Origin of the sequence: Streptomyces sp. Edi2, from assembly GCF_040253635.1 — a bacterium.
Lineage (GTDB): Bacteria > Actinomycetota > Actinomycetes > Streptomycetales > Streptomycetaceae > Streptomyces.
Genome location: NZ_JBEJGX010000003.1, coordinates 6,873,830 through 6,931,500 on the forward strand (window position 1 = coordinate 6,873,830; position 57,671 = coordinate 6,931,500).

The 57,671-nt window shown below is 68.3% G+C and carries 48 protein-coding genes and 2 pseudogenes (1 of these 50 cut by a window edge); 28 read left to right on the top strand and 22 right to left on the bottom strand.

Going from position 1 to position 57,671, the window contains the following annotated elements:
• The 6 genes from folE to ABR737_RS33685 form a co-directional block, all read right to left on the bottom strand.
• On the bottom strand, positions 1 to 549 hold the 5' portion of the coding sequence (folE, locus tag ABR737_RS33660; RefSeq protein WP_350254694.1) for a GTP cyclohydrolase I. The gene continues 96 nt to the left of window position 1, outside the view; the window shows 549 of its 645 coding nt (coding positions 1-549); the start codon lies at positions 547 to 549; the stop codon falls past the left edge of the window.
• Between the two features lie 56 nt (positions 550 to 605).
• Complete coding sequence (locus ABR737_RS33665) at positions 606 to 1,349, bottom strand: 7-carboxy-7-deazaguanine synthase QueE (protein WP_350254696.1); 744 nt, start codon at positions 1,347 to 1,349, stop codon at positions 606 to 608.
• On the bottom strand, positions 1,346 to 1,756 hold the full coding sequence (locus ABR737_RS33670) for a 6-pyruvoyl trahydropterin synthase family protein (RefSeq protein ID WP_350254698.1): 411 nt from the start codon (positions 1,754 to 1,756) through the stop codon (positions 1,346 to 1,348). The genes ABR737_RS33665 and ABR737_RS33670 overlap by 4 nt, the downstream gene beginning before the upstream one ends.
• Positions 1,757 to 1,923: 167 nt before the next feature.
• Positions 1,924 to 2,427, bottom strand: a complete 504-nt coding sequence (locus ABR737_RS33675; RefSeq protein WP_350254700.1) for a hypothetical protein — start codon at positions 2,425 to 2,427, stop codon at positions 1,924 to 1,926.
• On the bottom strand, positions 2,424 to 2,981 hold the full coding sequence (locus ABR737_RS33680) for a DUF6415 family natural product biosynthesis protein (RefSeq protein WP_350254702.1): 558 nt from the start codon (positions 2,979 to 2,981) through the stop codon (positions 2,424 to 2,426). Before ABR737_RS33680 ends, ABR737_RS33675 begins: the two co-directional genes overlap by 4 nt.
• Entirely contained in the window at positions 2,891 to 3,487 is a 597-nt protein-coding gene (locus ABR737_RS33685) for an ATP-binding protein (RefSeq protein WP_350254704.1), read from the bottom strand. Before ABR737_RS33685 ends, ABR737_RS33680 begins: the two co-directional genes overlap by 91 nt.
• 234 nt (positions 3,488 to 3,721) lie before the next feature.
• Between ABR737_RS33685 and ABR737_RS33690 the strand changes: the two genes are divergently transcribed.
• Positions 3,722 to 5,113: an NsdA family TPR-like regulatory protein gene (locus tag ABR737_RS33690; protein ID WP_350254705.1), complete on the top strand. Its 1,392-nt coding sequence runs from the start codon at positions 3,722 to 3,724 to the stop codon at positions 5,111 to 5,113.
• Between the two features lie 75 nt (positions 5,114 to 5,188).
• A complete protein-coding gene (locus ABR737_RS33695; RefSeq protein WP_350254707.1) occupies positions 5,189 to 5,677 on the top strand; it encodes an SAM-dependent methyltransferase in 489 nt (162 codons plus the stop codon).
• A gap of 470 nt (positions 5,678 to 6,147) precedes the next feature.
• On the opposite strand, the gene ABR737_RS33700 is transcribed toward ABR737_RS33695, so the two are convergent.
• From ABR737_RS33700 to ABR737_RS33755, 12 genes are all read right to left on the bottom strand, one after another.
• Positions 6,148 to 6,288 carry a hypothetical protein gene (locus ABR737_RS33700; RefSeq protein WP_350254708.1) on the bottom strand — a complete coding sequence of 47 codons (141 nt, stop codon included), beginning with the start codon at positions 6,286 to 6,288 and terminating at the stop codon, positions 6,148 to 6,150.
• Positions 6,289 to 6,381: 93 nt separating this feature from the next.
• Entirely contained in the window at positions 6,382 to 7,392 is a 1,011-nt protein-coding gene (locus tag ABR737_RS33705; protein WP_350254710.1) for an endonuclease/exonuclease/phosphatase family protein, read from the bottom strand.
• 69 nt (positions 7,393 to 7,461) lie between these two features.
• Positions 7,462 to 7,665, bottom strand: coding sequence for a hypothetical protein (locus tag ABR737_RS33710; protein ID WP_350254712.1), 204 nt, complete (start codon positions 7,663 to 7,665; stop codon positions 7,462 to 7,464).
• 90 nt (positions 7,666 to 7,755) lie between these two features.
• Complete coding sequence (locus ABR737_RS33715; RefSeq protein WP_350254714.1) at positions 7,756 to 9,627, bottom strand: ABC transporter ATP-binding protein; 1,872 nt, start codon at positions 9,625 to 9,627, stop codon at positions 7,756 to 7,758.
• Positions 9,628 to 10,582: 955 nt separating this feature from the next.
• Positions 10,583 to 12,010, bottom strand: a complete 1,428-nt coding sequence (locus ABR737_RS33720) for a glutamine synthetase family protein (RefSeq protein WP_350254715.1) — start codon at positions 12,008 to 12,010, stop codon at positions 10,583 to 10,585.
• On the bottom strand, positions 12,007 to 13,431 hold the full coding sequence (locus tag ABR737_RS33725) for an amino acid permease (RefSeq protein ID WP_350257029.1): 1,425 nt from the start codon (positions 13,429 to 13,431) through the stop codon (positions 12,007 to 12,009). Before ABR737_RS33725 ends, ABR737_RS33720 begins: the two co-directional genes overlap by 4 nt.
• Positions 13,432 to 13,608: 177 nt before the next feature.
• On the bottom strand, positions 13,609 to 14,448 hold the full coding sequence (locus tag ABR737_RS33730; RefSeq protein ID WP_350254716.1) for a hypothetical protein: 840 nt from the start codon (positions 14,446 to 14,448) through the stop codon (positions 13,609 to 13,611).
• Between the two features lie 173 nt (positions 14,449 to 14,621).
• The gene (locus tag ABR737_RS33735; protein ID WP_350254718.1) at positions 14,622 to 16,472 is read right to left on the bottom strand and encodes a glycoside hydrolase family 15 protein; all 1,851 of its coding nucleotides are present in this window, start codon (positions 16,470 to 16,472) and stop codon (positions 14,622 to 14,624) included.
• Positions 16,456 to 17,520, bottom strand: coding sequence for a glycosyltransferase (locus tag ABR737_RS33740; RefSeq protein ID WP_350254720.1), 1,065 nt, complete (start codon positions 17,518 to 17,520; stop codon positions 16,456 to 16,458). Before ABR737_RS33740 ends, ABR737_RS33735 begins: the two co-directional genes overlap by 17 nt.
• 239 nt (positions 17,521 to 17,759) lie before the next feature.
• Complete coding sequence (locus ABR737_RS33745; RefSeq protein WP_350254722.1) at positions 17,760 to 18,788, bottom strand: aminoglycoside phosphotransferase family protein; 1,029 nt, start codon at positions 18,786 to 18,788, stop codon at positions 17,760 to 17,762.
• Between the two features lie 513 nt (positions 18,789 to 19,301).
• Positions 19,302 to 19,547: a DUF5999 family protein gene (locus ABR737_RS33750; RefSeq protein ID WP_350254723.1), complete on the bottom strand. Its 246-nt coding sequence runs from the start codon at positions 19,545 to 19,547 to the stop codon at positions 19,302 to 19,304.
• Between the two features lie 919 nt (positions 19,548 to 20,466).
• Positions 20,467 to 21,705 carry a helix-turn-helix domain-containing protein gene (locus tag ABR737_RS33755; RefSeq protein ID WP_350254725.1) on the bottom strand — a complete coding sequence of 413 codons (1,239 nt, stop codon included), beginning with the start codon at positions 21,703 to 21,705 and terminating at the stop codon, positions 20,467 to 20,469.
• Positions 21,706 to 22,301: 596 nt separating this feature from the next.
• Here ABR737_RS33755 and ABR737_RS33760 point away from each other — a divergent pair.
• The 21 genes from ABR737_RS33760 (at position 22,302) to ABR737_RS33860 (ending at position 46,395) form a co-directional block, all read left to right on the top strand.
• Entirely contained in the window at positions 22,302 to 22,736 is a 435-nt protein-coding gene (locus tag ABR737_RS33760; RefSeq protein ID WP_350254727.1) for an NUDIX hydrolase, read from the top strand.
• Between the two features lie 33 nt (positions 22,737 to 22,769).
• Positions 22,770 to 24,665, top strand: a complete 1,896-nt coding sequence (locus tag ABR737_RS33765) for a radical SAM/SPASM domain-containing protein (protein WP_350254728.1) — start codon at positions 22,770 to 22,772, stop codon at positions 24,663 to 24,665.
• On the top strand, positions 24,662 to 25,285 hold the full coding sequence (locus tag ABR737_RS33770) for a hypothetical protein (protein ID WP_350254730.1): 624 nt from the start codon (positions 24,662 to 24,664) through the stop codon (positions 25,283 to 25,285). Before ABR737_RS33765 ends, ABR737_RS33770 begins: the two co-directional genes overlap by 4 nt.
• On the top strand, positions 25,282 to 26,013 hold the full coding sequence (locus ABR737_RS33775) for a hypothetical protein (protein ID WP_350254732.1): 732 nt from the start codon (positions 25,282 to 25,284) through the stop codon (positions 26,011 to 26,013). The genes ABR737_RS33770 and ABR737_RS33775 overlap by 4 nt, the downstream gene beginning before the upstream one ends.
• Positions 26,010 to 26,654, top strand: coding sequence for a hypothetical protein (locus tag ABR737_RS33780; protein WP_350254733.1), 645 nt, complete (start codon positions 26,010 to 26,012; stop codon positions 26,652 to 26,654). Before ABR737_RS33775 ends, ABR737_RS33780 begins: the two co-directional genes overlap by 4 nt.
• A 12-nt stretch (positions 26,655 to 26,666) precedes the next feature.
• Positions 26,667 to 27,548, top strand: coding sequence for a protein kinase domain-containing protein (locus tag ABR737_RS33785; RefSeq protein ID WP_350254734.1), 882 nt, complete (start codon positions 26,667 to 26,669; stop codon positions 27,546 to 27,548).
• Between the two features lie 110 nt (positions 27,549 to 27,658).
• Complete coding sequence (locus ABR737_RS33790) at positions 27,659 to 27,823, top strand: hypothetical protein (RefSeq protein ID WP_350254736.1); 165 nt, start codon at positions 27,659 to 27,661, stop codon at positions 27,821 to 27,823.
• Between the two features lie 102 nt (positions 27,824 to 27,925).
• The gene (locus ABR737_RS33795; protein WP_350254738.1) at positions 27,926 to 28,849 is read left to right on the top strand and encodes an aKG-HExxH-type peptide beta-hydroxylase; all 924 of its coding nucleotides are present in this window, start codon (positions 27,926 to 27,928) and stop codon (positions 28,847 to 28,849) included.
• Positions 28,846 to 30,204 (top strand): serine hydrolase domain-containing protein, encoded by a 1,359-nt coding sequence (locus ABR737_RS33800; RefSeq protein WP_350254740.1) that lies wholly within the window; start codon positions 28,846 to 28,848, stop codon positions 30,202 to 30,204. The genes ABR737_RS33795 and ABR737_RS33800 overlap by 4 nt, the downstream gene beginning before the upstream one ends.
• 191 nt (positions 30,205 to 30,395) lie before the next feature.
• Complete coding sequence (locus tag ABR737_RS33805; RefSeq protein ID WP_350254741.1) at positions 30,396 to 31,268, top strand: aldo/keto reductase; 873 nt, start codon at positions 30,396 to 30,398, stop codon at positions 31,266 to 31,268.
• 271 nt (positions 31,269 to 31,539) lie between these two features.
• On the top strand, positions 31,540 to 31,818 hold the full coding sequence (locus ABR737_RS33810) for a hypothetical protein (RefSeq protein WP_109893193.1): 279 nt from the start codon (positions 31,540 to 31,542) through the stop codon (positions 31,816 to 31,818).
• Between the two features lie 174 nt (positions 31,819 to 31,992).
• Positions 31,993 to 33,348 carry a type VII secretion integral membrane protein EccD gene (gene eccD / locus ABR737_RS33815; protein ID WP_350254742.1) on the top strand — a complete coding sequence of 452 codons (1,356 nt, stop codon included), beginning with the start codon at positions 31,993 to 31,995 and terminating at the stop codon, positions 33,346 to 33,348.
• A 56-nt stretch (positions 33,349 to 33,404) separates the two neighbouring features.
• Complete coding sequence (locus ABR737_RS33820; protein WP_350254743.1) at positions 33,405 to 34,640, top strand: MinD/ParA family ATP-binding protein; 1,236 nt, start codon at positions 33,405 to 33,407, stop codon at positions 34,638 to 34,640.
• Between the two features lie 35 nt (positions 34,641 to 34,675).
• Positions 34,676 to 38,650: a type VII secretion protein EccCa gene (eccCa, locus tag ABR737_RS33825; protein ID WP_350254744.1), complete on the top strand. Its 3,975-nt coding sequence runs from the start codon at positions 34,676 to 34,678 to the stop codon at positions 38,648 to 38,650.
• Positions 38,651 to 38,735: 85 nt separating this feature from the next.
• Positions 38,736 to 40,154, top strand: a complete 1,419-nt coding sequence (locus ABR737_RS33830; protein ID WP_350254746.1) for a DUF6177 family protein — start codon at positions 38,736 to 38,738, stop codon at positions 40,152 to 40,154.
• A gap of 200 nt (positions 40,155 to 40,354) precedes the next feature.
• Positions 40,355 to 40,687: a hypothetical protein gene (locus tag ABR737_RS33835; protein WP_350254747.1), complete on the top strand. Its 333-nt coding sequence runs from the start codon at positions 40,355 to 40,357 to the stop codon at positions 40,685 to 40,687.
• A 48-nt stretch (positions 40,688 to 40,735) separates the two neighbouring features.
• Positions 40,736 to 41,047 carry a pore-forming ESAT-6 family protein gene (locus ABR737_RS33840; RefSeq protein WP_350254748.1) on the top strand — a complete coding sequence of 104 codons (312 nt, stop codon included), beginning with the start codon at positions 40,736 to 40,738 and terminating at the stop codon, positions 41,045 to 41,047.
• A 125-nt stretch (positions 41,048 to 41,172) separates the two neighbouring features.
• Positions 41,173 to 41,625 (top strand): DUF6507 family protein, encoded by a 453-nt coding sequence (locus ABR737_RS33845; RefSeq protein ID WP_350254749.1) that lies wholly within the window; start codon positions 41,173 to 41,175, stop codon positions 41,623 to 41,625.
• The gene (locus ABR737_RS33850; RefSeq protein ID WP_350254751.1) at positions 41,622 to 44,420 is read left to right on the top strand and encodes a hypothetical protein; all 2,799 of its coding nucleotides are present in this window, start codon (positions 41,622 to 41,624) and stop codon (positions 44,418 to 44,420) included. Before ABR737_RS33845 ends, ABR737_RS33850 begins: the two co-directional genes overlap by 4 nt.
• Before the next feature lie 11 nt (positions 44,421 to 44,431).
• A complete protein-coding gene (locus tag ABR737_RS33855) occupies positions 44,432 to 45,283 on the top strand; it encodes an immunity 49 family protein (protein ID WP_350254753.1) in 852 nt (283 codons plus the stop codon).
• 128 nt (positions 45,284 to 45,411) lie between these two features.
• Complete coding sequence (locus ABR737_RS33860; protein ID WP_350254754.1) at positions 45,412 to 46,395, top strand: CehA/McbA family metallohydrolase; 984 nt, start codon at positions 45,412 to 45,414, stop codon at positions 46,393 to 46,395.
• Between the two features lie 9 nt (positions 46,396 to 46,404).
• Here the strand turns inward: ABR737_RS33860 and ABR737_RS33865 are convergent.
• From ABR737_RS33865 to ABR737_RS33875, 3 genes and pseudogenes are all read right to left on the bottom strand, one after another.
• Positions 46,405 to 47,213, bottom strand: a protein-coding gene (locus ABR737_RS33865; protein ID WP_350254755.1) for an IS5 family transposase whose coding sequence is annotated in 2 segments (ribosomal slippage) — positions 46,405 to 46,874 and positions 46,874 to 47,213 — 810 coding nt in all. Because the reading frame shifts where the segments join, the coding sequence is not laid out codon by codon here.
• 434 nt (positions 47,214 to 47,647) lie between these two features.
• Positions 47,648 to 47,926, bottom strand: coding sequence for a hypothetical protein (locus ABR737_RS33870; protein ID WP_350257167.1), 279 nt, complete (start codon positions 47,924 to 47,926; stop codon positions 47,648 to 47,650).
• A 214-nt stretch (positions 47,927 to 48,140) separates the two neighbouring features.
• Positions 48,141 to 48,458, bottom strand: a pseudogene (locus tag ABR737_RS33875) (transposase); the annotation flags it as partial.
• A gap of 249 nt (positions 48,459 to 48,707) precedes the next feature.
• Here ABR737_RS33875 and ABR737_RS33880 point away from each other — a divergent pair.
• A complete protein-coding gene (locus ABR737_RS33880) occupies positions 48,708 to 49,028 on the top strand; it encodes a winged helix-turn-helix transcriptional regulator (protein ID WP_350254757.1) in 321 nt (106 codons plus the stop codon).
• A 1,066-nt stretch (positions 49,029 to 50,094) separates the two neighbouring features.
• On the top strand, positions 50,095 to 52,095 hold the full coding sequence (locus tag ABR737_RS33885) for a recombinase family protein (protein ID WP_350254759.1): 2,001 nt from the start codon (positions 50,095 to 50,097) through the stop codon (positions 52,093 to 52,095).
• Here ABR737_RS33885 and ABR737_RS33890 read toward each other — a convergent pair.
• A pseudogene (locus ABR737_RS33890) lies at positions 52,079 to 52,471 on the bottom strand (DEAD/DEAH box helicase); the annotation flags it as partial. The gene ABR737_RS33885 and the pseudogene ABR737_RS33890 sit on opposite strands and share 17 nt — an antisense overlap.
• A gap of 752 nt (positions 52,472 to 53,223) precedes the next feature.
• Here ABR737_RS33890 and ABR737_RS33895 point away from each other — a divergent pair.
• The 3 genes from ABR737_RS33895 (at position 53,224) to ABR737_RS33905 (ending at position 57,531) form a co-directional block, all read left to right on the top strand.
• Positions 53,224 to 54,498 carry a DUF4192 domain-containing protein gene (locus ABR737_RS33895; protein WP_350257030.1) on the top strand — a complete coding sequence of 425 codons (1,275 nt, stop codon included), beginning with the start codon at positions 53,224 to 53,226 and terminating at the stop codon, positions 54,496 to 54,498.
• A 215-nt stretch (positions 54,499 to 54,713) separates the two neighbouring features.
• Positions 54,714 to 56,717: a glycogen debranching N-terminal domain-containing protein gene (locus ABR737_RS33900; protein ID WP_350257031.1), complete on the top strand. Its 2,004-nt coding sequence runs from the start codon at positions 54,714 to 54,716 to the stop codon at positions 56,715 to 56,717.
• A gap of 49 nt (positions 56,718 to 56,766) precedes the next feature.
• Positions 56,767 to 57,531 (top strand): NUDIX hydrolase, encoded by a 765-nt coding sequence (locus ABR737_RS33905; protein WP_350254760.1) that lies wholly within the window; start codon positions 56,767 to 56,769, stop codon positions 57,529 to 57,531.
• The last annotated feature ends 140 nt before the right edge of the window (positions 57,532 to 57,671 follow it).

Here is a 57,671-nt window from a genome sequence, read left to right on the forward strand (position 1 = left end):
ACGGGCGGCCTCCATCCGCACCCCCCGCATGCTCATGCACAGGTGCGTACCGCGGACCGCGACCGCCACGTCCTTACTGCCAATCACACCGGCGATCTCCTCTGCGACCTGCCGGGTGAACCGCTCCTGGACCTGAAGGCGACCGGCGTACCGCTGCGCGATCCGCCCGAACTTCGATAAACCGATGACCTCGCCGTCCGGCACGTACCCGGCGGCGACCTGCAGGTTCATGGGCAGCATGTGGTGCTCGCACAGCGACCACAAGCTCATGCCGCCAACCACAACCAGCTGGCCGATCAGCTGGTTCTCGGTGAAGCACGTCGCGGCGGCCGACAGGTCCGGGGACAGGAAGTCGCGGTACCAGGCCGCGACGCGGGCCGGCGTATCCGCCAGGCCCTCCCGGTCGGGATCCTCGCCGAGCGCGGCCAGGAGCTGGCCGATCAGGTCGGTGACACGGCCGGTGTCGACCGATTCCGGCGCGGCAAGGCCGCCCTGCTGTGGCAGGGCCGGGCTCTCACCGGAGGCCGGGTTGTAGAGGGTGCTGGTCATGGACTTCGCCTCGCTTCCAGGGGCTGGGGAAACTTGGGGTGGAGAGATGAGCCTGGTCAGCGTCCGCGGGCCTCGGCGAAGGCCAGGACGTGCAGGCGCTGGGTGAAGTGCCAGCCACGGGCCGCCACGGCGTCCGCCAGCACCCGGGTCGTCTCGATCAGACCCTCGACCGTGGTGCCCTCGGGCATCACGTACACCGGGTCCAAGCCGTACCGGCCGACGAGGAGAGCGATCTCATCCAGCTCGGGCACGGAGCGGGTGACGAATTTGAACACGGCCCTCCTGCTCGCCGCGAACGCCTCGAGCGCAGCCGATACGATCCGCTTGTCCTCGTCGACACCTGAGTTGGCGAGCTTCGGAGACACGTTGAAGCGGACACCGTCGACCAGCAGCGTCGGGTCGGGGACGATGGTGCCGTTCGTCTCGAACTCCACCCTTTTGCCGGCGGCCAGTAGCCCCGCCACGAGCGGGAGTAGCTTCTTCTGCTGGATCAGCGGCTCACCACCGGTGATGACGACCAGCTCCACGTCCGACGCGAGCGCCCACGCGAGCAGGTCCACCACGGTCCGTCGCCTCGACTCCTTGCGGGGGTCGAACCGCTTCCAGTCCCACGTGTACTTCGTGTCGCACCAGCCGCACGTCAGGTTGCACCGCGACAGGCGGATGAACAGGGCTGGCACGCCAGTGCTGGGGCCCTCGCCCTGAAAGGTCGGCTGATCGATGCCAAAACACTCGGCGACGATCAGGTCGAACGCCTTATCGTTCGTGGACGCCACCCCCCTGACGTCTGCGGCCGTCATCGCTTCTCCAGGCCGAAGCGGGCCCAGCTGCGCTCGGTCTCGCGGACCTGGACAGCGACCAGAACGCCGGGGATGTCCGGCTCGATGTTGTGGATGAACCAGCCGGCGAGGAACTGGGCCAGGCGCTCCGAGGTCGGCTCGACTGGCAGGATCTCGTGCAGGTTGCGGTGGTCCAGCTCGGCGTCCAAGAACTTCTTGAACGGCGTGAGGTCACCGAAGTCGGTGACGAAGCCGGGGGCTTCCAGGGCCGGGGCGCTGAGGATGACTTCGACCTCGTAGCTGTGACCGTGCTGGCGCGAGCATTTGTGCCCATCCGGGAGGCTGGGCAGCCGGTGCCCAGCCTCGAAGTCGAAGATCTTGCCGATGGTGTGCGTGCCGGAAGGGAGCGGCACCGAGCTGAAGTCCATGGACTCCTCCTTGCGATTCGGCGATGGGGGCGGCCGTGAGGCCGCAAGACAGATCGTTGGACTAGGCCGCGTTCGCGGGAGCGGAGCGCTGGTTGAGGACGTCCGTCAGACATTCGCCGTCCAGCGTGAAGCGCAGAATGCTGTGGCCGGATACGTCGGGCGGGTGGTCAGATGCTCGTCTCGGGGGTGGCGAGGGCGAGGAAGCCGCCGCAGGCGTGGACCTGGTGCAGGACGTCTTCGTAGTAGTCGTTGAGGTGGGTGAAATCGGCCTTGGACGCCGCGACCATGCCGTCAATGTCGCCGCGTGCGAGGGCGGCGAGCAGGCGGGCGAGCTGAGGGCGCGTGGCCGGATCGGTCATCCCGGTGGAGTCGACGGCTGCTGCGTCGTCCGGGAGCCAGTCGTGTTGGGTGACCAGGGCCCGGGCCATGGCGAGCCGCGGTGCGGGGTCCTGGCCGGCGTTGACCAGCGCGTAGATGCCGACACGGGGGCGTGGAGTGCGGCTGGTTGCCGAGGCGAAGCGGGCCATGCGCAGCGCCTGCAGCTCGGCGTTGCTCCTCTGAGGACGGGGGGAGTGGGGGGACAGCCTGGCCAGGACGGATTCCGCCTGCGTCGGCTCGTACCCGGCTCCTTTACCTGTGGTGTGCGGGTGTGCAGCCTCGATCGTGGTCACGGAAGTCCTTTCGATGTGGCGAAGCGGATCGCGTGGAGGAGACCCTGTGGGGGTTCGGGATCCGGGACTCGCGGAGGCTCTGCGGAACAGACCTCAAAGGTGGAAGCGACGGATGCCAGTTCCTGGGTCGCCTCCGCCGGGCGCACGAGGTAGATACGGGAGCCCACGTGGTCATGTGGTGCCGGCCTATGGCGAAGGGTGTCGGCCCGGGCGACAGCTCGACTCAGCTGTTCGGGTGCGTGGCCCAGCCGCCCCGGAACTAGCAGGTTGGCCAAGTCCACGATGTGGCCTCGTAACCGTGCCACCAGGTCGTCAACATCCGTCTGGCTGGCCGGGAGCGGCACCGATTCGTCGAGGACCAGTGCAACCGTCTCTGCTGCAGCATCCGTTGCCGATCGGACAGGACTGCGGCGAACCACGAGCGACCGCTGCAGCGCCGCCACGATGGGCTTGACCACGCGATTCACGAGGCCGCCCTCCCCGCCTGGTGGTGAAGGTCGAAGACCATCCAGACCCTCTTGCCGATGCCCTCTTGCGCGGGCATCACGCCCCACCGGTCGGCGAGCGCCCTGACAAGCTCCAGGCCGCGACCGGACTCGGCCTCGTAGGGCGCACGACGGACTCGGGGGCGTTGATGCGACGAATCTTCGACGGTGATCAGAAGCTGGCTCCCGAAGCAGCACGCGGTCATCGTCACCATGTCGCTTGCCGTGTGGCAGCCGTGAACTACGGCGTTCGCCAACACTTCGCTCGTCGCCGTGACTGCCCCGTCCACGACCGGGTCCAGGTTCCAGCCGTGGAGGTGGTCGCGTAGCTGATGACGAGCGACGGAAATCTCCGAGAGCTGCGCAGGAATCGCAGCTCGCATACTCAGCACGGGCGGCCTCCGGCGCCGGCCGAACCTCGTCGAGGAGCGGCCCGCGGCCCTGTCCGCAAGCTGCCTCGACGCCCGGATCCTGCTGCTCCCACCCAGCGCGTGACAGAGCACGCGCTCGGTGCCAGCGAGCACGGTGCCTCGCAGCGAACGGGAAAGGCCGTTTGCGAAGGGTGTGGCTGGCATGACGTCGCCTCCAGGCGTCGAGGAACGTGAAGGGGGACGATTTCTTTGCCCCCGGCGCAGCGCGATGAGCGACGCCGCCGGAACAGGTGAACTGCGGCTTCGCGATGCGAGGTTGGGCTGGGGAGGAATATCGTCGTGATGAGAAAACCGTGAATCGCGGCTCAGAGGTACCCCGTTGGCTTCACGGATGCCGTCAAAGCCGTCAAAGATCATTTGCAGACCGAGGGGCGCACCATGGCGCGCACACGCAACACCCTGCTGGCATCGGTCATCAAGGAAACCGGCTGGCCACAGACCCAGGTAGCTGCCCACGTCGTGAGGGTTGCCGCTGAGAACGGTGCAGACGAACTGCGCTCGGTGACGCGCTCGCACATCGCTATGTGGATCAGCGGGACACGCCCCGAGGGGGTGGCGACCAATATCCTCTGCGAAACGCTGTCGCGCAGACTCGGGCGCGTCATCACGCCGGCACAGATCGGACTCGCCCCGGCTGAGTCGGCGTCGGTGACGCCCTCGACGTGGGATTTCGACACGGTGGCCGCTCTGGTGAACCTCGGAGACGAAGACAACATGGACATGAACCGTCGGCACGTGTTGGTGGCTACCGCGTACTCCGCGGTTGGCGCTGCCCTCCCGCCCTCCGGTTGGTGGGAGAAGACCGCGGAGCAAGCACGTACACGGCGGCCCGCTACCCGCTTCGTCGTCTCCTCCGCACACGTCGACGCAGTGCGCGAGGCCATGCAGTTCTACTCCCGCCAGGACCAGCGCCTCGGTGGGCAAGCCGGCCGCTCTGCTTTGCTCGCGTACCTCAAGTCCGATGTCACCGACTATCTGAGCAGCCGCTTCACCTCGGAACAGGTACGCCGTGACTTCGCCTCCGCCGCATCTGAATTGACCTACCTTGCCGGATGGACGGCATTCGACTCGTCGAACCACGTCAAGGCGCAGAAGGCATTCCGCGTTGCCTTTCACCTGGCAGCCGAGGCCGACGACGCACCACTCGCCGGCCACATTCTTCGAGCGGCAGCCCACCAAGCGGTCGACCTCAGTCACCCGAAGCGCGCCCTTGAACTCGCGGAAGGATCTGTCGGGCGCTCCCGATACCACCTCGCGAGCCCTCGGGAGCGAGCACTGCTCGGCGTGGTCCACGCCCGTGCCCTGGCCGCGGCCAGACGGAAGACCGACGCTCTCGCAGCTCTTCGCCTTGCCGAGTCCGATCTCAGCAAGGCGAAGACAGGCGACGAGGAGCCGGCCCGGGTCTTCTTCTTCGCCGAAGCATCCCTCGCACACGAAACCGCCGCCACGTTGCGCGACCTCGGCGACCTGAAAGGAGCGGAGTCCGAGTTCAAGCGCAGCGTCCGCACCCGCGCGCTGCCCCTCGCTGCCCGCACGCACGCTGTCACCCTCGGATACCTCGGCGACGTCCAGGTCAGACAGGGCCAGATCGACGAAGCCTGCAAGACGTGGCAGCAAGCCCTGGACACCATGAGCGGCATCCAGTCCGGCCGCGCACGAGACGTGGTCGTGCGGATGCGCCAGGCGCTTTCCCCGGTACGCGGGCGAGGAGGATCCGTCGCCGCTGACCTGGATCAGCGTGCTCGTGCCATGCTGCGCGGCATAGGCTAGCCAAGCCGATACAGCGGGGATCGGCAGCGACAGCCGCCTCCTTGCTGGCTGGGACGAGTAGGAATGAGGACGTTGATGTCTGGGGCGTTCGAGGTCAAGCCCATTGCGAAAGTGGTGGGAGGCCACACGGTGCCCGCCGACGACTTCCAGGGCGGCGTAGAGTCGATCATCCGAGTCAACGAGGAATACCCGCTCGAAACGCTCCAGGGTATCGAGGAGTTTTCCCACCTCACCGTCATCTGGCGATTCAGCCTGGCCTCGCCAGCTGACGTCGAGCTCCACGCACGTAGCCCTCGCGGAGATACGAGGTGGCCCGCCACTGGGACGTTCGTCCACCGAAACCACCGGCGCCCCAACCAGTTGGCGACGTCCTACCCCCGTCTGCTGGGTGTGGATGGCCGCGACCTGCTCGTGACAGACCTGGACGCGGTTGAGGGCACCCCGATTATCGACATCGGGCCTTGGTTCCAAGAGATGGGGCCGCGTGGGCAGGTGCGGCAGCCAAGTTGGCCAAACGAGATGCTCGCCGACTACTGGGCACCCGCGAGCGAGCGCGGAAGGTAGCGAGATCGGGCTTGCTTGGCGCGACTCCAAACGTTCGCCGCCGACCGGAGACGAGGGGCTCATCGAGGCAGCGCGAGACGGCCGCGCGGGGAGCGCTCCTACGAAGAGCGTGGGGCGTCCCGGGGCGGCGGCGTGGCCTGAAGACTTCGAGCGGAGTAGCCGCGTCGGCTTCCGTACGCCGTCACGCTGGTGAGAGTGACGTACCAGGGCTGACCGCGGTGCACGGCGGTCAGATATCCAGCAGCGACGAGCTGCGCCACGACATGGGGACTGACGTCCAGAATTCTGGCCGATTTTCTCGCCGTCACCACCAGACCATTGAAAACCCCATCCCCCTCCGTGCGGTGAGCCTTCACGGGCCAGCCTTCCTACAGCCAAGTCACTGCGGGGTTCTCTGCCGGGAGACTCACGCGGAGGGGTGCTCGCCCCCGCCAGACCGTCATGAGCAGGGCGCGCCGCCTTGCACGGGATCACAGGATCACTCCGTTGCCGAGCAGCGTGAGAGTGACGCGGGCCCGGTCGATGACCTCGGCATCTCCGGTACGGGCTCCCCCCCCACGCTGGGCGGCTTTGCCGCTCGGCGCGACACTGCTGGCCGACCGTGACTGCATGGGCCTGGATGGTCCTGGCGCTCGGCGGGCTTGCGCTCACTGCGCACCGACCTAGCGGCAAGGTTGAGTGCGCGGGTTCCAAAACCCGAGCACTCAACCTTGGCCCCCAACGGCATCGCTCTGTGAGTTCCGGCCCGTTGGCCCTTCCGCAATCGCGAACTCCCGGGACATCAGGTCAGGGTCGAGGTCCGTATAGATCGGCAAGTGATCGGCTGCCCGGCTGGCGGCGGCGCTTCGGTTGGTCCCATAGGCGATCAACGCGGGTGCGACGGGGCGGCTGACGAGGATGAGGTCGATCCGGCGGGAGCCCCAAGGATCGGGGTCCCCCTCGCCGTCAGTCCAGTGGCCGACGGTGGGCTGCCAGGCCACGTCGAGGTGAGCCGCGGCATCGACCATGTATCCCTTGCGCAGCAGGGCTTCAGCCCCCCGTCGATCGGCCAGCTGTGCACCGCCGATCGTGCCGGGCAGAAGCTGATATTCGAGGTCGTCGTGGTCCTGGCCGAGGTAGGGCTCGGGATCGTAGTAGTGAAGTTGACCGTCGGGCCCGGCGATGTTGGCGGCGGACAGTCCGTTGAAGTCGCCGATGATGGCACCGGGCTTGGCTCCACCGGTCCGGCGGAAGATGCCCTTCAGGCGCAGAGCTTCGTCAGCGCGGAACTGGGGGCGGAAGGGGTCTCCATGGTAGACGGCCGTGGTGAACGACTCGGCGGCGCCGATGTCGAATGCCGCGGTGGTGACCCCGTGCCAGAAGTCCGGTGCACCGTAAGGGCGGTAACTGCCACGGATGCAGCTGACGGTTCCGGGCCGCCACAGCTGGGCTGTGTACCAGCCGCGGTGGGCGTTGTTGGCCATTGCGGTGCGTTCCCGGCCACGGTTGTCGATCGCCGTGGCAGTGAGACCGCAGTCGTCTGCGAGGAGCTGGATGGCCTCGGCAGCTTCCTCATTCCACGTGTCGGGATCGTTCTCCTCGTCGACACGGATTTCCTGCAGTCCGAGGATGTCCGCGTTGATCTGGCAAATTGTGGTGACCCGGGCTTGCCACTCGGGGGTGCCCCGCTGGTCGAGGCGGAGCTTGTAGGTGTTCAGGTTCGCTAGACGTATCAAGGCCGGTTCCTTTCGTGTGTGGACTGGTGGTATCCGTGACGCGAGTCTGCGGGGGCACGGCTGCGCTGCTCATCGGCCAAAGGCCATGTCGTCCAGCGCGAAATCTGCGGTCACCAGGAGGTGGTCCGACGCCTTCTTGGCCAGCGAGCCGTCGTGGGTGGTGTGCGTGCGGGCCGTGCAGGCAACGGCGAGGTTTGCGCGAGGGGAGTCGATGCGGCCGGGGCCGAAGGGGTCGGGCTTGCCGTTGTCGTCGATCCAGTGCCCGCGCGGCATCCGGATCCACCGTGATGCCCGGCTGCGGCACCCGGGCTCCCATGCTCGGCTGCTGCACCCGGCTTTCGGTCTCCGGCCCACCGCGGCGCCTCACCTGCGAGCCCCGCGGTGCTCGCCGTCACACTGGGGCTCCTCAGAGGTGACCTGGTAGGACAACAACTGCTGGAACAGGCCCGGTTGCTGGGAGAGCTGGTGGTAGGTGCCCTCCTGCACGACCCTGCCCTCGTCGAGGACCACGATCCGGTCGGCCACGGCGACGTTGGTGATGCGGTGGGTCACCAGCAGCACCACCCGGTCCCGTGCCAGGTCCCGCAGCCGCTGGAAGATCCGGTACTCCGCTCGCGGGTCCAGGTTCGCGGTCGGCTCGTCGAGGACCAGCAGCCCCGCCTCTTTGAAGAACGCCCTTGCGAGAGCAATGCGTTGCCACTGGCCACCGCTCAGCTCTTCGCCGTTGAGCCACTCGCGGGCGAGGAGGGTGTCCAACCCGGCAGCAAGCTTGTCGACGACTTCGTCGGCGCCGGCAGCCTCGCACGCCTCACGCACGGTCGCATCGCCGCGCGGCGAGGGCTGCCCGAGGGTGACGTTCTCGCGCACGGTCAGGGGCCAGTGCGCGTAGTCCTGCGGCACCAGGGCCACCTGCTGCCACAGCTCCTGCGGGTCGGCGTCGCCGACAGGGGTGCCGTCCCACAGCACCTGCCCGTCCGTGGGCAGGTACAGGCCGCTGACCAGCTTCGACAGCGTCGACTTGCCCGAGCCGTTGAAGCCGACCAGGGCGGTGACCTCGCCACGGCGCAGAGTGAGCGAGACATCGGACAGCGCGTCGTGGTCCTTGCCCGCATAGCGGTGGGAGACCGCCTTGATCTCGATCTTCTGCGGCGGCTTGGGCCGGTGCGTGCCGCGGCGCATGCGGTACCCGCCGGCCTTGTCCAGGAATCCACTCCAGTCGTCCATGTACAGACCCGTGCGCACTGCCCGCGCCCCGATGGCCACCAGGCCGCGGACCGACTGCCCCACCGTCTGCAAGGCAAAGACGGCCGTACCGGCGTGCCCGACGCTGATGCGGCTGGTTGCCAGCAGCCACACGACCGCTGCCCACACCAGGGCCGAGCCCAGCCCTCCGCAGAGCGCGCCGACCAGGGACATGCGCGCCCCCTTGTCGGCTGCGGTCCGGTCCTCGCGGTTGATCCGGGCGACCGTCTGCCGGTACCGGCCGGACAGGAAGCCGGCCATGGTGCCGGCGCGGATCTGGTCGGCGGCATCGCGGGTGTAGATGTGCCAGCGCAGCACCGACAGCATCCGGTTGTCGCCGTTGCTGCGGAGGTTCGCCAGGTAGCGCACGCGTGCGGCGCTGACCTGGGCCAGGGCCTGCGGCAGGCTGGCCGCCACCAAAAGCGGCAGGAGCACCCAGTGCACCCCCGCCAGCACGACGGCCCCGGCACAGAAGGAGGCCGCCGAGGCGATCAGGTCCTGCCCCTCGTCGATCAGGTCCCCGGTGACCTGCGCTCCGCGGTCGGCGGCCTCGCGGTCGCGGTTGAAGTCGGGCTCGTCGTAGGCGCACAGCTCCACCTCGGCGCAGCCCGTCAGCAGCATCTGCTCGGCCTCGCGCGACATCAGCGGGCCGAGCCGGGAGGAGAGCCAGTTGACGGTGATCCCCAGGAGCGCTCGCACGCCGGATGCGCCGGCGAGCAGGACGACCGACGGCCACGCCTGCAGAAGCCGGTGGTAGACGTCCCCGCTGGTCAGCAGCGCGGTCAGGGTCCCGCTGATCGCGACCAGGCCCAGGGCCTGCATCACACCGGCGACCCCCTGGCACAGCAGGAGGCCGACGGTCGCTGCCCGGTCGACCCGCCAGGCGAGGGCCAACGACCGGCGCACCAACTGCGGCAGGCGCCTGGCCATGTCGCTCATCCGGATCGACCGGCCGGCCGCTTCACGGCTGCCTGTCAGGTCCACGTACCGCATCTGCGACCCCGGATCGGTCGCTTCTGCCGCTGTGCCCGGCTTGGCTCCAGGGGGGACGTCATTTCCGTTCTGCCATCCGGCAGTTTTCGTGGCGGGCGGAGGCGGCTGAGGGGAGGTGCGCGGCCCCGGGACACGGTCGGCTGATGCATCGGTGGGTTCGCTCATGCCTCCCACCCCGAATCAGGGCGTGATGAGTGGCGGGCGCTGCGGGCGGCAGCGTCAACAAGGCGCCCCAAGAACCCCATGGACAGATGGGGTTCCAGCTGCCGATGTTCGATATCAGTAGGGGGCATCACGGGGATGGCAACGGGATGCACGGTTCCTCCAGGGGAGTCACTGATGAGTACAGGTGCTCTAAGAACGGCCCCGATCGCACCCCCGTAACGGGTGCTTCGGAGGCAAATACTGAACATGAGTTCCCATCGCCGACTCAGACTGTGCGGCCGTTGACCTGCGCGTGGCTTCGGGTACTCGAACAGGTCGAATCACTCCTTTGAGGTATTGCAGCAACAGGATTGACGGGGTGTGATCTCAGCCGGGCACGGGTTGCGAGCGCGATCAATCCGCGCTTACCGGCGAGCCGTTCTGGCTCCGTTGAGCGGTTGCTGCGGAGCAGCTGGCCAGCGGGATGAAGTGCCCGCCACGCTTCAGCCACGCCTGCGCAACAGCCCGCTGTCGAAGAGTGCGGTGCCTGACGAGTTGATCAGGGCCAGCCGACGTCCTGTGCCACGAGCCACATGAGGCCCATCCATCCACTGGCGATCACGACGAAGACCAGGAACAGGAGCATGAATGTCGCGGCACGTATTGGCGGGTCAGGTTCTGGTGGCTTTGGCGGGGTATGCCCGTGGATGTGCGCCGCGCGTAGGCAATCAGGGCAGTTGGGGTGGTGCGTCATCGCAGGGTGGTCACCTCGCCATGTCGACGCTGCTCTGCACGGAAGCCTCCTTGAGGGTCATGCGCCGGTGAGCCAGCGGTGGCGTTCGGCGTCGGTGACAATGTGCTGGTGGTGGGAGATCTCCAGCTGCGCGAGGTGGGCGTAGTGCTCGACGACGCCGGGGCCGAGGGCGTCGCGGACGATGGAGCTGTTGCGGAGGGCCACCTGCGCCTGCTTCAGCGTGCTCGGGAGGGGTGGCCCTCCTTCCCGGTAGGCGTTGCCTGTCTCTGGCGGTCCGGGGGTGAGCGCGTTGTCGACTCCGTGGTTGATGGCGGCGACGGCTGCAGCGAGCGCGAGGTAGGGGTTGGCATCCGCCCCGGGGACGCGGATCTCCAGGTGCCGGCCTTCGCCGTGGCCGACGACGCGGATGGCGCAGGTGCGGTTGTCGTAGCCCCAGCTGGCGGTTGTGGGCGCAAAGGAGTCGGGGACGTAGCGCTTATAGGAGTTGATGTTCGGCGCGTACAGCACCGCCATCTGCGGCAGAGCGTCGAGCACTCCGGCAATGGCATGCCGGGCGAGTGGGGACAGGACGCCGTCGGCGCCGGTGATCGCGTTGGCGTCGTCCTTCCACAGCGAGATGTGCAGGTGGAGGCCGTTGCCCACGCCGGTTGTGGGGGCTGCCATGAAGGTGGGGGTGAGACCTGACCGGCCGCCGATGGCGCGGACGGCGTGTTTGAACGCCAGGTGCCCGTCGCAGGCGGCAAGGGCCTCGCCGTAGGGGAAGGTCACCTCCACCTGCCCGGGGGCGCTTTCCGTTTTGACCGCCTCGACGGGAAGGCCGGCGCCGGCGAGGGCTGCCTGCAGGCGGCGGAAGAACCGGTCCGCGGTCGGCGGGTGGTCCAGGGCGTAATCCAGGTTCCCCATGGCCAGGGGCCGCAGATCCTGGTAGCCACGTTCGGCGGCTTCCTCGGGGGTTCCCTGGTAGACTACGAACTCGCATTCCAGACCAGCCTTGACATGAAGGCCATGGCGGGCCAGGCGGGCCAGCTGTCGGCGCAGCATCTGGCGCGGGGCCACCTCGACTGGGCTGCCGTCGTGGTCGACGGCGTCGCCGAGGACCAGGGCGGTCTTCGGCATCCACGGAGCGAGGCACAGCGTCGTGAGGGCAGGGGTGACAGCCAGGTCCTGGTAACCGGTGGCCCATGAGGTCAGGGCGAAGTCGCTGGTGGGGGTCATGTCGACGTCGGTGGCCAATACGTAGGCGCACATGTCCGCCCCGCGCGTGGCGGCGCGGTCGAGGAAGTGCCGCGCGCCGTAGCGTTTGCCCTTGAGCCGGCCCTGTAGGTCGGGGATGGCCAGCATCACCGTGTCGATCCGTCCAGAGCTGACCAGGTGGTGCAGCTGGTCGAGGGTGAGCTGGCCCGACGCGGCATGCCCCTGTCGTTGCCCCGGAGGCGCGGCCACAGGGGCATCGGCGCCGTTACCGGAGTTGGCCGAGAACTTCACACGATCTCCTGGTCGAAGCGGTCGGAAGAGCGGTCGAGGCTCTGGGCGGGCATGTCGTAGGTGCGCTTCCCCGCGGCCCGCCACCACAGCCAGGCCAGCGACAGCACGGCGAGCAGCGCGAGGGGTGCGTAGTTGAAAGTGGCGACGGAGATCGGGCTGGTCTGGGGCAGGCAGAACAGGACGGTGACGAATGCCACCCAGGCCACAGCGACGGTGCCGACCGCCACGCCCCACCGGCCCAGGTTCCACGGTCCAGGCCGGAACCGGTGGCGGTGCTTGATGCGCAGGAAGATCGGGATGGCGTAGGCGGGGGTGATGCCGATGACGTTGATGCTGGTGATCGCCGCGTAGGCGGTGGGGCTGTACAGGCTCGGCGCGGCGAGCAGGGCCGCGGTGCCGACGGTCAGCCACACCGCGTGGCGGGGCGTACCGGTCCGGGCGTGGACCCGCCGCCACAGGCCGGAGCCCGGCAGGGCGCCGTCCCGGCTGAACGCGAACACCATCCGGGAGGCGGCGGCCGTCTCGGCGTTGCCGCAGAACAGCTGGGCGACGATGACGATCAGCAGTAGCGCCTTCGCGCCGGACGCTCCCAGGGCGTCCAGGAAGATCTGGGCGGGCGGAACTCCGGTGGCGGTGGCGCGGGTTGCGGCGTAGTCCTGGATGGCGAACGTGAGACCGGCCAGCAACGCGAACCCAGCGATCCAGGACCAGCCGATGGCCCGCATGATGCCGCGGGAGGCGCTGACTTGGGCGTTGGTGGTCTCCTCCGACAGGTGCGCGGAGGCGTCGTAGCCGCTGAAGGTGTACTGCGCGAGCAGCAGGCCGATCAGCGTCACGTACACGGGGCTGGACCAGCCGGTGTGGTTGATGAACTCGCCGAAGACGAATCCGGGCTCCTGGTGGTGGGCGGGGACGATCGCCAGGACGCCGACGATCACGGTGACGCCGGCCAGGTGCCACCAGACGCTGATGCTGTTGAGGATGCTGACCAGGCGGACACCGAACAGGTTCAACGTGGCGTGCAGGGTGAGGATGATCAGGTAGATGACCATGGTCTTGCCCGCAGTGGGCTCGAAGCCGAACTGCAGGTTCAGCCAGGCACCGGTGAACAGCGCGGCTCCGTAGTCGATGCCGGCGATCGCGCCGAGCAGCCCCAGCAGGTTCAGCCAGCCGGTGTACCAGCCCCATTTTCGGCCGCCGAGCTTCTCCGCCTGGTAATACAGGGCCCCGGACGTCGGGTAGGCGGAGGTGACCTCGGCCAACCCGGCGCCGACGAACATCACCATCACACCGACGGCGATCCAGCCCCACATCATCACCGCCGGGCCACCGGTGGTCAGACCGAAGCCGTACAGCGTCATGCAGCCGGAGAGCACGCTGATGACGGAGAAGCTGATCGCGAAGTTGCCGAACGGACCCATCCGGCGGGCGAGTACCGGCTCGTACCCCAGTTCGCGCAAGTACGCGTCATCCGGGGCACGCCGGGAGCGATCCGACCGGCGGTGCTGACCTAAGCGGAACACGAAACCTCCAGGAATTGAAGAAGGGGCGAATGGGCTGAACGCGCGTGTCAAGGGATGTGGAGATGTCCGGCAGGGTCACGGACGAGGGCCAGCGCGTGCAGCCTTCCTGTGTGCGTAGGCCAGCGATTCCCGGCGTGCCCGCAGCATCAGCTCCTGACCTGCGTCGTCCCCCGGGAGCCGGTCCTCCACCGAGGACCACGGTTCGCGGGTCGCGTAGGGCTCCATGGACGTGAACACCTGAGCCGCTTCGACGAACTGGTGACCGGCCCACAGCGCATACGCAAGGTGACTCAGGTCGGTCAAAGACCGAAGAGAGGGGTCCGAGGCCCTGAACCAGTGGAGGAAGGCGTTGCGGGTGTAGGAGCGCAGTGGGTCCTCGGCCCACTGCCGTCTCCACAGCGGGTGCACCCTGCCGCGCTGCATCTGCTGGCGGCACTGCTCGACTTGAGCGTATGCCGGTAGCAGGAGCAAGGGCGATCCGGCGGGCGCCCACGATGCCACCCACCGTCCGAAGTCGAAGACCGCAGCCAGCCCTCCAGATGCCGGGGCGTCCCGGGAGAGCAGGACCTGCAGGATCCGGTGGAATGCCTCCCGGTTGAACGGATCCCGTCGGTGCACCTCGCCCAGCAACTGCCACGGCCCCGGCGGCAGCATCGGCTCCTTCGACGGCACACGGTGCTCCGGACGCAGTTGACGCACATCGATCTGCGCGAGGGCCAGCAGACACACCCACGGGACCGGATCGTGCGGAGCCCGGTGTGCCGCCATCTGCGCTGCATGTCGGCCACGGGTCTCGAACTCAGATACGGCGGTGTGTTGTTGGCGGTGGGCGCGCAAGGCGCGCTCCACGAAGACTCGGGCTCGCATGACCTGGGCGTCGTAGCTGTCCGGTTCCTCGGCCAGCCACACATCCATCACGTCGCTCCCGGCAGCGGTGACCGCCAGGACCTGCGTTCGGGACGTCCTCAGCGCCAGAGACCTCGTGGCGGACAACAGGTTCCGGGTGGCCGACCACCGTCCGGCTTGCAGCTCTACCAGGGCCACTCGCAGGTCATCATCGCTGCCCGCGGGGTGATATACGGGATACATCAGCCCCCCTCGCGCCAGCTTGCGACGTCGCGGCATCTCATCCCTGCGTCGGAGACGTGCGCCCTGCTGGCCGATATCCTGAGTGCTGCCTCGATCAGGCCGATATGGCTGAACGCCTGCGGGAAGTTGCCCACCTGGCGCTTGAGCTTGGGATCCCACTCCTCCGCGAGCAGGCCCAGGTCGTTACGGAGCGAGAGCAGCTTCTCGAAGAGCTTGCGGGCCTCGTCCACCCGGCCGATCATCGCCAGGTCGTCGACGAGCCAAAACGAGCAGGCCAGGAACGCCCCCTCGTCGCCTTCCAAACCGTCCACGCCGACGCCCTCGCCGGCCGTCGGATAGCGCAGGACGAAGCCGTCCTCGGTGCCCAGCTCCCGCTGGATGGCCTCGATGGTGCCGATGACGCGCTTGTCGTCCGGGGGCAGGAAGCCCATCTGCGGGATCAGCAGCAGCGAGGCGTCCAGCTCCTGGGAGCCGTAGGACTGGGTGAAGGTGTTGCGTTCCTTGTCGTAGCCCTTTTCGCAGACGTCCCGGTGGATGGTCTCGCGCAGGTCCTTCCAGCGCTCCAGCGGACCGTCCACGTCACCGGACTCGATCAGCTTGACGGTGCGGTCGACCGCGACCCAGGTCATGACCTTGGAGTGGACGAAGTGCCGGCGCGGCCCGCGCACCTCCCAGATGCCCTCGTCCGGCTCGTCCCAGTGCTTCTCCACCCACGCGATCAGCTTCAGCTGCAGGCTGACCGCGTGGTCATCGGGTGCCAGGCCGGAGGCGCACGCGACGTGGAGGGCATCGGTGACCTCGCCGTAGACGTCGAGCTGGAGCTGGCCCGCGGCGCCGTTGCCGACCCGCACCGGACGCGAATTCTCGTACCCGGGCAACCAGGTGAGCTCGTTCTCGCCCAGCTCCCGCTCACCGGCGATGCCGTACATGATCTGCAGGTTCTCCGGGTCGCCGGCCACCGCCCGCAGCAGCCACTCCCGCCAGGCCCGGGCCTCTTCGCGGTAGCCGGTGCGCAGGAGGGAGGAGAGGGTGATCGCGGCGTCCCGGAGCCAGGTGAAGCGGTAGTCCCAGTTGCGCACGCCGCCGATGCACTCGGGCAGGGAGGTGGTCGGCGCGGCGACGATCCCGCCGGTCGGCGCGTACGTCAGCGCCTTGAGCGTGATCAGTGAGCGCACCACCGCGTCGCGGTAGGGGCCGTGGTACGTGCAGTGCTCGACCCACTCGCGCCAGAATTCCTCGGTGGCTTCCAGCGACCCCTCCGGGTCCGCCACGGCCGGCGGCTGGTGGTGCGAGGGCTGCCAGCTGATCGTGAAGGCGATCCGTTCGCTCTGCGAAACGGAGAACTCGGAGACCACTGTTCCGTGGCGGGCGGTCGCACTTGCGGGGGTGTCCAGCCATACGGAGTCGGGGCCGGCAACCGCGACGGTCCGGCCGTCGACCGAGTGGACCCAAGGCACGACCTTGCCGTACGCGAACCGCATTCGCAGCTGCGAGCGCATCGGGACCCGCCCGCTGATCCCCTCCACGATGCGGATCACCTGGGGTGCGCCGTCGCGCGGCGGCATGAAGTCGATCACCCGGACTGTGCCACTTGGTGTGTCCCATTCGGATTCCAACACCAAGCTGTCGCCTCGGTAGCGGCGGCGGTCAACAGGTCGGGGGCTGGCGCCGGGAGCATGGGCCGGGCTGATGGACCAGCAGCCGTGTTCCTCGGTGCCGAGCAGCGCCGTGAAGACCGCCGGCGAGTCGAAGCGGGGCAGGCACAGCCAGTCGACCGTGCCGTCCCGGCGCACGAGCGCAGCCGTCTGCATATCGCCGATGAGCGCGTAGTCCTCAATGGGCATAGACATGGGTTTGTGTCCGATCGTCGTGCGGGAGCGTTCCGCGGGCAGGCACGGCAGCAAGGAACCGCCGGGTGACACGGCCTTTGGTGAACAGGCGGGCTTGTTCGTAAGCGGCCTGCGCGGCCTCGCAGTAGGCGCGGGAAGACGCGAGGAGAGCGCGGGCGAGGTTCAGCAAGGCGCGGGGCCCGTGTTGTGGTTCGGCAAGCAACGCCCGTTCTCGCTGCGCTGGACCGATGAGGTAGGGCAGATTTCCGCACCGGTATCCGATGACGGGGACTCCCACGGCCATGGCCTCAAGAGCCACCATCCCCAGTGAGCCGGTGGACGGCGTGATCACGATCGCGGCCCCCGAGAGCCAGGCGGGCACGGCATGCCACGGCAGCGCTCCGGACCAGCTCATGTGCGCCGCCAGATCCACCTGGCGCCGACAGGTCTCCGCCAGGACCATGCCGGCTGGTCCTGACTGCAGGTAGTGCGTTGCTGCCGCGACGCGCAACACGCACGAACTGGTGGTGGTCCCCTGGTGCCGTGCCGCTCGCAGCAGGGCAACAATGCCGTTGGAGGTGTCCCCCACCGCGCCCAGAATCCGGAGGTCCCCGGATTGCAGTCGGCCCAGCACACTGACGGGATTCGGTTCGGGCGGTTCATGGAGGAGGGCGTGAGGGACCACACACCACGTCGATGTGTCCCAGCCACGTTGGTGCGCCGCGTCGAGGACCGCTGCCGTCGGAGCCAGAACGACATCGGCCTGTGTCAGAGCTATCGCGTCGCGGTCGTCGAGCAGTCGGTCCACCGCCAGCACCCGGCACACCCCATCGGGGAGGTTCATGTGCAGCCGGCCCAGGCCCCACAGCGCGTCGGTGCACAGCACCGTGTCGGCGTTGTGCCGGTCGATCAGCGAGCGCAGCTGACGCTGAAGTCCCCACGCACCGACGCTGATTGCTTCCCGGAGCGTGTCTGGAGGGCAAGGCAGGCTGACGGGCAAGTCGATCTGCTCCACGACCACGCCCTCAAGCCTGGGGCCGAGCATTGGCGGGGCCGCGGTGACGATCACTGCCCGGTGTCCGGCACCCGCCAACCCGACGGCCAGGGCTGCGGCGGCCTTCACGGAGCCTGAGGCCGCGTTCATCTGCCAGGCCAAACAGACCACCAGCACGCTCCGGCGACCAAAAGCGGACGCCAATCCGCCCTGGCGGGGCCGAGGAAGCGCGATCGCGGATTCCTCAGGGCGCTGCGGGGGCTGCCACGGCCGGCACAGGTCACGGGTGCGTCGAGAGGCTGCGCTAGGCATGTTCACCAGCGCACCCCGTTCGCCAGCGACTTCAAGGTGGCGCGGGCGCGTTCGGTGACCTCGGGATCACGGACACGGACACCCTGTACCAGATTGTCGACAGCATCTATCGCGGCCAGGGCCGGCAGCACCCTTCGCTCCGGACCCGTCAGCTCACGCCCATATCCGCTGAAAAACATTCGCCGAAGCCGCGGAGATTGCACCCACGGTCCGAAAGCCAGCTGCACGAAATCATCGACGGCCACCGCAGGCCGCGCCTGCCCGAAAGCGAGCAGAGCAGCGCACCCGCTGGGCCCATCCCATAAAAAGTTGAGTTCCCGCGCGTCACCATGGACGAATGCCGTAGGGCACGCCTCCAGCTGGGGCAGCTCCCTGACCAGGCCAAGCACCATCTTCTGCTCGGCATGCGAGAGGAGGGCACCGGCCGCAGCTACGCCCTGCCCCGCGAATGCCGTCCGTGCACGCACCTCTGCCAGCACATCCACCGAGGCGCGGGGGGCGACCAGCGTGTCATGAAGCTCACGCAGCAGGTAGCCCGCTTGGCGGTGCACCCGGATGAGGTCGTTCATATCGAGCACGGCTGGTGCCACCGTCTCACCGGGCACTGCGGTCAGGAGCATCGCCAGCTCGCCGGGATTAGCCGCTTGGAGCCGTGGAGCGCGGCCGGGACCGAGAGCAGGTACCGCGAATCTGTAAGCGTGGACTTCGCGGTCATAGGAGGCTTTCGTCGACGCAATCTTCAGGAAGAACCGGGTGCCGTCCGCACAGGTCAGCTCCCACACCTTGGAGTTCGCGCGGCCCTGTGAGGCGTCCAGCACGCCCGTGATGGCGCCGAGCACACACGAGGCCCAATCGAGCACGCCGCCCGGAATGCTCATCTGCCGCTCGCTGGCGCAATTCCCAGTCGTGTCGCCCATCTCAGCGCAGACAGGCCGGCTGGCGCTCCTATCCACATCTGTGCGTGCGTGATCGACCTGCACTTTTGGCGCGTGGCACGGGTATCCGTTCGGGTTGCCCTGGAGGCGACTCATGAAGATTCCTCGAAACATCAGATTGAACGGCAGTGAACGGAGCGTTCAAGCAACGGCGGATACGGGCCCCGCTCTCATCGCCCGCATTGCGTCCAGCCGCTCAGCAAGAGCCCGGAAGTCGGTCAGAACGGTTGGATCTTGCGGAAGGAGCCAGAGACGAAAGGGGCGACACCCGCCTCGCTGCAAGCGCTGGCCGTCGTAGGCGCAGGACAGACATCGCCCCTTCACGCCTAGGCGTTCACCCAAAAAGCTCCGTTCGGCCTCCGGCTCCACCGGAATGTGCAACCAGCGGTGCTGCATGCACACGAGAACTGGACCTACGTCAGCGCCGACCGCAATGAGCGCCTCAAGGGCTGTGAGTCCAAGCATGGGGCGAACGGAAAGCGCCGCCCATTCCCGGCCTGGCAGCGGATCTGGATGTGGCTGCTCGTCGAGTTGGTGCCACCAGGCATACGTCGTTCTGACTCCAGTGGTCGATGGAGGCCACATAACGGTGGTCGAAGGCATCACACGTCACGCCCTCGATCCGGTGGGATACCGACGGCCGGAGGAGACCGGGCACCGCGACCTCGGGTTGCAGTAGCCGATGCGCTGCGGAGCGATACTGCTACCGTCGGGGCGAATTGCCCCGGTGTCGTTAAGGAGCAGGACACCGTTGCACAGGAGCGACCACCCTTGTTCCGGGTGCTGAGCGACTGGACGCGCGGCCTCGCAGTCAGACGCGTTGGAATCTGGACAGGGCGGCTGGTGCAGGCACATCTGAGATGATTCCTCTCTCGCGATTCCTTCGATGCATTTCCAGGTTTCTGTGCGGGGACCCGAGGGCGACCTCATCGGTGAATCGGCCACGCAACGCCGGGAATTACCGAAACCCTTCACAAAGAGGATCTCGGTGATAGGTAAAACCCTCAGATACCTCCTCGCAAATCTCCGTCGCTACCTCACAGGCTGATGTTTTGATCAAGCTCGTGAGACTCATCACGCGCTGTGCAACGCTCGAAGCGAGGAACGCTCTCGCGAGCAGAGTCCGAACAGCACGCTGCCCGAACACAGGAACAGCCTTCGCGGATCCACTGAGGGCCAATGCCGGACGGGCCCAAGTTGAAGAAGCGCGGAGATGCGCAGTTCTGTCTGGGAGCCGATTATTCCGAAGGGCCTTGTCGCTCTCTCCGAGCCTTACTGAGCGCTTTGCGCAGCCCTTCAGGATCGGTCAAGCCTCGTACGCTCTTGGGAAGTACGTGCCAGTGCAAGCCAGGGGGAGCTGATGCGCTGGCCGGTGGAACAACTACATGGCACTTGCGCCCAAGTGGGACAGTTTCGGGCTCGTTCCAGCGCGCAGCGACACCGGCGGGAACGAGAAAGTAGAGACGCGGCTCAGGGCCATCAGGCTGAAAAATCACAGCTCCGATCGAGACCGACTCCGCACGAAGAATGTCAATTGCTCGCCGCCCGATAGCCTCCGTCGCGCGAATGGCATCCCACCATTCACCAGCGGAGCAGAGTTCGGGCTCGTTGCCGATGGGCATCCACCGGGGCGGCACTATGGGTCCTGCACGATTTATGGCGGACATGAAATGGCCTCCTCAACATTCCGCGCTGAGGAGACCATTTCACTTTGTGGATGTAGTGCGCGGACAGACTGTGCGCACACGGTCACGCGAACGCCCTTGACAGGGGCTCACGTTGTGGTAAAGCCAGCCCAACTACCGAACGCCGAGAGCTCGTTGGAGGGGTGCGCATCCTGACGCAGAAGAGCTGCGACGGTCTCGCGAACGGACGGGTGGAAGCGTGTGTGGTTGGGGGCAACCTTGCGGGCACGCTTGAGGGCATCGAAGGCACCAGCACGGTCGCCCACGCCGAGCTTCGCGGAGGCCACGTCGATGAAGTGGTGGCTCGACCGCTCGCCCACCGTGGTCGACGGAGGAGCCCATTCTCCACCAGCCACTGGGGCCCACTCGGTCAGTCGTGCCAACGCTTGCTCGGTGTCACCCAGGTCGATCATGGAGTGGACCTCGTGGATGCGAATGTTCGTTGGACCAAACGACATCTCGTAGGCGAGGGAGTCGCGGTTGCCAGCCATTCTGGCCACGTCTTCCGCCTCCCGCAGATACGTGTCCGCACGTCCCGGATTGTTCTCGCGAGCTTCCAGCACGGCCAGCTTCAGCAGCAGTGCACCGTCGACCGCGAGAGCGTCGTTCGTGAAGGAACGCTCCGGCTGGAGTCGTTCAAGCTCATCTCGCAAGGTCAGCAGCTTGCGCCGAGCCGATGAATACGCGCCCTGCCGCAGCATCGCGCCGGCCACCAAGTAGCCGGATGTGATCTGCATCAGCGGATCGCCGGAGTGCTGTGCAGCCCAACGGACCCGCTCTAGCGCGGTGTTGGAAAGATCGTGATGTCCCATCTTGTGGGCCAGCGAATTCACGGCACGGTAGGCACGGGCGAGATGCAAGAAAGCCTGCGCCCGGTCACCGTTACGGCCCCCCAGAGCTACGTGGGTGAGTTCCGTGACAACCGGTGGGAGCAGTGGGCCCATCGGTGCGTAGCGGGCGTCGCGCCGCAAGGCCGCCACCTGATCGACCTCGGAAGCCAGTACCGCGAGTGGGCGCGGCGCAGCCTCGACGTCATCGGGTGTGTCATAGCAAAGCATGATCCGTCGCAGCTCGGGGATCACCGCGTGAACGCCATCTTCGGCCTCCGGATCGCCGTAGTACGGCTGCCCTGTAAGGACCTCAGTCCCGAAGCGCAGTGCTTTGGACAGCGCCAGGACCAGCGATGGCGGCGCCTTTCGCGCCCCGGATTCCAACTTCTGGATGTAGCTCGGCGAGACAGAGGCTTTCTGCGCCAGCTGAGCCGTGGACAGCTTCCGCGTCCTGCGGGCGACGCGGAGGCGGTCGCCCAGCATGAGGTTTTCATTCATCGGTAGATCGGTCCCTTCGCGATGAGGCGCACTCGCTTCAGAGTACGGACATTCCAGTTCCGCGCGACTGCCGTCGCCAACTGTTAACGGGGCTGGTGGCACTGGATGGCTAGACCAAGATCGCCTGGTGGGGCTGACTCTTCCCTACTTGGTGATCCCACGCCTTGCGGGGCGATTGAGAAATGGCACTTATACCTGCAATCGCGACATCATTTGGCGCCGGCGAGGGGCGCCCGGGGCCGGCCGTCAAGGGTCACCGCACGAAAAAGTGCGGACAATTTGTCCGCGAACGCCGATCACGCTGTGGAAGTATCTGCTTGCACTCGGTGCCGCACCGCCGTCGGCGCCAGCGAGAAGAGGCGATGCAAGCCCGCCACGGACGCACACACCTGCACCGCCCCATCTCACCGATTCCGCAAGCTAGTTCGACGATTTTCGCGCTGTCGTGACGCCTGGTCACCCGGCCTAGACTCGAGGTCGTTTGCCCGGCGTCGGGCGTGCGCCACCAGGGGTGCACGCCGCTTCACGCCCTGGCCTCGGCCGAGGGCACCGCCGGGTGGGCGCCCGGTTCCGATGAATGAATGAGGGGTGTTCCCGTGCCCGAGAAGGTCACCAAGGACAAGGTGCTGTGCTACGTCGTGCGCGACGGAAAGCTGCTGGTATTCCGGCACACCGAATACAGCTACGAAGAGGTCGGCATCCAGGTCCCGGCCGGCAGCATCCGTGAGGGCGAGACGCCGGATGCGGCGGCCCTGCGGGAGGCCCGCGAAGAGACCGGCCTGAAGGACTTCAAGATCGTGCGGAAGCTCGGCGAGGCCGAGTACGACATCAGCCCGTACCGGTTCGAACTCCAGCGCCGTCACGTCTTCCACCTGGAGCTGACTGAGCCCACTCCAGAGCGGTGGATGAGCCAGGAGGACCACGACGGGGAGCAGGAGCCCACGCACTTCGAGTGCTTCTGGATTCCGCTGGAAGCCGCCCACATCCTCCAGTCCGGCCAGGGCGCCCTCCTGGGACGCCTGTACGACTGATCCCCGTCCGGTCACGGCCCCGGGAGGCAGCCGATGCACCGCACCACCGAACAGCACGAGCATGATCCGATCGCCCAGATGTACCGCGGCTTGGACGCCGAGGATACCGACAGCGCCGTATCAGTGATCTTGAAGTTACGCGGTGAGACCTGCGACATCGACTGCCTGTACTGCTATGAGAAGCGCAAGGAGGCCCCGGGAGGAGCCCGGATCGACGCCGGCCAAGTTCGTCGGCTCGCCGAGCTCTTCCAGGGGCGTTCGCTCGCCGTGGAGCTTCACGGCGGTGAACCGCTGACCGCCGGCCGCGACCACGTCGCCGAGGTCCTGCGCGAACTGGCCAGCCAGCCCAGAGTGGTCCGTGTCTCGATGCAGACCAACGGCGTGCTGCTGGACGAACAGTGGCTGGACCTCTTCGATGCCCTGTACCCGGGCCTTGAGATCGGCATCTCTCTGGACGGGGACGCGGCGGGGAACGCCTGGCGGGTCGGCTACGACGGCCAGCCGGTCTACCCGCGCGTCGCCGCCGCGCTGCGGCTGCTGGCCAATCGCGGCCGGAAGACCGGAGTCATCGCCGCGGTCACCCCGGCCGTGCTCGGACGCGCCGAAGCGGTCCTGGACCACGTCGCCGGCTTCGAGGCGGTCAACGCCGTCAGCTTCGTGCCCTGCTTCGACACCTCCGTCCAGCGTCCCACCGCCACTCCAGGGCTGCGCATTCCGGTAAGCCGACAACTCCAGCGCACTGCCGTGCGCGGCCATGCTGGTCCCGCGTGGGCGATCAGTCCAGCCGAGTATGCCGAGTTCGTGCTTGCCGCCACGATCCGGTGGATCAGCGCCGGGTATTTCACCCGCCTGAAGCTGGAACCCGCTGTGTCCACCATTCGGCGGCTGCGCGGGCTAGACACCGGCTTCTGCCACTTCTCCAACCTCAAGTGCGACCATGTCTTCACGTTCTACCCGGACGGCCGCCTCGGCAGCTGCGACGAACTGCCCTGGCCCCAGGCCGTGATCGGCCGCCTGGACCAGGTGCCCGACCAGGACGCGGTCATTGCCGGGCAGCGGCGGCTGCCCCTGCTGAACCAGGGCAGGGGTCTGATGGAGCGGTGCACTACCTGCGCCTACCGGTCCGCGTGCGGCGGCGGCTGTGTGGCCACTCGCTGGCGCCATGACCAAGCTGGGTGCCAGGACGCCTACTGCGACTACCGGATGCGGATGATTGACGGCATCGCCGCGATCCTCGCCCAACCCGCCCACCCGGAGGGCGCCTGGTGCCGCACCATGCGTTGGCGCCCCCGTACCCCGAACAGCATGCGCGACGTTGCTGCCTTCCTCGCCCGCTGGGACCGCGCCAACGCGGCCAGGACGCCTGTGCGGCTGCACACCAGTGCGCACGGCAACATCAACACTGTGGGCTTGCCCGGCATCCACGAGGCCGACGACCTCGACCCGGCCCACCCCCAGTGGCGCGAGGCGATCGAGCCCGGGGTGCGGCCTCTGATCGACACCGTCACCCGGATGTGGGGACTGATCACGTACGACAGCTGCCAGGGCCACGCCTACACCGGCCTTGACCTGGAGCCCGCCGAACGCAGAGTCGGCATCCTCCCGCGCAACCGAGCCGAGTACGCCCAAACTGCCGCGGCCCTGTGCCGCGCGGTCACCGCGGCCGCCCCTACCTTGCCCGCCGCGGTGCAGGTGACCGTCGGGCGCGCGGAGCTGACCTGCGAGGCCACGAACCGGACCACCCACGTGCTCGACCTGGCACTGCGGCTGGCCCCAGGCCATGACTGGCCGGCGTACTTCGACGCCGTGGACGCGGCCACCGAGGCTGTCGCGGACGCGCTGCGCGGCGAGGCCCCTTCAGCTGGCCGCTGCTGTTCCTGCCCAGTGCCGCAACCCACCGCTCCCTCCTCCGAGGAGATATCGGCGTGAGCAGTGCCTCGGACACGCTGACGATCCACCAGTTACTTGGGCGGATCGTGTACTTCCACGCCCTGTTCATCGAACCCGAGCTTCGCCCCAGCATGCCGCCCGCGCCGGGTCCGGCGTGCTGCAACCACGCCACCGCCCCGGGGCAACTCTCCGTCGGTGAGCTGCTGCCGGACTCCGCCTGGAGGGCCCTCGTCGAGGTGGCGGCCACCCTCCCGGCACATCACCGGCCGTGCCCGAAGGCCACAGGCGCCTGCTGCGCCACGTGCCACGTCGCCTCTGCAGCCACAGCGGTCGCGGCCGGATGGGCACAGACCGAGTGCCACAGCTACCGGCAGGCCAATCCAACCGAAACTTTCCTGCGCGACTGTGGCCACGCGGCGGCAGCCCGTCTCGGGCGGGTCTTCGCCACCCAACACGCAGCCCACTGCCCGGCGTTGGATCGGCTCACAGTGCCGGAGGCGCTCCCCGATACCGAGGAGCTGCCGCTGACCGGCGAACTGCTGGCTTTGTGGGCCGAACCGACAGCCACCACCCGCCACCCCGTGGCGAGTTGGCTCAACCACTGCACCGGCCTGGACGACGTCTGCCGAGTGCTCGAAACGAGAAGGACCGACCCGTGATCCACATCGCCGAGACCGTCGCGGTCGGCAGCATCGAGGGATTCCTTGGCTCCGAGGAGCAGACCCGGCTCGCCACCGCGATGGATAACTTCCTCTCCTGTGAAGCACGCGCCCGCTTCGGTGCAGAACGGACCACCTCCATCCACGAGATCCCCGGCCACTCCCACAAGCAGGCGATGACGGTGTACGAGCCAGCCGGGCGGGTGGAGATACCGCAGATCCCGGCCGAGGCCGAACAGGTTCTGCAGCACGCCTTCAACCGTGCCCGCACCGCCCTGTCCCGCGTCATGCCGTCAATCACCGCATGCCGACCGTGGACGTACGTCGAGTACGGTCCCGGCCAGCACATCACCGGCCACCTCGACGGCATCTCCCCCGACCCGATCGCCTGGCCGAGACAGATTGCCGGAATCAGCGTCGTGATCAGCGAAGCGGAGGCCGGCGGCGCCTTCTACGTCGAGAGCTCCTCCAGCAACCGCCTGTGGGACACCCGTCTCGACCAGGCCGCGGACCACGGCTACGCGGACGGCATGTGGCTAGCCCACGACGGGGCCGACCATTCCGCCGACTGGTTCAGGCAGATGCCCCGCACCCGTTGGAGCGTGAGTGCTGCCCCAGGCACCGCCCTACTGTACGGATCCCAGCTCACCCACGGCACCGAGCCAGTGGCCCGCGGCCGGGTCGCGAAGTTCATCAGCTGGCTGATCGCCGAGAAGCACGAGGGGTGAGCCGCATGCTGCTGGCCCTGGAGGGGATCGCCGGAGCCGGGAAGAGCACGCTGCGTGACCGGCTCTTGTCCGCGGCCATGTCCGAGGGCATCCGCCTCGGACACATCGGCCAGTTCGCCTGGCTGTCGCTCGAGGCCACCCGCGCCCTCACCGGTCTGCGGGGCGGGCGACCCGCGCCGACCGGCGAGCAGGCGCTGTCCGCCGCCCGTCGTGACCTGGAACTCCACGCCTGCCACAACCTCGCCCCCGCCCTGTCCCTGGGCCCGGTGGTCGCCGACCGGCTCACCCTGTCGACCGCCTGCCTGCTCTCCCTGCTGCACGACCGTCCCGTCGCCGACTACGTCCGGAATTTGGCCGAGGTGACGCCGGCGCGGGCAGAGCTGACCGTCCTGCTGACCACCGAGCCCGAGCTGTGCCATGCCCGGCTCTCCCAACGGGCCACCTCGCGCCGCTTCGGTGAGGATCCGCCGACCGCCGCCCGGCTCGCCGACCTGTACGAGCAGGCCGCCACCGCCTGGACCGAGACGACCGGGCTGCCCGTGCTGCGGCACCCGTGCACCGCCGAGCCCGACCTCGACCTGCTGACCGCCGCCTGCCTGGACCAGCTGCGTGCAGCCGCCCCGCGTACGGCGCGAAGTTAGAGGAGCCGCCCCATGCACCTGCACCCCCTTCACCCCGCCGTCTGGGTCCTTGATCAGCTCCGTGACACCGGGTGGCAAGCGCACGATCTGCTCTCCTTCACCCGCGCCAGCACCCTGGTGCTCGTCAGCCGCGGCGGCGCGTCCCCGGTGGTCCTCAAGGCCGGCTTCGGCAGCAACCACGTCCTGGCCGAGCTGGACGAGGACAGCCGCAAAGCCGCCTACGGCTTCTACTGGTACGCGGAAATGACCGAGGCCGAACGTGCCCTGACCCGCGAGGACTTCCGCCACGAGATCGCCGTCATCCGCGCCGCCGCAGGGGCCGAGCACATAGTGCCGCTGCTGGAGGGGGGCAGCACCGACCGGTTCGACTGGTACACCATGCCGTTCTGTACTGGCGGCAACTTCCGGCCCTTCCTGACAGCGGCCGATGGCCACGACCAGGTGGCGGCCGGGCTGGGCATCTTGGCTGACGTCGCCGAGGGACTACGGGCCCTGCACGAGCGCGGCATCGTGCACCGCGACGTCTACCAGGAGAACATCCTCATCCACGACGGCCGCGGGCTGATCACCGACCTCGGCGCAGCCCGCCTCACCCACACCCCCCGCGGGCCGGCTGCCCGCGGCCCCGAAGTCCACTGGCCCCCGGAGTACGCGACCTCCTACGACCGTGCCACCCCGGCCGCCGACGCCTTCAGCCTTGCAGTCCTGATCTACCGCTTCCTCTGCGCGGACATCCCCCGGCATGGCCACTCGCGACTCGGTACTGCCCCCACCGGCCTCCAACCGGTGATCTCCGCGGCCCTGGCTCCCGCTCCACAGCACCGACCCGCGATGAGCGAACTCCGCGACGCCCTGTCCCAGGCAGCCGCTTCGCTGACCAAGCCCGGCCACTGAACCACGCCCTCGGAGGGATACCGCAGTGAACACCGCACGTTCGCCGCCTCACCCCCGGCTCCAAAGGTGCACGGCCCCAACACCCCTTTCAGGAAAGGACGAGCACACTCATGAACGACCGGATCAGCAACTTCCTCGCCGCCGTGGACGACCTCCGCAGCGACGACAAGACCGTACGTACCACTGCCCACACCTCCAGCGTCTCCGCCGAGGGCTGGCCTACGACCGAGGTCCCGGCAACCACCGACGCTGCCACGGGCACTGACGCCGCCTGACCGCCGCGCACCACACCGGCGGCAGGCCGCCGGTGAGCATCTCCTGGGGTCGGACCACCACGGTCCGGCCCCAGGCCCCGCCCCGACGGAAGGACCCGACTCGTGGACGCGCCCACCACCGCCTTCTCGTATGCCCCCATCCAGAGCCTGCACCGCGACCGCACCCGGCGGATCCACGCCGTCGTCCAGCCCAACTCCCTGCATCCGGCCGACACCGCCGCGGCCTCGGTGACGGCCGGAGCCGACTACTGCCTGGCCCACCATGTCCTCGAAGGCGCCGAGGCGGCCGCCCGCGCCCGCGACACCACCACCTTCGACTGGTACGGCGCCCACCCCGACGCGAACACGGCGACGCTGTCCACCTCCACGGCCGTCGGGCCGCGCATCGTGATCAACCCCGACCTGGACCGCCTGCCCCGTTCGGCGTTTTCCGAGACCCCCTACTACGTGCTGGGCCCCGACACCACCGCCGCGCGGAAGGACCTGCGCGAGTTGGCCACCGCCGCATACAACGCCGGTGCCCAAACGGGATTCGGCCCCCTGCTCACCGCCCATGCCGTCGTCTTGGTCCTGCTCCGGCGCAAGCAGCTCGGCGACACACTCGACAGCTGGACCATCACCCGCCTGCCCGGCACTGTCTTCAGCGATCACGTTGACGAGCCCATCGTCCTGGCCCGCGACCTCGTCCACGAATCCGGCCACAACTGGCTTAACGACGCCCTCGCCGCCACCGCCAGCAAGATCAGTGACGAAGCGCAGTTCTACTCACCGTGGAAGAGGACGATGCGCCCCGCCTTCGGCTTCCTCCACGCCTGTTGGGCCTTCCCCCTCACCATGATCTACACCGCCCGCGTCCTGTCCCAGACCACCGGCGCCCTGCATCAGTTCCTGACCGCCTACCTGGACCAGCAGCGCGGCCTGCTCGCCCCGACCGCCGACGACCACGCCCGCGTGCTCGCCCTCATCCCCGACAACGGCCTACGCCAGCGTCTGCACGCCGTCCATCACGAGGCCCTCAGCCTGTGAACCACACCGACGCCCCCACCACTTCACCGGCTACCAGCCCCGCTGACCGAGCACACGAGCCTGGCCTCATCCTGCGCATCCACCCCGCCGGCCAACGCCCGGTACAGGCGCACATCGGAGCGGCCAGCCTCGAACTCAGCGCGCCCATCGGGGAGAACACCGCCTTCAACGTCGGCTCTGTCGCCAAGCAGATCACCGCGTACCTGTGTGTGCACGCAGCGCGCAACGGTCTCCTACACCTCGGCCAGCCGGTCGGCGACATCCTGCCGCGCTTCCGCATCGCAGGCGTAACCGTCGGCGACCTCATCCAGCACCGGGGCGGGATCCGCGACGCCGAATCCCTGCTCTCACTGGCCGGCTTCCGCGACCTCGACCACTACACCGCCGACGACCTGCTGCAACTCGCCTACCGCCAGCAACACCGCGCCGTCGAGCCTGGCAGCTTCCTATACAGCAACACTGGCTACCTCCTCCTCGGCGAGGTGCTCAAGCACGTCCACGGTGCCGCCGGGCTCCAAGAAGTCGCCGACGCACAGGTCTTCACCCCGCTCGGGATGCCCTCTGCCCGCTTCAAGAGCGATCCGCGCGAGGTCATCCCCGGCGCCGCCTCGACCTACCGCCCTACCGTCGACGGCTGGCTCCACCAGCAGGCCCCGGTCACCTTGCCCGGCCCCGGCTCGCTCTGGTGCACCGCCACCGACCTGGACCGCTGGCTCGACCACCTGTGGCACGAGTGGCAGGCCCGTGCCGACGTTGCGCTCCCGTTTGGGCAGCACATCAGCTACGAGCCCAGCGACCACCACCCCTTCACCTACGGAGCTGGCCTGTACGCCGATCCCCGCCCCAAGCGCACCGCCGTCTTCCACTACGGCCACGAACAGGGGTTCTCCTCCACCGCCCACCTCACCAGCTCAGGGCTCCGCGTCATTTGCATGTCCAACCACAGCGGAATCGCTGCCGACCACGTCGTCGCCACCACCCTCGCCAACCTCAGCCACCACCCCGAAGCCGACCTGGGCGAAGTCCTGCGCCGATCGCTTCGACAGCGCCCCAAGCCACCGCCCGCACCGGTGAACCGCCCCAATCTCGACGCGCCGCACATGCCGCTTGGCACGTACGCCTGCGAGGACGTGCCCGGCACCGTCCGCCTGACCCGCAGCGAGGGGGCGCTGTACCTATGGCGTCGGGGAACCCGCGACTATCTCACCCGCAGCGGGCCCGCGACGTACACCGCGGACGGCTACACGCTCACGCTCACCACCTCGCCCGCAGACAAAAGCGTGCCCTCGCCGGACGGCTTCGTTCTCGATCTCGACCGTGCACCCGGACTGCACTTCCGACGACACCCGGACTGACCAACTCCCAACCACACCGCTCTACAACAAGCCGCTTCGCCACCATCACGCCACTGTCTTCCGCGCCCCGTCGCCAGGCGAGGCATCACCCCGTAGCGGCACGGCGGTCGGACTTCGGCACTCCAGCCTGACTGCCCCGTGGTTCCGGCGCGCAGCTACTACACAGTTCGCAAGTGAAAAAGATGGGTCACATGAGCCACCAGAACACTTCCCGCCCCGCAGACGCTTCCGGCACCTTCGCCCTCGGCGGGGACCTGACCATCAACCGCCTCGGCTATGGCGCCATGCAACTCACCGGCCCCGGAGTGTGGGGCGAGCCGAAAGATCCGGCCGAAGCGATCCGGGTGCTGCGCCGTGCCGTCGAGCTGGGCATCAACTTCATTGACACGGCCGACTCATACGGCCCCTTCGTCAGCGAGCGACTCATCCGCGAGGCCCTGCACCCCTACGCCGACGACCTGCTCATCGCTACGAAGGGCGGGCTGACCCGCCCTGGCCCCGACGACTGGCGCCCCGTAGGCCGGCCCGAGTACCTGCGCCAGCAGATCGAGCTGAGCCTGCGCCACCTCGGCGTCGAACGCATCGACCTCTACCAGCTGCACCGCATCGACGAGCAGGTGCCGCTCGCCGACCAGCTGGGCGAGCTCGTGCTGCTCCAGCAGGAAGGCAAAGTCCGCCACATCGGCGTCTCCGAAGTGACCGTCCAACAGCTAAAGGAGGCCCGTACGCTCGCGGACATCGCCGCCGTGCAGAACCTCTACAACCTCGCCAACCGCAGCGCCGAAGACGTCCTTAAGTACGCCGAGCGCGAGAACATCGCCTTCATTCCATGGTTCCCCATGGCCACCGGCGAGCTCGCCCGCTCCGGTGGCGCGCTCGACGCTGCTGCCAAACAGCACGGCGCCAGCCCCTCCCAGCTCGCCCTCGCCTGGCTACTGCACCGTTCTCCGGTCATGCTCCCCATCCCCGGCACCTCCCAGACGGCCCACCTGGAGGAAAACACTCAGGCGGCCCGCATCACCCTCACCGACGACGAGTGCGACGCCCTGGCCGCCGCAGTCTGACCACCAGCACGGCATCAGTAGGTCTGGCATTGGTGAGGGAGTCGTCTTCCGCCTGGAGGACGACTACATGGGTAACGCCCAATCAGGTCTCGCACACAGTCTCGAAAGGGAGTGGACGATGGTGCCCGACGAACCGACAGCGCGTCGGCTGACGCGGAAGGGTGCCGGCGCGCGGAGTGCCTCAAATTGACGGTGGGCGCGTGACCGTCGATGGCCGAGGGGCACCGACAATGACTTGAGACAACGGACGACTGAGGCGACGGACGAGGAAATGGCGCGGGATTACGACAGTCAGCTGCTGGAGTCAGTGGCAGTACGCCGCCGCAGGATGAGGGATGCCCTGTTGTTCGGCGCGCAGCGAGTGCGGCGCACGGCAGACGAGCGGCTGGGGAAGGTGTTCGCGGGGATCGCGATCACGGCTGTTCTGTGCGCGGGGTGCGTGGGGTGGTCCTTCCTTCAGCACACGCTGGGGCAGCAGAAGGCTGAGCAGGAGAAGCAGCAGCGGCAGGTGCAGCCGTACGAGCAGCCGACGCGATCGGCGAAACCCTAGAGGTCCACAGATTAGATTCGGACAGAGTTTGCAGCGTTCCTGGGAAATGGTCGAAGAGCTCCCCGTGGCGGGAGAACGGTTCCCTGAGGTCGGAGTCGGAATGGACGTCAGCAGCACGGGCATGTGCAGTTTGGCCCGAGGGTTCGTCAACGCCGCGATGATAGGTTTCGGTAAGTGGTGAGCAGAGCAGCGAGTTCCCGGGCGCAACTGAGCCGAGTGACGTTGGTCGGCGAGCGACGCCGGGCCGATGTCGTTCTGCTCTCCGATACGCCGATAGGGCAGCTGATCCCGGATGTGCTGCCGTTGCTGGGCGATCGACCCGCATCGCGGCCGGTAGCTCGGCAGTTGATGACGTCCGACGGCTCTGTACTGCCGTACGACAGCACGCTGGCGTCGGCAGGGGTAGCCGACGGCGCCGTGCTCCGGCTGGTGACGACGCATTCTGCGCCGCCGGCTCCCGTTGTGCACGACGTCACCGATCAGGTAGCTGATGACCTCGATCTGCGGTCTTGGCGCTGGCGTCCGGCTGCGCGCCGGGCCATTGCGGGTGTGGCGACTGTCGCCTTCGCGGTGATCGCCGCGCTGCTCGCCCGTCGTGAGTTCCCGCTTGGCACCCTGGTGGGTGCTCTGTCAGCTGTATCGCCTGTGCTCCTGGCGGCCGGTGCGCTTGTCGCGAAGATCGGACGGGGAAACCGGGGACTGGCGACGGCGCTCCTGCTCGCCGCTGGCGGGCTTGGTGTTCTCACGGCGTGGACGGCTGCCGATGCGTTCGGCTGGCCGGGTACCGCGCGGCTCGCTGCCGTGGCGGGTGCGCTGGTCGTGACGCTTGTGTTCCTTGGTTACTTCTCTCCGCTGGGCAAGGGAGGGCTGGTTGGTGCGGTGACCACGGCCGCGATCGCCATTGTGTGGGAGGCGGTTGCCGCTGTTCAGGGTGATCCGGCCCGGCTCGGTGCCGTGATGGCTGTCTTCTCTTTGGTGGTGCTCGGTGTGCTGCCGCGGCTTGCGCTGATGGCGTCGGGGCTCACCGCGCTCGATGACCGCCGCTCGGGCGGTGTCTCTGTCAGCCGTCACCAGGTAGGGACTGCGCTGGCGGCGACGCACCGCGGCCTTGCCCTCTCGACGATCGCTACTGCGTTTTCGGCAGCCTCCGCCGGGTGGCTGCTTACGCTGGCCGGGAAGCCGACCGTATGGACCGTGCTGCTGGCAGCCCTCGTTGTTGTGGTGCTGGTGTCGAGGGCGCGAGCGTTCCCGCTGGTCGTTGAGGTTGTTGCGCTCTTCGCTGCTGCGTCGTGCCTGGTGGTGCGCCTGGTGACGTGGTGGATGGAGCATGCGGGGGGTGTCGGGCCGCTGGCTGTGCTGTGCGTGGCTGCGGTGCTGCCGTTGGTCGTTTTGGCGGTGCAGGTGCCCGAGCATGTGCAGGTGCGGCTGCGGCGTATGGGCGATCTGGTCGAGTCCGTTGGCATGGTGGGGCTCTTCCCGCTCGCCTTTGGTGTGTTCGGTGTGTATGGGCAGCTGCTCAACCAGTTCTGACAGTTCTGAGTCGATGTGCTGGCGCTCGGGAGGGGCGGCACAGGGGGGGAACAGGCATGCCGAGCGGAGACGGCTGGCAGGGTGATGTTTTGCGTGACCTGAGGGGCGGCGTCGAGCAGGGTGCACAAAGCCCCGGCGGACAGGCGTACCGCGCTTCCGCGCCGGGTCCGGGCCTGCATGCGCAGAGCGCCCAGGCGCAGGACGTCACCCCTCGGGGTGATGCACCCCGGCAGGCTGCCTACCCGTACCAGGGGCAGGAGCAGCAGGCCAGCCCTCAGGACGGATGGCCGCAGCGGGCCGCGCACCAGGAACAGAAGGAGCACGCTCCGGTGGCGCACACTCCTGGCCCTCACCCCCCAAGCTCCCCTGGCTCCCGCCCCGTGGTGGACAAGGGCCTGGCCGGCGCGGTACGCCTCAAGCCGCAGCACGGCGAATCCTTCGCCGCGCGTGCCGCACGCGCACTGCGCCGTACGCTCTCGTCGTCGGCCGCGCGCGAGGTCGCCGAGATTACCCGCACGGCACAGGTGCTCCAGCAGCCGGTGACGACCGGCCGGCAGATCGCCGTCACCTCGATCCGAGGTGGATCCGGCAAGTCGACCGTCGCCGCGCTGCTCGGCACCACGTACGCGCACTACCGACAGGACCCGCTCCTTGTCCTGGAGGCCGATCCGGCACTTGGCTCGCTGCCGCTGCGGCTCGGCGCCGAGGCTCTGCGCTGGACGACCAGTGATATCGCGGACATCGTCCAGCCGAACATGTCGCTGCTCGACGTCACCGGCTATCTCGTCCAGCTTCCCAACAATGCCTGGCTGCTGCCGGCGAGCCAGGGTCAGATCGGTGTGATGCTGGATAGCCGGGCGTACGAGCGGGTCGTGGTGGCGCTGCGTCGCTACTTCGGTGTGATGGTCATCGACTGTGAGACGTTGCCCGCCGAGGTCGGCCGGGTCGCGCTCGCTGCCGCGCATGGCCGTGTTCTGACCACACCTGCCACGCCGGAGGGCATCCGCAGTACGTATTCGGTGCTGCAGTGGATGCAGGGGCTGCCGCGGCATGTGATGGCCAGCACGGTTGTCGTGCTCACCGAATTGGTGCCCCATTCAGGGCTCGATCTGGACGAGGCCGTCCAGATGCTCAAGTCCACCGGGGTAAGCGTTCAGGTTCTGCCGTATGACCGGCACTTGGCGGCCGGCGGCCGGCTCCATACCGAACTGCTGGCTCACCCGACCAGGGAAGCCGTCGCTCGCCTTGCCGCGGACGTGTTCCAGCTCTCCCTCTCCCAGCAGCGTCACTGACAGATGCCGAGCCCGATCGTGAATGACGGACGACGATGACTACCCGACTGATCCACCGCCCGGCCAGGGCCACCCGCCCCCCGGCCGCCTCCGAGGCGCGCATCATCGAGGCCCCGCCCAATCTCCCTGAGGGGAAGACGGGCAATATCGCGATGTCGCTGTTGCCCGTCGCCGGTGTCATGTCGTCCGTGGTGATGATGACGGTCGTGCGCAACAGTCAGTTCGCGGGGCTCGGCGCGATCATTCTTGTGGTCACCGTCATCGGCTCCGTCGCACTCGTCTTCTCGCAGCGGGGCAAGGCGCAGCGCACCCGCCGCACCCAGCGTGAGGCGTATCTCGCCTATCTGGAGGACCTGCGCGAGGAGCTCTCCTACCAGGAGCGCGAGCGACGCGAGCGCGCCGAGGTTCTCAACCCGCCGCCGGCCGCTCTCTACGACATCGTGCGCGATCCGGCCCGTATATGGGAGCGCCGCCGCGTCGACGGCGACTTCCTGCACGTGCGCGTCGGCACCGGCGAGATGCCCGTACGGGATCTGGAGATCGCCCAGCAGGGCTCGTCGGTCCTCACCCCGCCCGACCGCTTCATGCTCAACGAGGCGTCGGCGCTGATGAGCCGCTTCCGCACCGGCACCGAACTCCCCCTCACCGTCCCACTCGACCGTGTCGGCGACATCAGCGTCATCGGCCCCCGCGAGGACTGCTTGCGCCTCGCGCGCACCCTGCTCGTCCAGACCGCTGCCATGCACGCTCCCGATGACGTGGCGATGGCCCTCGCCGTGCCCGGCGACCGGCTCGCCGACTGGGAGTGGGCCAAGTGGCTGCCGCACCTGCTCGACACCGAGCAGTACGACGGCCCGGTAGCCGCGCGCCGCATCGCACCCTCCGCGCCCCAACTCGCCCGGCTGCTCGGCCCCGAACTGCGCCGCCGCGCCTCCTATGCGGCCGAGGTCCGCCGCGGCCTCTCCGGCGATGACGCCCTGGCCATGACCTCCCGGCTGCTGGTCGTCGCCGACGGCCACGGTGCGGACGCCGTCGACCTGCCGCGTCCCGACGAGGCGGTCGGCCTGCGCGAGATGGGCGTCACCGTCCTGCATCTGCTCGAACAGCGAGTCCAGGAGCCCGGAAACGTCGGCGTCCGCATCACCGTCGACGGCGATCAGGTCGTCATCGACGACCTGCGCGGGCAGCAGCCGGTCGGCTCCCACGGCACTGTGGACGAGGCCGGCATCCCATTCGCCGAGGGCCTGACCCGGATGCTTGCGCCACTGCGTCTGTCCGCCGAATCGCTTACCGACGCACCCCTGACCGGGCCCGTCGACTTCGCCGACCTGCTCGGCATCGACGACATGGCGCAACTCGACCTCCCACGCCTGTGGGCACCGCGCGGCGAACGTGCCTTCCTGCGTGTACCGATCGGCGTCAACGACTCCCGCGAGCCGGTGTTGCTCGACCTGAAGGAGTCCTCCGAGCTCGGCATGGGCCCGCACGGCCTGTGCGTCGGCGCCACCGGCTCCGGGAAGTCGGAGCTCCTGCGCACCCTCGTCCTCGCCCTGGTGGCCACCCACCCGCCGGAGGACCTCGCCCTCGTCCTCGTCGACTACAAGGGCGGTGCGACCTTCGCCCCGTTCGCCAACCTGCCGCACGTCGCCGGAGTCATCACCAACCTGGAGAACCAAGCCGGCCTCGTCGAACGCGTCCACGCCTCCTTGGCCGGCGAGGTCAAACGACGCCAGCAGGTCCTCAAGGACGCGGGCAACATCGCCGACATCGGTGACTATGCCGCGCTGCGCGCCCACCAGCGGCCCGACCTCGAACCGCTGCCCCACCTGTTCGTCGTCATCGACGAGTTCGGTGAACTGCTCACCGCCAAGCCGGACTTCATCGACCTGTTCCTGTCCATCGGCCGCATCGGGCGCTCCATCGGCGTGCACCTGCTGCTGTCCAGCCAGCGCATCGAGGGCGGCAACCTCAAGGGTCTGGACACCTACCTCTCGTACCGGCTCGGCCTGCGCACCTTCTCCGCCGACGAATCCCGTACGGTCTTGGATACCACGGACGCCTTCCACCTGCCGCCGCTGCCCGGTTTCGGCTACCTCAAGGTCGACACCAGCCATTACGACCGTTTCAAGGCGAGCTATGTCTCGGGCGCCTACCGCGGCCCCGTGCAGCGCGGGGAGGAAGAGGACACCGGGCCCCTCGCCCTCCCCTACGAGACCTTCAACTCCACGGCCGGAGCGAAGGACGCGAGCGCGCCGGAGCAGACGGTGCGGCGCCGCGAGATGGGGCCGACCGAGCTGGGCGTCATGGTCGAGCAGCTGGCGAACGCCGCCGGTCCGGTGCGCCGCATCTGGCTGCCGCCCCTACCTGATGCGATCACCCTGGACAGGGTCGCCGGACCCCTGGATGTCGGCACACGCGGTATGCAGCTCGCGGGGCGCCGCGCCCCACTGGAGGTACCTCTCGGTCTGCTCGACGATCCGGCCAGACAGTGGCAGGGCCAGTGGTACCTGGACCTCACCATGGCGGGTGGCCACGCCGCCGTCATCGGCGGCCCGCAGTCCGGCAAGACCACGCTCCTCCGCACCCTCGTCCTCTCACTGGCGCTGACCCACACCCCCCAGGAGGTCGGCGTCTACGGCCTCGACCTAGTGGGCGGCGGCCTCGCGGCCCTGTCGGGCCTGCCTCATGTCGGAGGTGTCGCAGGTCGCGTCGACCGTGAGCGGGTGGCCCGCACCATCGACGAGGTGCGAACGATGCTCGCGGCCAGGGAGGAGCTCTTCCGCGAGCACGGCATCGACTCCGTCGATCAGCTGCGTGCCCTGCACGCGGCGGGCCGGCTGCCCCAGCTGGCCTCCGCCGAGGTCGTCCTCGTTATCGACGGCTTCGGCGCGCTGCGTGACGACTTCGAAGAGTTGGAGGACGCCGTTGCCGACATCCTCCAACGCGGTGGTGGTTACGGCATCCACGTCGTGGCGGGCATGCTCCGCTGGAACGACGTGCGCATCGCCGTCCAGTCGAACTTCGGCACCCGCGTCGAACTGCGGCTCAACGACCCCAGTGAGTCCAGCATCGACAGCAAGTTGGCAGTGACCCTTTCGCCCGATGAGCCCGGTCGCGTCCTGACCGCCGGCAAGCTCTTTGCCCAGGTCGCGCTTCCCCGTACGGACTCGCTTGCTGACACCGCGGACCTGGGCGCGGTTCTGGAGCGTGCGGCCCGGTCGATCCGCGCCACCTGGAGCGGTGAGGTCGCCCAGCCGGTGCGGGTGCTGCCGCACCGGCTGGAGTCCCACGTCCTGCCAGGCCCGGTCGCCGAACCCCGGCGGGTGCCCATTGGCCTGGACCAGACGGCGCTCGACCCCGTTCTGCTCGACCTGTTCCAGCACGACCAGCACCTACTGGTCATGGGCGACAGCGAGTGCGGCAAGACGAACCTCCTGAAGACCATCGCCGGCGGCCTGATCGAGCGCTACAGCGAGGACGAGCTGGTCTTCGCCGTCATGGACCCCAGGCGCAGTCTGCGCGGCGCGATCCCCGACGAGTTCAACGGCGGCTACGCGTACAACGCCAAGCTGTGCGCGGGCCTCGCCACCGCGGTCTGCACCGAGTTGAGCAAGCGGCTACCCGATGACGGCGCAGGTCTTGAGGACCTGGAACCCGGCAGCTGGGGCGGCGGTCCGCGGATCGTGGTCCTCATCGACGACTACGACGTACTCACCACCGCCGGCCAGGAACCGCTGGCCCCGTTCCTGCCGTACATCCCGTCCGCGGTGGACATCGGCCTCCACTTCGTCCTCACCCGCCGCGTTGCAGGAGCCTCACGCGGCATCTACGAGCCTCTGGTGCAGGGCCTGCGCGAGTCAGGTTCCTCCGCGCTCCTCATGGCAGGCGACCGCGGTGAAGGCCAGCTGTTCCCCGGCGTCTACGCCTCCTGGCAGCCGCCGGGCCGCGGTGTCCTCATCCGCAGGGGCCAGAGCAACCGCCTGATCCAGACCGTGTACTCCCCCGCGTGACATACAGGAGAGCTCTCCCGCCCACGCGGACGACGAGACGCACGGCATCCATGCCCCGAACGACAAAGGACCGGACGAGAACAACATGACCAAGGACGTCATCGCCCTCACCCAGCGCATGCCGGACCCGTCGGCGATGCTCGCGGGACTGCTCTCCGGAGGCCCCGACAAGCTGGTGGACACGGCGGGCGAAGGCGCGGTCGTACGACTCTGCGACGCCGAGGGACGCCCCCTCGTCTCCGTCGAAGCACCGCTGCTCGTGCAAGTCGCGGGCGAGGCCGAGCGGCTGCTCGGAGCCACCCCGCCGCCGCTTCCGTACTGGTGGACAGAGGCCCGCGCGACCACTGGTGTGGAAGAAGCCGAGCGGCTCGCGGGCACCTTCGCGGCCCGGCTGGCCGCTTTGGCCGACGGCTCCGCCTGGCCGCCTGAAGCCGCGCGGTCCCTGGCGGTGGTGAAGACCGACGGTGTGAGCGTTGCGCCCACGCCCGCCGCCGCGCAGCCCGCCGTCGACGTCCTCACCGACAAAGTCGCCGTCGTCATCCAGGACCGCCCGGTGGTGGCCATGACGGCCTGGCTCCAGGACGCGTTCCAGACCGCCGCAGACGCAGAGCTGGGCCTCCAGGTCGTCACCCCGCCAGGCACCACGCTCTCCCCGGCCGTACGCGCCAGCCTGAGCAACTGGCCCTCACGCTGGGTCGTGCGCGACGAGCGGGACGGCTACTACGACGGACAGTCCGGAGCTGTCCTGCGCTGGCAGGACGGCACGTTCGCACCGGTAGCGGCGGCCGACACGACCGCAGATGATCCCCGCACCCCAGTAGCCGCCTCCTACCAGGAGGCCACGGACACCGGCGAGCAGCAGCTGGCCATCACCTTCCGCACGATCCACCCCGCAGACGACCGTCTGGTCCTCGGCGGTGCGCTGGAGTCGATATGGCGCGAACTCACCGGTGAGCCCCCGGCGGGGTGGGGAACCGCGGAGCCCGCCAACCTCCCCTGGTCGCCGCGCCAGATGACCGACCTCGCCTACGAGCGGGCGCCCGAGCCGACCTGGTTCGTGGTGGTCGGCAGCCCGGACCGGCCGGGCCTGGCCACAGTGCGCGTCAGCCGTACGAAGGCGGGCGTGGAGGAGTACGTCACGCTGATGTTCGGCTACGGCCACGACGAGAAGCCGCCGGTGGGCTCCCTGCCCAGGGCCGCGGAGGTACTCGCCACCCGCCACCGACTCCTTTCGATGCTCGTCCAGATCCGCAAAGCCCGCCGGGATCTGGCCGTGCCGCCCCGCTTCGAGGGCCCTGGTGTCCCACTCGCCTTCGTGCTCGGCGCGGACGAGGTCCGTAAGATGCCCGGCGACCGCGCCCGGAACACGCCGCTGGCCCAGCCGCCTGTCCCCCTCGGTCCGAAGACCCGCCCTGCGATGTACTACCCGCTTCCTGGGGACCCGTTGGACCTGTCGGGCTGGCAGGACTTCGAACGACTGATGCGGCATCTGAAAGGCGAGTGAGAGCACTTGGACCAGCTGGACCTGCGCGTGGACCTCCCTGCCAAGCACGCTGCAGGCATGGGTAGGTGGGTGGGCTCCTGGCTGTTTTGAGCCGTTGTCAGACCTTGGTCATAGCATCGGTGTTGCGGATTGCACCAATGACTTCGCAGTTGATAGGCATGACCGTACATACGATCGTCAAGTCTGGTGGGGGGATCCCGATGAAGTTCGACATGGGGGCGCAGACGCTCTCGACCCTGAGGTCGAAGTCGCAGGCGTCGAGCACGGAGCTGGGGACGTTGATCCGCCAGCTCATCCAGGCAGCCCAGCCGTTGGAGGGCAAGTTCAACGGATCGGGCAAGGCGGCGTTCGATTCGTTCAAGTCGCACGCGGACGAGATCACGGCATCGTTGAACAGTGCGCTGGCCGCGATTGTGGGCGGACAGTCGGGCATGGAGACGGCATTTGGCTCGGGCGACCAGGAGCAGGCCGACAACGCTCGGTCGCAGATGTCGGCGGCGAACTTCGACGCGGCCCGCTTCTCGGGCCGCTGACGGCCCGATTGCGGCTCAAGTACTCAGATCTCAGGGGGAGTGATTGTGATGGCTGCTGGTAGTGATCGTCGTTCGTACGACTCGGGTGCGTCTGCGGAGGCGCAGGGCAACATCCAGGCGGTGATCGCGCGTCTGGAGCAGGTGATCGCGGCGCGTGATGCGCAGGTGAAGGCGGCGATGTCGGATTTCGCCGCGGATGGTGTCGCGGATGAGTACCACGGCAAGGAACTGCGCTGGAACCGCGCCTCGCAGGAGGTCAGGAGCATCATCCAGCTGCTGAAGACGACGCTGGAGAAGAACGACGGCACCGCGCACCAGACGCTTGCGCGCGCGAAGGCTGCGGTCAACAACATCGGCTGAGCTGGCCTCAGCGCATGGACAGATAAGGCAAGCCTTCGGAGTGCGCGGACGGGTTGCCGGCCGTGGGGACGTCGCCGCACGGGTCGCGGCGGCGGTGCAAGAAGTGTGTACGCAGGGGGGCGTTCATGGCGTCATGGGACATTCAGCCGCAGGGAGTGCAGGGCCAGTTGAAGGTCGTCGGCACGCATGCCGAAGATCTGGGGAAAGTCCTCAACACACTGCTCTCTGACATGCAGGAAGTGGCTCAGGCAGCGGGTACGGCCGTGCCGGGCACGAGCGCCATGACGCCGATGCGCGGGCCGATGACCCCGGCGGGCAAGCCGTTGGGGCCGGTGGCCCCCGAATTGTTGTCACACAAGGCAACGGGTCCGGTCGCCGCGGCGCTGGTCGAGTACGTAACGAAGCGCAAGCCGCGCATGAAGGCAATGGCCGATCGCTGCCAGGCCGCTGTCCTGGGGGCTGCCAAAGCCACCAATGAGTATGTCCAGGGCGATCTGGAGGCGGCCAAGAACGCACAGACCGCCGCCCACGGGGTGCGGCTGGATGCTCTCAAGGACTTCGGGGGGAAGAAGAAGTGAGCGGCGGACCGGTCGACCCGGCCGATGTACCGGTCTTCACCGGTGATCTGGACGTTCTGGAAGCCAAGACGAAGGCGCTGTCCCGCGGCGGCTCCAAGGTCCAAACCGCTGGCTCGGACGTCCACAAGTCCTTCGGCGGGCTGGCCGCCTTCTACAAGGCGCCCGAGGCGGAGCAGCTGTTCGGCGTCACCAAGCCGGTGGAGCGCACGGCACACGACCTGAGTGACGACATGCATGTCATCGCCGGGGCTCTGAGCACCTACGCCCGTGAGATCAGGCCACTGATCCACCGGCTGAAGCAGCTCAAGCAGGAAGCCGCCGATTTCCGCGACAACGAGGCCGCCGAAGATGACTGGAGCGAAGACGGCGACCTGACCGAGGAGAACCTCAATCGCCGCAACAAGATCGCCGAGGTCTGGGCCGCGTTCCAGGAAGCCGAACGCGACTGCCACGCCAAGATCGTCGCGCTGGTAGGCGGCAAGGCACTCCACACGATCGATGCCTCCCACAAGAAGGGATACGGCTACGACGCCGAAGCCCTCAAGGCATCCAAGAGCCTTCCCTGGGGCGACGCGGTCGAAGAATCCGTTCCCTGGTGGCAGGTGTGGGAGCACGCCTACGACTTCGGCAAAGGCTTCATCGTCGACGGCGTGGGGGGCACCATCGACGGCATTTACACCCTGTTCGGCGGGCACGGCGGAGACGCCGCCGGCCAAGCCTGGCTCGGTCTGGCCAAGCTCTCCACCGCAGTGACGATCACCACCACGCCCGGTTTGAACGTCGCCTACTGGATGGCGCCAGGGAAGATGCTCCCCTCCTGGCTGCGGGACTCGCGTACCGCAGTGCGGGATACCGGCAAAGCTCTTGTGGCCTGGGACCAGTGGGAAACCAACGGCTCCCGAGCCGCCGGCGCGGTCACCTTCAACATCGTGACTGCCGTCTTCACACGCGGTGGCGGTGCCGCCGTGGAGGGCGCGGGCAAGGCGGGCGCGCTGGCCAAGGGACTGTCCGTCGTCAGCAAGGTGGGCAGCGCCGTCGACCCGATGACCTACGTCATCAAGGGCGCAGGCGCGGGCCTGTCGAAGGTCGGCGACGTGATGGCCCACCTCAAGGGCCTCGGCCACGTCGAGACCCCGAAGATCTCCGAGGGCGCCTACAGCCTGCCCGAGGGCGCCGCCAAGATGCCGGACGGCACGATCCAGCTGCCCAAGGACGCCGCCATCCCGGAAGGGGCGACCAAACTCCCAGACGGCAGAATCAAGCTGCCCGAAGGCACGGTCACCCTCCCCGCGCACACGGTGAAGGACCCCTTCACGGGGAACTACACGGACGCCGCCGGCCACCTCTACAGCAAGGACGACGGCAGCCTCCTCCAGGACGCCAAGGACGCCCCCAAGGGCAAGCCCGCCCAACCCGCCTCGGGCGCGGACAGCCCGCGAATCGAGTCCCCGGCCCGCCAGGAACAGCGGGTTCCGGCTGGCGTCGGCGGACGGGGCGACGACTTCACACGCGTCGGCTCGGACATCTCCGACCCAGTGCGCACCGCGGACAACCTCCCGGCCGGCAACCCCGACACGACTGCAGGCGGCGCCGCGGGCCACGCTGCTGGTGGCCGCTCGGGCGACCACATGCCCACGAACGAGCTGGACAACGCCTCCCGCGGCGGTCGTGATAGCACGCCGCACACGGGCGGCAGCCGCCCGGACGCCCCGTCAACTGCCGACCATGCCCCTGGCACTAGCCATTCAGACGGTCCGTCGACAGGCGCCACCCACACCGACGGCCCAGGCACGAGCGGTGGCCACCACGAGCCCCCGCCCACGGGCGGCGTCCATCCGGGCGGCCAGGACGGCACGGCCCACGGCGCGGACAACGCGGCACACCGCGCAGAGTACGAGGCTGCCTGCGAGAAGCCGGCCGACGAGCGGACACCCGCAGAACGGGCTGCGATCACCCGCGAGCACGTTCGGCTCGCCAACGAGGATCCGGTCTGGCGCGCGGAGCACTACGACAAGTGGGGGCCCGGCTATCGCAACAGTGCCGAAGCGATGGTCGACGGCCAGCTCCTGCCGAAGCTCGTAGAGAAGCCGGGTGGCGGCTGGATGGCCGCCGACGAACTGCCCTCCGCGAACCCGGAGAAGTACCACCTCGACGACCTCAGACGGGGCCGGGACACGGTTGGTACGCAAGGCCACCTCAACCATCTCGATGACGTTTCGGCGAAGCGCGTAGCGGGCATGGACCTGACCAGCGCTGAAAGGGCCTACGAGAACCACCCGACCGATGAGAACGCGCAGGCACTGGCCGATGCGCAGGAGCAATTCAACAAGACGGTCGGCGAGGGCGTCTCCAACAACACCAAGCTTGGCGAAGCCCTCGGCGAGGAGGCCGCACGCCAGCACATGCTCCTGCAGAAGGAGTTCGGAGGCGCTCACGAGGTCACCGACCTGCCCGAGACGCCCAACGGCTCGAAGAGGTTCGACCAGCTCTGGCGTGACAAGGAAGGTAACCTCATCATCGTCGAGGCGAAGGGCCCGAACGCGCGACTGGACTGGCGCCAGGGCAACGGCGCGCTCGACAGGGGCACCATGGTGAAGCAGGGAACCATCGAGTACGTCCGCACTATCTGTGCCGATATGGAGCAGCGCGCCTTGGCGTCGCCGAAAGACGCCCAATACGCCAAGGAGATCAGAGCGGCTATCGAGAACAAGACCCTGCGCTACGTGCTCGTCCAGGCCACCGAGAACACCGGTAAGTATGCTGGCGCAGCGCTTAAGCATTTCAAGATCTTCTAAGGAGAAACGCGTTGGTCTCGAGCATCACCCGCCACCCCTTTCCCACAGGGAACGCGGAAGACGGCCTCGCTGTGCTCCAGGAGAACGCGCAGGAACTGATCGACGGTCTAGAGGCGGGCACCGCCAATCTGGGCGATGCTCTGGGCACCACGCTCACGCTGGCCGAGGCGCACTGCCTGATGGACCCACGGGCCGCGATCTTCCCCACATGGGACGCTTGGGTGAACGCGATGCAGGTCAGCTCCGCCCTGTTCGCCGCCGCGACCACGACCGACGAGCACGTGCAGTGCCGCATCGCACACAAGGACCGCACGCTCCGGGCCACCGGCCCGCAGTGGTATGTGCACCCGGGATCCTGGCTTAGCGCCTTCTATCTGGCGGTGGTGTGCCGGGAGAAGGACAGGATCACGGCCCTGTGCCGGGTGCCGCTGTCTCTGCTGAGGGAGAACGGCTCACGCTTCGGAGAGTACGACTACGCCTGGATCGACACCCTCCAGACTTATTGGCTCGGAGGCCAGGACCTCGTCCCGAAGCTGGTGGCCGCGGTCGACGCCACTGCCCCGGAAGCCGTCGACGACCCCGAGACGGTCGGCAAACTGCTGTACCCCCCAATGGAGATGTTCCACCGCTTCATCCGTAAGGACCAGGACGGCTTCAACAAGGCGCTGGACAACGCCCTCCAGTGGCACAAGCAGTACTGGAGCCAGGAGGAGCGAGCCCTCCAGATCTCGGGCCTCGTCGCCCTTGCCCCCCTCGCTATGGCCTGCATCGCCCACGACGCGGGCATGCCCATCGAGGTCGAGTCCGAGTACCTGCCCGCCGTCCTCATCAAGCGCAACTGGTGCGGAGAGTTCCCCACTTAGTGATCGTTTCAGAATGAGATCGTGATCTCGACTTCTCGGCGACGTAGATCTCGTTGATGCCACGGAACCGGTTGCTCTGCTTGCACGTTGCCTCGACAGGTCTATGAGAGGGAAGAGCCTTGTCGAGCTTGAGCTTCCCGCCGGTGCGGGCGGTCGGACGTGGGGCGACCTGGTACCGGGGCGACAGCCATATCCACTCCGTGCGCTCGGCCGGAGGAGAACTCACTCCGGAAGAGTTGGCGCTCCGAGCCCGCGCTGCCGGGCTCGACTTCATCGCGACGACAGAGCACAAAGCTGCTGCGGAACCCGGTGCATGGGGGCATCTGGCCGCCGATGACTTCTTGATTGTTCTCGGCCAGGAAGTGACCACGAAGACCGGGCACTGGCTCGCGCTCGGCCTTCGTCCCGGCCAGGCCGTCGACTGGAACTACGGGGTCAGAGACGGACTGATCGATCAGTGTCTGGACCAGGTCCATCGGGTGAGGGGCCTGTGCGTGGTGGCGCACCCGCATGCGCCCTATCCATCGGGCGACTTCATGTACTCCTTCCAGGGCTTCGATGTGGTGGAGGTATGGAACGGGCCATGGACTTCGGACCAGCCCTGGCAGGCTGACAACGAGGTCGCCCTGGCCGAATGGGGGCGGAGCCTCGCAGCCGACATTCAGACGGGTTCGTGGCGGCCGGCGATGGGCAACAGCGACACGCACTTGGAGGGGCAGATCGGCATCCCTCACACGGTGGTCTTCGCCGAGGAGTTGAGCACGGAGGCGATCCTGGCGGGGATCCGCTCGGGCCGGAGCTGGATCGCCGAGTCGGCAGCCGTGGAGGTGTCGTTCACGGCCCATTTTGAGGGCCGCATCGCCGGAGTGGGAGAGCGACTCACAACGCATGGTGGCCAAGTCGAGGTCCGCGCAGCGGTGCAGGGCGTGCCGGCGGCGACCGTCAGCTTCCACACCGATCGAGGGAAGGTTCACCGCGCGGCCGTTCCGGGTGATGGAGCAGGTGTGGTGCAGTGGTACACGACGGCGGAGGACGCGGCGTTCGTCCGCATCGAGGTCCGCCATCCCGACGGGACCGTCGCCGCACTCACCAATCCGATCATCCTGTTCTGACTGATCGCTTCATTGTGCGGTGCGCAGGCGACGGAGACAGATGAGGCTGCAGGCCAGTTCGAGCAGGCCCTGGTGGAGGTCGGCGCGTCGTTCATAGCGGATCCGAAGTCGCTTGAACTGGTGCAGCCAGGCGAAGGCGCGCTCCACCACCCAACGCACCTTGCCCAGCCCGGAACCGTGAGCGACGCCGCGTCGGGCGATCAGCGGCTTGATGCCGCGCTTCCACAGCAGCCGGCGGTACTTGTCGAAGTCGTAGCCCCGGTCGGCGTACAGGCGCCGCGGCTTGCGGCGAGGGCGCCCCCGCATGCCTCGGATCGCTGGGACCGCATCCAGCAGCGGCAGGAGCTGGGTGACGTCGTGGCGGTTGCCGCCCGTGAGCGTGACGGCGAGCGGGGTGCCGTGGCGGTCGACGATCAAGTGATGCTTGGAGCCGGGACGGGCGCGGTCGACGGGCGAGGGGCCGACGTGGTCCCCCCTTTGAGCGCCCGGACGTGTGACCCGTCCACAGCACAGTCGTCCAAGTCCAACAGGTCAGCGCGGCGCAACTCGGCCAGCAGCGCGGCGTGCAGACGCGGCCACACGCCGGCCTCGGTCCAGTCCCTCAGTCGGCGCCAAGCCGTCACGCCGGAGCAGCCCACAGTCTCCGCAGGGACATCGCGCCAGGCGACACCGGTCCGCAGCACATACAAGACGCCGGCGAGTGCCGCCCGGTCCGGAACACGCAGCCGCCCCGGGAAACGGTGGCGCCGCTCGGGAGCAGGCGGCAGTAGCGGTGCCACCCGCTCCCACAAATCGTCCGGAACAAGATCAGTACGCACCCGGACACCCTGCCGAGCAAGATCGTCCAGCACAAGTCCTGCCGCTCAGCTCATTCTGAAACGATCAGTTAGGCAAGCAGACCCCTGGCGGCGACGTGGTCGACAACACGATCCCCGGCGCTGGCGGCCACCTGAGCGAAGCTACCCTTCTCGGGCGTAGCCGACGACACCTTGACCCGCAAGGAACGGTGCCGTACCTCGGGCCGACCGTGGCGTTCGCACCAGTGATATTCCGCCCGGTACTACAGCCGTGAGTTGCGAAGTCTTTCACTGCGGTCGCGGGTGGTGTAGTGGCAGCGTTGGGCGCGGGCCTGGTGGGTGCGGCGCCAGAGGGACTGGGCCACGATGAGAGCGGCCGGGGCGGGCGGGTGCGGGGGCCCGGGCCAGGCGGTTGAGGAGCCGGCGGATCTCTTCGGCGGTGTAGCGGATCAGCTTTACAACGCGTCGGACGGGGTCCCCTTTTCGGGCCCGCTGGGCTGCTCCGCGGAGGCACTCGTCGTCGCGGGCTCGGGTTCTTGGTGCTCTGCGGTGTGGGTGGCGGTGATGGTCAGGACGGTCGCCCAGCGCAGGCCCATCACACGGGCGATCTCGCTGATCTTGGTGCCGGTGCGGGCGTGCACTGCGAAGTAGGCGACCTTGCTCGGGTCGGCGATGGAGCAGTGGATCAGTAGCAGGTGGGTGTAGCCGCGGCGGGGGTCGGCAGTCGACACCACCGGGCCAGGTCACCTCGGCCAAGGCCCAGTCGTAGCGCCGCTGGCCCTTGGAGCCCCTCCCGAAAGAGTGACGCTCGAAGACCAGCGGGACCTGAGCGGCCAGGACGTCGACCCGCAGCGAACGGGTCCCGGGCGTGGAGACGGTCTCGGCCACGAGGGCCGCCATGACATAAGGGATGCGGCGGCGTTCGAGCGCGGCGCGGAGCTTGCGGTCCCGGCCATAGGCGCCGTCGGCAGCCACCCAGCCGAAGGGGATCTTGGCTCGGCGGCACCGCTCGACCATCCGCCGGCCCAGCTCCGGCTTTGTGACGACCTCCATGGCCCGCTGACGCGGGATTCTCGCCGTCGTGCACCGGGCGCCTTCCTCGATCCAGCTGGCCGGCACGTACAGTTCCGCTCGGTACATCACCTGCCGCAAAGTCGTCCGCGATCTGCAAACCGCATCCGGCGCTTCGAAACGACCGCAGCCAGAGCCTGAGCCGCCACCTTTCACGGCCCTCAGCGAGCCCGTCGCAATCTCTTGATCTGGCATTCGCCCACGGCAGACGAGATAGAGCCCCAAGGGACTGGAACCCCCTCCGGAACCATGTCAACGTACAACGTCCCGGAAAACGCCAGGTCAGCGAGGGGACGCGGGGATCCGGGTCGACCACCAGCAGGTCGGCCGTGACGGCAGCCCGTACGTCTGCGCTGGTCGGTCTCGTCGCCGAGGCCCCGACCTAAGGAGTCCCACCTGTCGAATGTCGCTCTCCGATCCGCCTGCTTCACTGCCCCCGTCCTCTTGGCGCTCGGCGCCCTGAACGCGTGGACCGCACAGCAGCGTGACGACTACGGCGCCCTCTCCACGGCACTGTGCCTCTGCGTCTCTGCTGCCGGACTGTTCGGCGAGGACCTGGCGCAACGCGGCTACCGCCGCGACCGAGCCGTCCTCGCGCACATCGCGGTGCATCCCGGAGCTGCAACTCGCCACGTCGCCCGAGCCGTCGGCGCCTCCGACCGTCGTGTGGCCCGCAACCTGGACCGCCTCACCGACGATGGACTGCTGGTGCTCGTCACCGACGGGGCGACCCCCGCGCTCCGGTCCTACCGGCTGGCCTCCTGACCGAGGCCGAAACGGGACGAGGAGTAGGCGCTCGTCGTGCAGGGCGATACATAGCAGACGATCCCCGGTTACCGAAACCGGGGATCGTGCAGAGTATTGATGGTGTTCGCATTTCGGCTGTGCTTGGCGGTGGAGTCGTGGCGGACGCAGTAGGCAGTGCCGCAAAGACCAAAGAAGTAATGAGCGGATCCCGCCTGCTGCTGCCCTGAAATCCGCAGCGCCTATTCGCTATAGACGGCGATGCCCTTTGCCGAGTCGGCGTGGGCTCCTGGCTTTATCGATCCCGCTCTGTAGCCCAGCGCGCTCCCTGAGGTCCGGTCCTGCGCCCGGCCAGTTTTGTGTAGGGGCGGCTGCTGCTGAGCTTGTAGCCGTGTTGTCGTGGGGGCTGACAACTTGAGGGCCTATCGGCTGGTGTCGTGGCCGGCAACCGAGGACAGATCCCGGCCGGGCGCGAGCGGAACATAGCCGACGATCGCCGGTTGGCCAAACCGGCGATCGTGACGACCATTGAGGGTGTTCGCAGGCGGCTGTGCTTGGCGGTGGAGCCGTAGCGGACGCAGTGGGTAGTGCCGCAAAGACGCAAGGAGGACATGAGCGGCTCCCGCCTGCAGCTTCCCTGAGGTCTGCAGCGCCTGTTCGCCGAAATGCAGCGATGCCTCCGTCGAATCGGCGAGGGACTAGGCGTTGTTGATCCCCTCTGTCGCCCCGCGCTCCTTCGCAAGGAACACCACCTCATGTGCCGAACCGTGATACCCCCTGCCCCTTTTCGCCCCGGGCTGGCGGGCGCGTCCATCTTGCTCGCCAACTCCGCGTCTATCCGCAATCGCGAGGTGGCGCGATGGCAGTAGCGGTTCGATTGAGTCCCGACCGAGAAGCGTTCAAGGCAGCAGACGGCACAGAGTGTTCGGATCTGCCCGAGCCCCTACTGAAGTGCCGACTTCCCCCGGGCGCCTATCGCCGTGTATTGGAGATCCTCTTCGAACCTCACGCTGTAGAATGACCATCACATGGACGACCCCGGCGGTGTGCTACCACCCCGGGGTCTCGCCAGTCTTGGGGGAATGACATGTCGAAGAATCTCATAAGGGCCATCACAACCGCACGTCGAGCAACCACCGCCAGGCTCCGCGCCGTCGACTACCTCCGCGTCAGCACTGAGGAGCAAGTAAAGGGTTATGGGATCACCTACACCGGCAAGCGAACCAAGAAGCACATAGCCAACAAGGGGTGGGACCACGTCGGCACCTACGCCGACGAAGGCTTCAGCGGAAGCCTCGAAGCCCACGAGCGCCCCGACCTCAACCGCCTCATGCAAGAGGCCCGGCAGGTCCCCCGCCCCTTCGACGTCGTCTGCGTGCCCGAAGAGCGCGCCATCGGCCGCGCCGGACGAGCATTCTGGCCGTGGGTTTGGGAACTCGAAGACCTCGGCGTCTTCGTCGCCATCGTAAAGGGCGACTACGACAACACAACCCCCGACGGCCGCTCGCGGATGCGCAAAGCAGCCGACCGCGCCGAAGATGAGCGCGAGGTCATCCGTGAGAGGACCCAAGGCGGACTCCAGGAAAAGGCTGAGGACGGCGGCTACATCGGCGGCAAGGTCCCCTACGGCTACCGAGTCATCAACAAGGGGATCAAGGGAGAGTCACACCTCGTCATCGATGACTGCGCAGACTGCCACTCAGATTGCACCACAAAGCACGAAGCGGACTCCCTCAGAAAAGGCCGCAAGCGATTCGTCGAATCGCGCGACTGGGAAGACGTCGCCATCGTGATGAATGCCGCTGGCTACCGAAAGCGCAATGGAGAGCCGTGGAGCTACCACTCTGCGCGGCAGCAGATCCTAAGTGACATCGTTGTGGAAGCCCGCCAGGTCTTCCGTGGCTCGCGCTACGTACAGCGCGACGCCGACGGCAACCCCATCTACGGAGAACCCGTCGTCATCAAGCTCGACCCGATCTTCACCCCAGAAGAAGTCACGGAACTAAAGAACGCCAACAAGAAACCTCCCCGCAAGCCGTCGACATCTCGCATCTATACCCTCAGCGGTCAGATCGTCAGCCCCTGCGGAAAGCGCTATGTCGGAGGAGGAAAGGGACGCCGCGAAAAACAGTACCGCTGCCAAGGCCGGATCGCCGCGTACCCGGGTGCTCCCACGTGCGACTGTGCATCCCTGCGAGCCGAGCCTGTCGAGGAAGAGGCGTGGAAGAAGATTAAGGGACTTCTCGGTGACCTGGACCAGCTGAAGGCAATGGCCGACGACTGGATTGGCGTTCGCTCGGGAACCCGAGTCAACTTCACCGAGCGCATTGCCGAACTGGACAAGCAGATCGCCACCCAGAAGAAGGCGGTCAACATCACCATCAGTATGACGGCCAAGCAGATCGCAATGGAGGACGAAGAGCTCTCGGAGGAGGAAGCCGAGAAGCGGGTCGCTGAAGTGGTCGCCCCACTTCAGCAAGAGCTGGCCAAGCTCCAGAAGGACCGCTCCGACATCGCCTCCTGGCAGAAAGAGTCCGACGCCGCCGGCGAACGGATCACACAGCTCATCAACCTCGCCAATATGGCCAAACGTCGGCTGCACGACATGCCTCTGGAGAAGCAGCACGAATTCATGGTCCTGATCGAATCCGAAGTGACCATCATCGGAGACGCTCCGCAAGGCCGAAAAGGCCAGCCCTGCGCTCTCGCCGCTTGGTTCTCCGAGCGAGGGCTGGAAGTTCCCCTACTGACCGACGAAAAATGGGAGAAGGTCGCCCCGCTCGTCGACTGGAAGTCGCGAAACCTTGCCCCCCGCACGGTACTAGCGGGAATCCTCTACAAGGTGCGGACCGACACCCCGTGGAAGAACGTCCCCTCGTTGTTCGGCAGCCCGGCGACGCTCCAGACCTACTGGACGCGGTGGAGGAAGTCAGGCTTCTGGGAGCACGCGATGAAGGCCCTTGCCCAGGAGCGCAGCACGCCCCTCCCGGCTCCGCTGCCCCCAAAGATCAAGCTGCGGTGTCTGATCGAGCCCGAGACAATTCTGGAGTCCGAATGCCGCTCATGCGAGTCAGCCGCTCGGGGCTGACCAGCAGGACATCCACGTCGCCCGCTGCCACCTCCGCCTGGACGGTGTCCCACTCCTCGGTGTTGGCAGAGTTGATCGTGCGGGCACGGATTCCCGCCCGCGCGGCTGCCTCGACCTGATTGCGCATCAGCGCGAGCAGCGGGGAGACGATCACGGTCGGTCCGCTGCCGCGCTCGCGCAGCAGCGCCGTCGCGACGAAATAGACCGCGGACTTGCCCCAGCCCGTGCGCTGGACGACCAGCGCACGGCGATGGTCGGCGACCAGTGCCTCGATCGCTCGCCACTGATCCTCGCGCAGCCTGGCCTCGCCGCCGGGATCCCCGACGAGGCGGGTCAGGACGGCGTCGGCTGCGGCACGCAGATCTTCGTTGCTCATGCCCCCATGCAACCCGATGCCACTGACAACGCGCGAACGCCCGCCCGAAGCTGTGGATAACCTCGCCGCCCGAGAGTTATCCACAGGGGTCGCGGCGCAGCGGCCGGCCGCGGGATCTTCGAGCCATGAATCCGCACAGCGAACCGAGCAAGCGCATCGGCGACATCCACTCGACCCCCGCGTCCGCAGACCCCTCCGCCGCGAACCCCTCGACCCCTCCGCTCCCTCCGCGCGCGCCGGAGCCACAGGCCCCCACCGACCCGGCAGGCGCATCCGCAACCTCCGGCCCGACGGCGCCTACCGACCCGACCAGCGCATCCGCAACCTCCGGCCCGACGGCGCCTACCGACCCGACCAGCGCATCCGCAACCTCCGGCCCGACGGCGCCTACCGACCCGACCAGCGCATCCGCAACCTCCGGCCCGACGGCGCCTACCGACCCGACCAGCGCATCCGCAACCTCCGGCCCGACGGCGCCCACCGACCCGACCAGCGCATCCGCAACCTCCGGCCCCACGGACCCCACCGACCCGGTCGCCCCCACCGAATCTGGCGGCCGGGCGGCTCCCGCGGAATCCACCAGCCCTTCCAACCTCTCCACCCCTTCCACCCCCTCCGACCCCATCGTCATCTCGCCCCCGTCCAACCGCACCGACTCCACGGCCCCGTCCACCCCGTCCCGCCCCTCCCACTCCTCCGCCCCTGCCGATTCCGACGCACTCAAGGCCCCGTCCGCCGATGCCCAGGTCACCCTGCGCGGCCCCGCCGAGCTCGCCGACGCCCTGCCGTATTTGATGGGCTTCTATCCGGACGACAGCATCGTCATGGTGGCCCTGAACGGCGAACGCGGACGCTTCGGCGGCCGGGTCAGGATCGGCATCCCGACCGACACCGCGCAGTGGCCGGACGTCGCCGACCAGCTCGCCGAGTGCCTGATCTCCGCAGGCCAGGAGCGTGATACCCGCCCCGCGGCGATCATCGTCTACCTCTGCCAAGAGCCGGCGGCGGCGGAGAGCGGCAAGGACGTCAAAGACCGCCTCCGCCCGCTCGCCCAGCGGCTGCGCACCGCCTGCGGCACGCTCGACGTACCGGTTCTCGAAGCCCTGTGCCTCTCCAGCGGCCGCTTCTGGTCCTACTGCTGCCCTGACTTCCGGTGCTGCCCCGCGGAGGGCACACCCATGGTCATGCCGGGCACGTCCGTGATGGCTGCGGCTGCCGCCTACGCGGGAATGCAGGTGCGCGGCTCCCTCAAGGAGATGGAGGCGAGGCTCACGCCCCGTACCGGGCCGCGCGCCGTGGAACAGGAGAAGGTATTGGACGCGGCCGCCGGCGCGCTGGTTCCGCGCATGCTCCGGCGGGACGGTGCAACGGCCGTCCGCCGGGACACCCTCGACCTGGCCGGCGCCATGATCCACCGCTTCCGTCAGGACACCCCCTCGGGCAGCAACCGGGCCAGGGACGCCTGTGACGACGCGCTGATCACCGATGCCGAGGCCGCCGATCTCATCCTCGGCCTCCAGGACCGGGTCACCCGCGACCGGGCAGCGGAGTGGATGGACGGCTCCGCCGCAGCGCCGGCCCTTCGGCTCTGGCGTGCCCTCGCCCGCCGCTGCGCCGGCGGCTATGTCGAACACGCGGTGGCACCCCTCACCCTTGCCGGCTGGGTCTGCTGGTCCACCGAGGACGGGCCCTCGGCGCGCGTCGCCCTCAGCTGCGCCTTGGCCCTCGACCCCGACTACACCTTCGCCCAACTGCTGCACCGCGCCATCAACGAAGGCCTCGACCCGGAGCCACTGCGCCGCTGCCTGCGTGAGCAGCACCGAGAGGCGGTGAGCGCAGCCGCTCCCGCTGCCCCGGCGCCCTCCGCCAAGAAGACGCCGCAGTCCACGAAGCGCCCTGGTCCGAGCCGGCCCGGACCGGGCGCCCGCCCCCGCGGACCGCGCGGCGGCACGGGCCCCGGCACCCGTACGACCGACGGGCGTGGCAGGCGCCGGGCCGGCCGGGACGGCGACCGGAGCCGGCGGTGACCGTGCCGTTGTGGCCCGGCCGGCGTGACCTGTGCGCCGGCCGGGCCGTTCACCCGAGTGGAGCAATCCGTACGGAGCCCCGACCTCATCAGGGAGCGCACCACGTGCCAGGCATCGTCCCCACTACCCGGCCGGCCCACCGGCTCCCCGGCGAGCGGCGACCGCCGTCGCCCCGGGCCCCGCAGCCCCAACCCGTCCACTCCTCACTCGTCTGCGTGGCCCTCCCGGCCCTTGCCGTGTCCCCGGCGTCGGGGCAGCTGACCGGACGCGGCATGGACGGCTTCTACCGCGACGGCCGACGGGTTCTGTCCCGCTGCGAACTGCGGGTCGCCGGTGACGAACCACTCGTCGTCCAAGGGCGGTTGACCGGCGCCGGCCGGGCCCGGTTCATCGGGACGATCCGCAGGGCCGGAGAGCGGGGGCCGGACCCGGAGATCCGCGTGGAGCGGCTGCGATCCGCCGACGGCACCGAGCAGATCACGTTCCACAGCAGTGCCACCCGGCCCGTCCAGCTGGCGGTCGAGATCCGGCTGGGCACGGACCTCGCGGAGCTCGGAGCCATTGCCGTCGGCCTCCCGGGCCCCGAACTGCGGGCCATCGTCCACGGTGCCGGGCTCCGCTGGTCCGGGACCGGTGTGCACGCCGTGGCGTCCGCGACGCCCTCGCCCGAGGACGTGCTGGCCTCGGCGGGTCTGCTGCGCTGGGCACTCGACCTGCCGCCCGGTGGCCACCGCAGTATCGAACTGCGCACCTCACTGGAGTACGAGCCGGGCAGACCTGGCGGAACCCTGGACGACAACAGGCGTGCCGCCGACGCCCGCATCCCCGCACCGCGCACGGGGCCAATCGTCCGGCGAGCGCGTAGCGACCGGTCACCGGTCCCCTGGACGTCGGCCCGGCTGGAGTGCGACGACCGCCGGGCCGACGCCCTCATGGCGAGCAGCCTCGACGATCTCCACGGCCTGGTGATGCGTGACCCGGCCGCCGCCACGGACAGATACGTCGCCGGCGGATTCCCGTGGCGCTGTGGCCTGGCGCCGGTCGAGGCGCTGTGGACCGCCCGGATGCTGCTGCCCCTGGGCACAAAACTCGCCGCGGGCACGCTGCGCGTGCTCGCCCGTAGCCAACAAGCCGCGCCAGGAGCGGATTTCGGCCGGATTCCCGGCGCTCTGCGGGACGCCGGACCGCACTCCCCGCCGAGCTGCACCGGCATCGAGGCAACCCTTCTGTTCCCCGCCGTTCTCGCGGAGGCCTGCCGCTGGGGCCTGCCCCCGCGGGAGGCGGAGCAGCTGTTGCCCGCCGCGGAGCGTTGCCTGACGTGGCTGAGGAGGATCACCGACCCATCGGGCGCGGGCCGCAGCGGCTACGTCCCCGATCCCGTCCCCGGCGGACCGTACCGCTGCGAGACCCAGGCCCATGCCCATCGCGCCGCTCTTCTGGGCGCCGATCTCCTCGATGCCTCCCGGCCGTCCGACGCAGCGGCCCTGCGCGACTGGGCAGCCGACCTGCGCACCCGGTTCCGCACGGACTTCTGGCTGGAGGACCCGGCCGGCGGCCGCCCCGCCGCTCTGCTCACCGCAGACGGCCGACCCGTCCCGCACTTCGGCTCCAGCACGGCCCACGTCCTCGACACCGGACTGCTCGGTGGCGGGACTGCGGCCCCCGGCCTGCTGGACGCAGCACAGACGGACCAGCTGGCCGGGCTGCTGTCCGGCCCGGCCATGGACTCGGGGTGGGGCCTGCGCGGGCTGAGCACCAAGGAGTGCGGCTACAACCCCTTCGGCCACCGCACCGGCGCGGTCCGTGTCCACGAGACGGCGGTCGCCGTCGCCGGCCTGGCCGCAGCAGGACACGAGCAACCAGCGGGCACCCTGATCAAAGGAGTGCTAGACGCCGCGGAGAGCTTCGGGTACCGCCTCCCCGAGATGTACGCAGGCGAGCAGCGCACCGCGGGCGGCGCCCCCGTACCGCATCCGGCGGCCTGTCGTCCCGCTGCCGTGGCGGCGGGCGGCGCGGTCCACATACTCGTCACACTCGCGGGCCTGCGCCCGGACGTTCCCGCCGGGACGGTGTCCGTGCGGCCGCTCGGGACCGCCCCGCTCGGCGCGATGCAGCTCACCGGTCTGTGTGTCGCCGAGCAGCCGTTCGGCGTGCGGATCAGCAGACTCGGCATGGGGATGGTGGAGACGGCGGCAGAGGGCCTGCAACTGGGGTCGTGAGGTGCTCCGGGGCCTGTTTATCGTCAAGCGGACGACTATGATCACGCCCATGCCTCCCTACGACCCGTCGGCCTTCCCGCCCTTCGCCGTCACCGTCGATCTGGTCGTGCTCACCGTGCGCCGCCACGCCCTGTGCGCGCTGGCCGTGCGCCGCGGTGAGCCGCCGTTCCAGGGCCGCTGGGCGCTGCCCGGCGGATTCGTCCGGGACGATGAGGACCTTGAGGCCGCGGCCGCCCGGGAGCTCGCCGAGGAGACCGGTCTGCACGCCCAGTCCTCGGCCGGCCCGTCCCCCGTGTACGGCGCACACCTCGAACAGCTTGCCACCTACGGCGACCCCAAACGGGACCCCCGGATGCGGGTCGTCAGTGTCGCGCACCTGGTACTCGCCCCCGACCTGCCCGCGCCCACGGCCGGCGGCGACGCCCACAGCGCGCGCTGGGCGCCCGTGGAGACTCTTCTGGAACAGGACGACTCCCTCTCCCGCGAGGGCGAGCTTGCGGCTCCGCTGGCCTTCGACCACGCTCGGATCCTCGCCGACGGAGTGGAGCGCGCCCGCTCGAAGATCGAATACTCCTCGCTCGCCACCGCCTTCTGCCCGCCGGAGTTCACCGTGGGTGAGCTGCGCCGGGTGTACGAGGCGGTCTGGGCCGTCGCCCTGGATCCCCGTAATTTCCACCGCAAGGTGACCGGTACCCCAGGATTCCTGGTGCCCACAGGCGGCACGACGACGCGTCAGGGCGGCCGTCCCGCACAGTTGTTCCGAGCCGGTGGGGCGACGCTGCTCAATCCGCCGATGCTGCGCCCCGAGGTCTGAGCCCGGACAGCGTTCACGCACCGCGGGGCTGAATTTCACCCCCAGTGACACGATAGACCACCGAAGTGACTCAATTGCGAGAAAATAGGATATATAGCGGTACTGTGGCCGAGTGAGTCCATTCATGTCCCAGGAAGTGC

Coding starts and splice junctions, on each gene's coding strand:
- ABR737_RS33665 (WP_350254696.1), bottom strand. CDS start 1,349: ATGACGGCCGCAGACGTCAGGGGGGTGGCGTCCACGAACGATAAGGCG.
- ABR737_RS33670 (WP_350254698.1), bottom strand. CDS start 1,756: ATGGACTTCAGCTCGGTGCCGCTCCCTTCCGGCACGCACACCATCGGC.
- ABR737_RS33685 (WP_350254704.1), bottom strand. CDS start 3,487: ATGCCAGCCACACCCTTCGCAAACGGCCTTTCCCGTTCGCTGCGAGGC.
- ABR737_RS33690 (WP_350254705.1), top strand. CDS start 3,722: ATGGCGCGCACACGCAACACCCTGCTGGCATCGGTCATCAAGGAAACC.
- ABR737_RS33695 (WP_350254707.1), top strand. CDS start 5,189: ATGTCTGGGGCGTTCGAGGTCAAGCCCATTGCGAAAGTGGTGGGAGGC.
- ABR737_RS33700 (WP_350254708.1), bottom strand. CDS start 6,288: ATGCAGTCACGGTCGGCCAGCAGTGTCGCGCCGAGCGGCAAAGCCGCC.
- ABR737_RS33710 (WP_350254712.1), bottom strand. CDS start 7,665: ATGCCGCGCGGGCACTGGATCGACGACAACGGCAAGCCCGACCCCTTC.
- ABR737_RS33715 (WP_350254714.1), bottom strand. CDS start 9,627: ATGCGGTACGTGGACCTGACAGGCAGCCGTGAAGCGGCCGGCCGGTCG.
- ABR737_RS33725 (WP_350257029.1), bottom strand. CDS start 13,431: ATGGGTCCGTTCGGCAACTTCGCGATCAGCTTCTCCGTCATCAGCGTG.
- ABR737_RS33730 (WP_350254716.1), bottom strand. CDS start 14,448: ATGGATGTGTGGCTGGCCGAGGAACCGGACAGCTACGACGCCCAGGTC.
- ABR737_RS33735 (WP_350254718.1), bottom strand. CDS start 16,472: ATGTCTATGCCCATTGAGGACTACGCGCTCATCGGCGATATGCAGACG.
- ABR737_RS33745 (WP_350254722.1), bottom strand. CDS start 18,788: ATGAGTCGCCTCCAGGGCAACCCGAACGGATACCCGTGCCACGCGCCA.
- ABR737_RS33750 (WP_350254723.1), bottom strand. CDS start 19,547: ATGTGCCTGCACCAGCCGCCCTGTCCAGATTCCAACGCGTCTGACTGC.
- ABR737_RS33755 (WP_350254725.1), bottom strand. CDS start 21,705: ATGAATGAAAACCTCATGCTGGGCGACCGCCTCCGCGTCGCCCGCAGG.
- ABR737_RS33765 (WP_350254728.1), top strand. CDS start 22,770: ATGCACCGCACCACCGAACAGCACGAGCATGATCCGATCGCCCAGATG.
- ABR737_RS33785 (WP_350254734.1), top strand. CDS start 26,667: ATGCACCTGCACCCCCTTCACCCCGCCGTCTGGGTCCTTGATCAGCTC.
- ABR737_RS33790 (WP_350254736.1), top strand. CDS start 27,659: ATGAACGACCGGATCAGCAACTTCCTCGCCGCCGTGGACGACCTCCGC.
- ABR737_RS33805 (WP_350254741.1), top strand. CDS start 30,396: ATGAGCCACCAGAACACTTCCCGCCCCGCAGACGCTTCCGGCACCTTC.
- ABR737_RS33810 (WP_109893193.1), top strand. CDS start 31,540: ATGGCGCGGGATTACGACAGTCAGCTGCTGGAGTCAGTGGCAGTACGC.
- ABR737_RS33820 (WP_350254743.1), top strand. CDS start 33,405: ATGCCGAGCGGAGACGGCTGGCAGGGTGATGTTTTGCGTGACCTGAGG.
- eccCa (WP_350254744.1), top strand. CDS start 34,676: ATGACTACCCGACTGATCCACCGCCCGGCCAGGGCCACCCGCCCCCCG.
- ABR737_RS33830 (WP_350254746.1), top strand. CDS start 38,736: ATGACCAAGGACGTCATCGCCCTCACCCAGCGCATGCCGGACCCGTCG.
- ABR737_RS33835 (WP_350254747.1), top strand. CDS start 40,355: ATGAAGTTCGACATGGGGGCGCAGACGCTCTCGACCCTGAGGTCGAAG.
- ABR737_RS33840 (WP_350254748.1), top strand. CDS start 40,736: ATGGCTGCTGGTAGTGATCGTCGTTCGTACGACTCGGGTGCGTCTGCG.
- ABR737_RS33845 (WP_350254749.1), top strand. CDS start 41,173: ATGGCGTCATGGGACATTCAGCCGCAGGGAGTGCAGGGCCAGTTGAAG.
- ABR737_RS33885 (WP_350254759.1), top strand. CDS start 50,095: ATGTCGAAGAATCTCATAAGGGCCATCACAACCGCACGTCGAGCAACC.
- ABR737_RS33905 (WP_350254760.1), top strand. CDS start 56,767: ATGCCTCCCTACGACCCGTCGGCCTTCCCGCCCTTCGCCGTCACCGTC.